52 protein-coding genes (1 of these 52 running past the window's edge) are annotated in these 56,395 nt (G+C 63.9%); 27 read left to right on the forward strand and 25 right to left on the reverse strand.

The window, feature by feature from the left end; translation table 11 throughout:
• Nucleotides 1-5,413, forward strand: partial view of an Hpt domain-containing protein gene (locus LZ005_RS03755; protein ID WP_237804843.1) — the 3' portion only. Its footprint begins 296 nt before the window's first position; 5,413 of the gene's 5,709 nt are visible here — the last part of the coding sequence; its start codon lies beyond the left edge, outside the window; its stop codon occupies nucleotides 5,411-5,413.
• Here the strand turns inward: LZ005_RS03755 and LZ005_RS03760 are convergent.
• Nucleotides 5,400-6,812, reverse strand: a complete 1,413-nt coding sequence (locus LZ005_RS03760) for a deoxyribodipyrimidine photo-lyase (RefSeq protein WP_237804845.1) — start codon at nucleotides 6,810-6,812, stop codon at nucleotides 5,400-5,402. The genes LZ005_RS03755 and LZ005_RS03760 overlap by 14 nt on opposite strands.
• A gap of 160 nt (nucleotides 6,813-6,972) precedes the next feature.
• Between LZ005_RS03760 and LZ005_RS03765 the strand changes: the two genes are divergently transcribed.
• From LZ005_RS03765 to LZ005_RS03790, 6 genes are read left to right on the forward strand one after another with little or no spacing between them, the layout of a single operon-like run.
• Complete coding sequence (locus tag LZ005_RS03765) at nucleotides 6,973-7,620, forward strand: YqgE/AlgH family protein (protein WP_237804847.1); 648 nt, start codon at nucleotides 6,973-6,975, stop codon at nucleotides 7,618-7,620.
• Nucleotides 7,621-7,629: 9 nt separating this feature from the next.
• A complete protein-coding gene (ruvX, locus tag LZ005_RS03770) occupies nucleotides 7,630-8,019 on the forward strand; it encodes a Holliday junction resolvase RuvX (RefSeq protein WP_237804849.1) in 390 nt (129 codons plus the stop codon).
• Nucleotides 8,009-8,530, forward strand: coding sequence for a bifunctional pyr operon transcriptional regulator/uracil phosphoribosyltransferase PyrR (gene pyrR, locus LZ005_RS03775; protein ID WP_237804851.1), 522 nt, complete (start codon nucleotides 8,009-8,011; stop codon nucleotides 8,528-8,530). Before ruvX ends, pyrR begins: the two co-directional genes overlap by 11 nt.
• On the forward strand, nucleotides 8,523-9,488 hold the full coding sequence (locus LZ005_RS03780) for an aspartate carbamoyltransferase catalytic subunit (RefSeq protein ID WP_237804853.1): 966 nt from the start codon (nucleotides 8,523-8,525) through the stop codon (nucleotides 9,486-9,488). The genes pyrR and LZ005_RS03780 overlap by 8 nt, the downstream gene beginning before the upstream one ends.
• Nucleotides 9,485-10,756, forward strand: a complete 1,272-nt coding sequence (locus LZ005_RS03785; RefSeq protein WP_237804855.1) for a dihydroorotase — start codon at nucleotides 9,485-9,487, stop codon at nucleotides 10,754-10,756. The genes LZ005_RS03780 and LZ005_RS03785 overlap by 4 nt, the downstream gene beginning before the upstream one ends.
• Before the next feature lie 15 nt (nucleotides 10,757-10,771).
• On the forward strand, nucleotides 10,772-11,509 hold the full coding sequence (locus LZ005_RS03790) for a 1-acyl-sn-glycerol-3-phosphate acyltransferase (protein WP_237804857.1): 738 nt from the start codon (nucleotides 10,772-10,774) through the stop codon (nucleotides 11,507-11,509).
• Here LZ005_RS03790 and LZ005_RS03795 read toward each other — a convergent pair.
• Nucleotides 11,506-12,357, reverse strand: coding sequence for a symmetrical bis(5'-nucleosyl)-tetraphosphatase (locus LZ005_RS03795; RefSeq protein WP_237804859.1), 852 nt, complete (start codon nucleotides 12,355-12,357; stop codon nucleotides 11,506-11,508). The two genes, LZ005_RS03790 and LZ005_RS03795, sit on opposite strands and share 4 nt — an antisense overlap.
• A gap of 92 nt (nucleotides 12,358-12,449) precedes the next feature.
• On the opposite strand from LZ005_RS03795, the gene rfbB reads away from it, so the two are divergent.
• The 10 genes from rfbB (at nucleotide 12,450) to LZ005_RS03845 (ending at nucleotide 22,491) form a co-directional block, all read left to right on the forward strand.
• Entirely contained in the window at nucleotides 12,450-13,520 is a 1,071-nt protein-coding gene (gene rfbB / locus LZ005_RS03800; RefSeq protein WP_237804861.1) for a dTDP-glucose 4,6-dehydratase, read from the forward strand.
• Entirely contained in the window at nucleotides 13,517-14,407 is an 891-nt protein-coding gene (rfbA, locus tag LZ005_RS03805; RefSeq protein ID WP_237804863.1) for a glucose-1-phosphate thymidylyltransferase RfbA, read from the forward strand. Before rfbB ends, rfbA begins: the two co-directional genes overlap by 4 nt.
• On the forward strand, nucleotides 14,407-14,952 hold the full coding sequence (rfbC, locus tag LZ005_RS03810; RefSeq protein ID WP_237804865.1) for a dTDP-4-dehydrorhamnose 3,5-epimerase: 546 nt from the start codon (nucleotides 14,407-14,409) through the stop codon (nucleotides 14,950-14,952). Before rfbA ends, rfbC begins: the two co-directional genes overlap by 1 nt.
• Nucleotides 14,949-15,809 carry a dTDP-4-dehydrorhamnose reductase gene (gene rfbD, locus LZ005_RS03815; RefSeq protein WP_237804867.1) on the forward strand — a complete coding sequence of 287 codons (861 nt, stop codon included), beginning with the start codon at nucleotides 14,949-14,951 and terminating at the stop codon, nucleotides 15,807-15,809. Before rfbC ends, rfbD begins: the two co-directional genes overlap by 4 nt.
• A 43-nt stretch (nucleotides 15,810-15,852) precedes the next feature.
• Nucleotides 15,853-16,956, forward strand: a complete 1,104-nt coding sequence (locus LZ005_RS03820) for a glycosyltransferase (RefSeq protein ID WP_237804869.1) — start codon at nucleotides 15,853-15,855, stop codon at nucleotides 16,954-16,956.
• A 42-nt stretch (nucleotides 16,957-16,998) separates the two neighbouring features.
• Nucleotides 16,999-17,304 carry an H-NS family nucleoid-associated regulatory protein gene (locus tag LZ005_RS03825; RefSeq protein WP_237804871.1) on the forward strand — a complete coding sequence of 102 codons (306 nt, stop codon included), beginning with the start codon at nucleotides 16,999-17,001 and terminating at the stop codon, nucleotides 17,302-17,304.
• A 67-nt stretch (nucleotides 17,305-17,371) separates the two neighbouring features.
• Nucleotides 17,372-18,754 (forward strand): phosphomannomutase/phosphoglucomutase, encoded by a 1,383-nt coding sequence (locus LZ005_RS03830; RefSeq protein WP_237804873.1) that lies wholly within the window; start codon nucleotides 17,372-17,374, stop codon nucleotides 18,752-18,754.
• A gap of 10 nt (nucleotides 18,755-18,764) precedes the next feature.
• Nucleotides 18,765-19,736, forward strand: coding sequence for a lipopolysaccharide heptosyltransferase I (waaC, locus tag LZ005_RS03835; protein WP_237804875.1), 972 nt, complete (start codon nucleotides 18,765-18,767; stop codon nucleotides 19,734-19,736).
• Nucleotides 19,733-21,013 (forward strand): lipid IV(A) 3-deoxy-D-manno-octulosonic acid transferase, encoded by a 1,281-nt coding sequence (waaA, locus tag LZ005_RS03840; RefSeq protein WP_373889297.1) that lies wholly within the window; start codon nucleotides 19,733-19,735, stop codon nucleotides 21,011-21,013. Before waaC ends, waaA begins: the two co-directional genes overlap by 4 nt.
• A 65-nt stretch (nucleotides 21,014-21,078) precedes the next feature.
• Complete coding sequence (locus tag LZ005_RS03845) at nucleotides 21,079-22,491, forward strand: M20/M25/M40 family metallo-hydrolase (RefSeq protein WP_237804877.1); 1,413 nt, start codon at nucleotides 21,079-21,081, stop codon at nucleotides 22,489-22,491.
• A 16-nt stretch (nucleotides 22,492-22,507) separates the two neighbouring features.
• On the opposite strand, the gene LZ005_RS03850 is transcribed toward LZ005_RS03845, so the two are convergent.
• The 10 genes from LZ005_RS03850 to miaB form a co-directional block, all read right to left on the reverse strand.
• Nucleotides 22,508-23,404, reverse strand: coding sequence for a YgjP-like metallopeptidase domain-containing protein (locus LZ005_RS03850; protein WP_237804879.1), 897 nt, complete (start codon nucleotides 23,402-23,404; stop codon nucleotides 22,508-22,510).
• A 47-nt stretch (nucleotides 23,405-23,451) separates the two neighbouring features.
• Complete coding sequence (locus LZ005_RS03855; RefSeq protein ID WP_237805522.1) at nucleotides 23,452-24,153, reverse strand: 1-acyl-sn-glycerol-3-phosphate acyltransferase; 702 nt, start codon at nucleotides 24,151-24,153, stop codon at nucleotides 23,452-23,454.
• A 41-nt stretch (nucleotides 24,154-24,194) separates the two neighbouring features.
• A complete protein-coding gene (gene gmhB, locus LZ005_RS03860; protein WP_237804881.1) occupies nucleotides 24,195-24,737 on the reverse strand; it encodes a D-glycero-beta-D-manno-heptose 1,7-bisphosphate 7-phosphatase in 543 nt (180 codons plus the stop codon).
• Between the two features lie 16 nt (nucleotides 24,738-24,753).
• The gene (glyS, locus tag LZ005_RS03865; RefSeq protein WP_237804883.1) at nucleotides 24,754-26,838 is read right to left on the reverse strand and encodes a glycine--tRNA ligase subunit beta; all 2,085 of its coding nucleotides are present in this window, start codon (nucleotides 26,836-26,838) and stop codon (nucleotides 24,754-24,756) included.
• A 13-nt stretch (nucleotides 26,839-26,851) separates the two neighbouring features.
• Entirely contained in the window at nucleotides 26,852-27,751 is a 900-nt protein-coding gene (gene glyQ, locus LZ005_RS03870) for a glycine--tRNA ligase subunit alpha (RefSeq protein WP_237804885.1), read from the reverse strand.
• Between the two features lie 66 nt (nucleotides 27,752-27,817).
• Nucleotides 27,818-29,359: an apolipoprotein N-acyltransferase gene (gene lnt, locus LZ005_RS03875; protein WP_237804887.1), complete on the reverse strand. Its 1,542-nt coding sequence runs from the start codon at nucleotides 29,357-29,359 to the stop codon at nucleotides 27,818-27,820.
• On the reverse strand, nucleotides 29,359-30,246 hold the full coding sequence (locus tag LZ005_RS03880) for an HlyC/CorC family transporter (RefSeq protein WP_237804889.1): 888 nt from the start codon (nucleotides 30,244-30,246) through the stop codon (nucleotides 29,359-29,361). Before LZ005_RS03880 ends, lnt begins: the two co-directional genes overlap by 1 nt.
• 73 nt (nucleotides 30,247-30,319) lie before the next feature.
• On the reverse strand, nucleotides 30,320-30,781 hold the full coding sequence (gene ybeY, locus LZ005_RS03885) for an rRNA maturation RNase YbeY (protein ID WP_237804891.1): 462 nt from the start codon (nucleotides 30,779-30,781) through the stop codon (nucleotides 30,320-30,322).
• A complete protein-coding gene (locus tag LZ005_RS03890) occupies nucleotides 30,765-31,793 on the reverse strand; it encodes a PhoH family protein (protein ID WP_237804893.1) in 1,029 nt (342 codons plus the stop codon). The genes ybeY and LZ005_RS03890 overlap by 17 nt, the downstream gene beginning before the upstream one ends.
• Nucleotides 31,790-33,151 (reverse strand): tRNA (N6-isopentenyl adenosine(37)-C2)-methylthiotransferase MiaB, encoded by a 1,362-nt coding sequence (gene miaB / locus LZ005_RS03895; RefSeq protein ID WP_237804895.1) that lies wholly within the window; start codon nucleotides 33,149-33,151, stop codon nucleotides 31,790-31,792. Before miaB ends, LZ005_RS03890 begins: the two co-directional genes overlap by 4 nt.
• Before the next feature lie 144 nt (nucleotides 33,152-33,295).
• Between miaB and LZ005_RS03900 the strand changes: the two genes are divergently transcribed.
• On the forward strand, nucleotides 33,296-33,874 hold the full coding sequence (locus tag LZ005_RS03900) for a hypothetical protein (protein WP_237804897.1): 579 nt from the start codon (nucleotides 33,296-33,298) through the stop codon (nucleotides 33,872-33,874).
• Nucleotides 33,875-33,878: 4 nt separating this feature from the next.
• On the opposite strand, the gene LZ005_RS03905 is transcribed toward LZ005_RS03900, so the two are convergent.
• On the reverse strand, nucleotides 33,879-34,283 hold the full coding sequence (locus LZ005_RS03905; protein WP_237804899.1) for a nuclear transport factor 2 family protein: 405 nt from the start codon (nucleotides 34,281-34,283) through the stop codon (nucleotides 33,879-33,881).
• Nucleotides 34,284-34,507: 224 nt separating this feature from the next.
• On the opposite strand from LZ005_RS03905, the gene LZ005_RS03910 reads away from it, so the two are divergent.
• Entirely contained in the window at nucleotides 34,508-34,942 is a 435-nt protein-coding gene (locus tag LZ005_RS03910) for a hypothetical protein (RefSeq protein WP_237804901.1), read from the forward strand.
• On the opposite strand, the gene LZ005_RS03915 is transcribed toward LZ005_RS03910, so the two are convergent.
• Entirely contained in the window at nucleotides 34,943-35,785 is an 843-nt protein-coding gene (locus LZ005_RS03915; RefSeq protein ID WP_237804903.1) for an HDOD domain-containing protein, read from the reverse strand. It abuts the gene before it with no gap.
• Nucleotides 35,782-36,135, reverse strand: a complete 354-nt coding sequence (locus LZ005_RS03920) for a hypothetical protein (RefSeq protein ID WP_237804905.1) — start codon at nucleotides 36,133-36,135, stop codon at nucleotides 35,782-35,784. The genes LZ005_RS03915 and LZ005_RS03920 overlap by 4 nt, the downstream gene beginning before the upstream one ends.
• 115 nt (nucleotides 36,136-36,250) lie before the next feature.
• On the opposite strand from LZ005_RS03920, the gene LZ005_RS03925 reads away from it, so the two are divergent.
• From LZ005_RS03925 to LZ005_RS03940, 4 genes are all read left to right on the forward strand, one after another.
• Nucleotides 36,251-37,840, forward strand: a complete 1,590-nt coding sequence (locus LZ005_RS03925) for a sensor histidine kinase (protein WP_237804907.1) — start codon at nucleotides 36,251-36,253, stop codon at nucleotides 37,838-37,840.
• A 63-nt stretch (nucleotides 37,841-37,903) separates the two neighbouring features.
• Entirely contained in the window at nucleotides 37,904-38,512 is a 609-nt protein-coding gene (locus LZ005_RS03930) for a glutathione binding-like protein (RefSeq protein ID WP_237804909.1), read from the forward strand.
• Nucleotides 38,513-38,531: 19 nt separating this feature from the next.
• Nucleotides 38,532-39,365: an N-acyl homoserine lactonase family protein gene (locus tag LZ005_RS03935; RefSeq protein ID WP_237804911.1), complete on the forward strand. Its 834-nt coding sequence runs from the start codon at nucleotides 38,532-38,534 to the stop codon at nucleotides 39,363-39,365.
• A gap of 151 nt (nucleotides 39,366-39,516) precedes the next feature.
• Entirely contained in the window at nucleotides 39,517-39,717 is a 201-nt protein-coding gene (locus LZ005_RS03940; protein ID WP_237804913.1) for a hypothetical protein, read from the forward strand.
• A gap of 51 nt (nucleotides 39,718-39,768) precedes the next feature.
• Here LZ005_RS03940 and LZ005_RS21600 read toward each other — a convergent pair whose 3' ends face one another.
• Entirely contained in the window at nucleotides 39,769-39,903 is a 135-nt protein-coding gene (locus LZ005_RS21600) for a hypothetical protein (protein WP_269106490.1), read from the reverse strand.
• A 108-nt stretch (nucleotides 39,904-40,011) separates the two neighbouring features.
• Nucleotides 40,012-41,430 carry an amidohydrolase family protein gene (locus tag LZ005_RS03945; RefSeq protein ID WP_237804915.1) on the reverse strand — a complete coding sequence of 473 codons (1,419 nt, stop codon included), beginning with the start codon at nucleotides 41,428-41,430 and terminating at the stop codon, nucleotides 40,012-40,014.
• A gap of 119 nt (nucleotides 41,431-41,549) precedes the next feature.
• Between LZ005_RS03945 and LZ005_RS03950 the strand changes: the two genes are divergently transcribed.
• Entirely contained in the window at nucleotides 41,550-42,248 is a 699-nt protein-coding gene (locus LZ005_RS03950; RefSeq protein WP_237804917.1) for an ABC transporter substrate-binding protein, read from the forward strand.
• On the opposite strand, the gene LZ005_RS03955 is transcribed toward LZ005_RS03950, so the two are convergent.
• Nucleotides 42,229-43,047 (reverse strand): ABC transporter substrate-binding protein, encoded by an 819-nt coding sequence (locus tag LZ005_RS03955; RefSeq protein WP_237804919.1) that lies wholly within the window; start codon nucleotides 43,045-43,047, stop codon nucleotides 42,229-42,231. The two genes, LZ005_RS03950 and LZ005_RS03955, sit on opposite strands and share 20 nt — an antisense overlap.
• Nucleotides 43,048-43,105: 58 nt before the next feature.
• Nucleotides 43,106-44,932 (reverse strand): DUF885 family protein, encoded by a 1,827-nt coding sequence (locus LZ005_RS03960; RefSeq protein ID WP_237804921.1) that lies wholly within the window; start codon nucleotides 44,930-44,932, stop codon nucleotides 43,106-43,108.
• Nucleotides 44,933-45,077: 145 nt separating this feature from the next.
• Here LZ005_RS03960 and LZ005_RS03965 point away from each other — a divergent pair, with 145 nt between their 5' ends.
• Both LZ005_RS03965 and LZ005_RS03970 read left to right on the forward strand, forming a co-directional pair.
• Nucleotides 45,078-46,730 (forward strand): M28 family metallopeptidase, encoded by a 1,653-nt coding sequence (locus tag LZ005_RS03965; protein WP_373889298.1) that lies wholly within the window; start codon nucleotides 45,078-45,080, stop codon nucleotides 46,728-46,730.
• Nucleotides 46,731-46,956: 226 nt separating this feature from the next.
• Nucleotides 46,957-47,583, forward strand: coding sequence for a hypothetical protein (locus LZ005_RS03970; RefSeq protein ID WP_237804925.1), 627 nt, complete (start codon nucleotides 46,957-46,959; stop codon nucleotides 47,581-47,583).
• Nucleotides 47,584-47,681: 98 nt separating this feature from the next.
• On the opposite strand, the gene LZ005_RS03975 is transcribed toward LZ005_RS03970, so the two are convergent.
• The 4 genes from LZ005_RS03975 to LZ005_RS03990 form a co-directional block, all read right to left on the reverse strand.
• Nucleotides 47,682-48,167, reverse strand: a complete 486-nt coding sequence (locus tag LZ005_RS03975; protein ID WP_237804927.1) for a cache domain-containing protein — start codon at nucleotides 48,165-48,167, stop codon at nucleotides 47,682-47,684.
• A 508-nt stretch (nucleotides 48,168-48,675) separates the two neighbouring features.
• The gene (locus LZ005_RS03980; RefSeq protein ID WP_237804929.1) at nucleotides 48,676-49,776 is read right to left on the reverse strand and encodes a hypothetical protein; all 1,101 of its coding nucleotides are present in this window, start codon (nucleotides 49,774-49,776) and stop codon (nucleotides 48,676-48,678) included.
• A 1-nt stretch (nucleotide 49,777) separates the two neighbouring features.
• Nucleotides 49,778-50,809, reverse strand: a complete 1,032-nt coding sequence (locus LZ005_RS03985) for a hypothetical protein (protein WP_237804931.1) — start codon at nucleotides 50,807-50,809, stop codon at nucleotides 49,778-49,780.
• A gap of 220 nt (nucleotides 50,810-51,029) precedes the next feature.
• Nucleotides 51,030-51,743, reverse strand: coding sequence for a recombinase family protein (locus tag LZ005_RS03990; protein WP_237804933.1), 714 nt, complete (start codon nucleotides 51,741-51,743; stop codon nucleotides 51,030-51,032).
• Between the two features lie 716 nt (nucleotides 51,744-52,459).
• On the opposite strand from LZ005_RS03990, the gene LZ005_RS04000 reads away from it, so the two are divergent.
• Complete coding sequence (locus tag LZ005_RS04000; RefSeq protein WP_237804935.1) at nucleotides 52,460-52,801, forward strand: hypothetical protein; 342 nt, start codon at nucleotides 52,460-52,462, stop codon at nucleotides 52,799-52,801.
• Nucleotides 52,802-53,701: 900 nt separating this feature from the next.
• Here the strand turns inward: LZ005_RS04000 and LZ005_RS04005 are convergent.
• Nucleotides 53,702-54,478, reverse strand: a complete 777-nt coding sequence (locus LZ005_RS04005) for a hypothetical protein (protein WP_237804937.1) — start codon at nucleotides 54,476-54,478, stop codon at nucleotides 53,702-53,704.
• A gap of 455 nt (nucleotides 54,479-54,933) precedes the next feature.
• Nucleotides 54,934-55,866 carry a hypothetical protein gene (locus LZ005_RS04010; RefSeq protein ID WP_237804939.1) on the reverse strand — a complete coding sequence of 311 codons (933 nt, stop codon included), beginning with the start codon at nucleotides 55,864-55,866 and terminating at the stop codon, nucleotides 54,934-54,936.
• Nucleotides 55,867-56,395 lie beyond the last annotated feature (529 nt).

Below are 56,395 nucleotides of genomic sequence, written 5' to 3' on the forward strand. Positions count from 1 at the left end.
CGATGCCCTGCTCGATTATCTGGACGAACTGCTGGCCGGCGTGGCGCCGCAGCCGGTGCGCCTGTTCCCCTACTACCAGGCGCTGCGCGAACGCCTGGGCGCCGACCGCATCCACCCGGCCGATCTGCTGGCGCTGGACAGCGCCGCTTTTACGCTGGCGGCGCCGGCCGACGCGGCGCCGGCCGATATCGGCGCCTGCCGCGCGCGCTTCGAAAAAGGCCTGCTGCTGTTCCTGAAGAGCGCCGACGATGCGGCGCGCCAGACCAATGCGCGCGCCCTGGCCGAGGCCTTGGCGCCGATCGCGGCGGCCCAGACCGATGCCGACGGCTACACGCTGTGGCGCGCGCTCGAAGCCGTGGCCGCCCTGGTGGCCGACGGCCTGCTGGCGCCCGACCTGTATCTGAAGCAGCTGCTCGGCATGATCAACCTGCAGATCCGCCGGCTGGCGCAGGGGCAGGGCGGCGCGTCCGAGGCCCTGCTGCGCGATGCCTTGTTCTTCGTCGCCGCCGCGCGTGACGGCAATGCCAGCGCCGCCGAACTGCGCGCCGGCTTCGGACTCGATGGCCTGGTCCCATCCGACTATCTGCAGCGCCGCTACGGCAGCGTCGACCGCGCCGCGCTGGCCGCCGCACGCGAGGCCCTGGCGCGCGCCAAGAGCGCGGCCGATGGCGCCGATGACGCCGCCCTGCAGGATGCCTTGTCCGCCCTGCAGCAGGCTTGCGCCGCGCTGCCTGCCGCGCTGGCGCGCCTGAGCGCAGCCATGGCCAGCGCCCAGGCTACTGCCCGCGACGGCCTGGCCGATCCGGCCTTCGGACTGGAACTGGCCACGGCCCTGCTGTTCACCGAACACGGGCTCGATCAGGCGCGCCGTCTGCCCGAGGAATTTGGGGCCCAGGCGGACCTGCTGGGCGAGCGCCTGCAGGCACTGGCCAGCGGCGCGGCCGCACCCGAAGCGCCGCAGTGGCAAAGCGATTTGATGCGCCAGATCCAGCAGGGCCAGACCGTGGCCACGCTGGCCGGCGAAATCCAGCATGCGCTGCGCACGGTGGAAAAGACGCTCGAAGACTTCAGTGAAGACGCCAGCCGCCTGGCCAGTCTGGGCGAGCTGGAGGCCACCCTGCACCAGCTGCGCGGCGCGTTTGCGATTCTCGATCTCGATCAGGCGGTGCAGGCGGTCGACCATGTACAGGGCGCGATTGCCGACCTGCTGGCCGCCGGCGGTGCCGAGGCCAGCGCGCTTGAACCGATCGCGCGCAATGTCGGCGCGCTCGGCTTTTTCACCGAGCAGCTGGGCCACCAGTTCGATGCGGCGCGTGCGCGCTTCGTGTTCGACAGCGCGGCGGGCCTGCTGCGCGAGGCCGTGCCCGGCGAGGTGGTGGAAGCGGCCGCCCCGAGTGCGGCGCCTGCGCCGGCGCCGCAAACGCAGGCCGCCGAGGCGCCGGACGCCGAACTGCTCGAGATCTTCATCGGCGAGGCCCAGGAGGTGCTGGCGGCCATCATGGACGCTTTGCCCGCCGCCCAGGCCCGGCCGGACGACCAGGCCACCTTGACCCGTCTGCGCCGCAGCTTCCACACGCTTAAGGGCAGCGGGCGCATGGTGGCGCTGGACGAACTGGCCGACGCCGCGGCTGCGATTGAAAAGACCCTCAATGCCTGGCTGGCCGAGTCGCGCAGCGCCACGCCCGATCTGCTTGCCCTGCTCGAACATGCGGCCGAAGAATTCGGCGCCTGGGTCGATGAACTGGTCGACCAAGGCCAGTCCGCCCGCAGCGGTGCGCCGCTCGTGGAGGCGGCCCGGCGGGTGCTGCATGGCGAACCGGTGGAGGACGCCGCGGCCGCCCCGGCGCTCGACGAAGCCGCGCCGCCGCCGTCCGAAGTGGAAATCGCAGTGGCCGATCTGGCGCCGGAAGACTTTGCCTTCGACAGCGCCGCCCCCCAGCCGGCCGAAGCGGACAAGACCGCGATCGATGTGCCGCTGGACGACTTGGTGTTTGACGAAGCCGCGCCGCCGCCCGCTGAAGTGGAAATGGCAGTCGCCGAACTGTCGCTCGACGATTTTGCCTTCGACAGCGCCGCGCCCCAGCCTGCCGAAGCGGATAAGACGGCCGTCGATGTGCCGCTGGACGACTTGGTCTTGGACGAAGCCGCGCCGCCGCCGGCCGAGGTGGAAATGGCAGTCGCCGATCTGTCGCTGGAGGACTTCGCCTTCGACGCCGCCCTGGCGCAGCCGGCCGAGCCGGATACCCCCGCCAGCGATCTGCCGCCGGACGATTTGCGCCTGGATGAAGGCGCGCAAGCGCCGGCCGACGCGGAAGCCGCTGCCACCGAGCTGTCCTTTGAGGACTTTGCGTTTGACAGCGCCGCGCCGCAGCCAGCCGAACCGGATCTCGACGCCGAGCCGGAACCGCTGCTGCCCGAACTCGCGCCAGGCACCGTCGATGCGGCCCCGCCGCCGAACGTGATCGAGTTCCCGAGCGTGGTGCCGGCCCTGCCGCCGGACGACAACACCAAGCGCATCGGCCCGATCGACATCCCGCTGCCGCTGTTTAACATCTACCTGGCTGAGACTGACGAAATCCAGCGGCTGCTCGAACGCGAATTCAGCGAATGGCGGATCGAACGCCCACGCCCCGTGCGGCCGGAGGCGCTGAAGGCCGTGCACACGCTGGCTGGCACGTCCGGCACCGTGGGCTTTACCAGCCTGCGTGAACTGGCCCAGGCGCTGGAGTCGGTGCTCGAACAATTGCAGCCGCCCGCACCGGCGCTGGATGATGCCCAGTTCGATCTGCTCGACACCACGCTGGCCAAAGTGCGCCAGATGCTGGCCGCCTTTGCCAGCGGCGATCTGGCCGGACCCGAGCCCGAACTCGTGGCCCAGCTCAAGGCCCTGCGCGAGACGCTGAAAACGCGCCCAGCCCTGAGCCCGCAGGACGAACATGGGCAGCGCATGGAGGCCCTGTTCGCCGCCACCTACGATGCGATTCTGGCCGATCCGCCGGTGCTCGAGCCGGTGTCGATGAAGACGCTGGAGGCGCGCCCCTCGGCCAAAGTGGTCGACGAGATCGACGATCTGTTCGCCTCCGCCTTCGAAGCGCACCAGCCGACGCCCGCGCCGGCACCGGTGGAGCTGGCCCCGGCCGATACGGCCATCGAATACGACGCGCACGAACTGATTCTGCCGGAGCCGGAACCGGAAGCGGCGCCGCTGGCCGCCACTGTCAGCCTGCCGGCCGACGAACTGGACCCCGATCTGCTGCCGGTCTTCCTGGAAGAGGGCGCCGATCTGTTCCCCGCCATTGGCGTGGCGCTGCGGCGCTGGCAGGCCGACCCGGCCGACACGGCCAGCGCCCAGCAGGTGCTGCGCACCCTGCACACGGTGAAGGGCAGCGCGCGCATGGCCGGCGCCATGCGCCTCGGCCAGCATACGCACGATATCGAAACCCAGGTGGAGAACATGCTCCACGCCGGGACCAGCACGCCGGAAGCCTTCGACGAGCTGCTCGCCAATTTCGATCAGGCCCTGCTGATGTTCGAGCAGCTGCAGCAGCCGGCCGCGCCGCAGGTGGAGGAAGAAGCGGCCGCGCCGGGCGCGCCCGAGGAAGGCGCCCGCGTGCCGCTGGTGCGCGTGCGTGCCGATATTCTGGACCGGCTGGTGAACCAGGCCGGCGAAGTGGCGATCGCCCGCTCCAAGCTGGAAAACCAAGTCGGCGCCATGAAGGCGGCCCTGTCCGACCTTGGTGACAACCTGCTGCGCCTGCGCCACCAGCTGCGCGAGGTGGAACTGCAGGCGGAATCGCAGATCGCCTCGCGCCTGTCGATCGCGGGCGAGCGCGAATTCGATCCGCTCGAATTCGACCGCTTCACCCGCCTGCAGGAGTTGACGCGCATGATGGCTGAATCGGTCAGCGACGTCGCCTCGCTGCACGATAGCCTGAACCGCAATGCCGACCGCGCTGGCGAGGATCTGCTGCAGCAGGCGCGCATGACGCGCGAGCTGCAGCACGATCTGATGCGTGTGCGGATGGTGCCGTTTTCGAGCATCGGCGAACGGCTTTTCCGCATCGCGCGCCAGGCCGCCAAGGAACTCGATAAGCGCGTCAACCTCGATATCCGCGGCGGCAGCGTGGAGATGGACCGCAGCGTGCTCGAACAAATGGCCGCGCCTTTCGAGCACCTGCTGCGCAACGCCATCGTGCACGGGATCGAATCGCGCATCGAGCGCGCCGCCGCCGGCAAGCCGGAAACGGGCGAACTGCTGATTCAGGTGAGCCAGCAGGGCAATGAGGTGGTACTCAGTTTTGCCGATGATGGGGCAGGCCTGAATCTGGCCCGCATCCGCGCCAAGGCGGTGGAGCGCGGCCTGTTGACGGCGCCCGACGAAGTCAACGACGCCGAAGCGGCCGATCTGATTTTTGAACCGGGCTTCTCCACCGCCGACAGCCTGACCGAACTGGCCGGGCGCGGTGTCGGCATGGACGTGGTGCGCTCCGAGGCCCAGGCCCTGGGCGGGCGCATCGCCATCGACACGGCGGCGGGCAAGGGGACGCGCTTCACCATCCATCTGCCCTTGACGCTGGCCGTCACCCAGGTGGTGCTGGTGGAGAGCGGCGGCCGTACCTATGCGCTGCCCTCGACCCTGGTCGAAACCCTGATGCAGGTGAAGGAAGCAGCGGCGCAGGAAGCGCGTGCGGCGGGCTGCATCGCGCATCGCGGCCAGACGCTGCCGATGCACTATCTGTCGCATCTGCTCGGCGACGCCGGTGCGCAGCCGCTGGAGCAGCGTTCCTGCCCGCTGCTGGTGCTCAAACACGGGCCTGACCGTCTGGCCGTGCAGGTCGACAGCGTCAGCGGCAACCGCGAGGTGGTGGTCAAGAACATCGGCCCGCAGCTGGCGCGCATGGCCGGCATCGCCGGCGCCACCGTGCTCGGTTCGGGCGACATCGTGCTGATTCTGAATCCGGTGGCCATGGCCCACTACCTGGCCCACCATCCGGAGCTGAAGCGCCATTTCACGGACGCGCCGGCGCAGGCGCTGGCGGCGCCGCGCACCCTGACGGTGATGGTGGTGGATGACTCGGTTACCGTGCGCAAGGTGACCCAGCGCCTGCTCGAACGCGAGGGCTATCAGGTGGTATTGGCCAAGGACGGCGTGGACGCGCTCGAACAGGTCCAGCAGCATAAGCCGGACCTGATGCTGGTCGATATCGAGATGCCGCGCATGGACGGTTTCGACCTCACCCGCGCCATCCGCGGCAATGAGGCCACGCGCGACATCCCGATCATCATGATCACCTCACGTTCGGCCGACAAGCACCGCAATCTGGCGCTGGAGCTGGGCGTGAACGCCTACTTCGGCAAACCCTATCAGGAGCCGATCCTGCTGGCCGCGATTGCCGGCCTTATCCAGCCTTGACGACGGCGTAGCGCTCCAGCGTGCGGCGGCGCGCGGCGTCGTGTTCGACGATCGGTTCGGGGTAGCCGTCGATGCGGCGCGTGGCCAGCCAGGGCGCGTGCACGTGCTTCGGCCCCAGGGCCGCCAGCTGCGGCAGATAGCGCGTGATGAACTTGCCCTCGGCGTCGAACTTCTCCGACTGGGTGATCGGATTGAAAATGCGGAAGTAGGGCTGGGCATCGCAGCCGCTCGACGCGGCCCACTGCCAGCCGCCGTTATTGGCGGCCAGGTCGAAGTCATTGAGCTGCAGCGCGAAATAACGTTCGCCCCAGCGCCAGTCGATCCCCAGGTCCTTGATCAGGAAGCAGGCCGTGACCATGCGCAGGCGGTTGTGCATGTAGCCGGTGCGGTTCAGCTGCAGCATGGCCGCATCGACCAGCGGGTAGCCGGTGCGCCCTTCGCACCAGGCGGCGAAGTCGGCCTCCGCGCGCGCGCCCTGTTCCCACACGATCGCATCGTAGGCCGGCTTGAAGGCGCGCTCGGCCACATGCGGGTGCTGGTACAGGATCATCATGTAGAACTCGCGCCAGATCAGCTCCGACAGCCAGACGGCGGCGCCGGGACCGGGCGTCTGCCAGGCCGTGCGCACCAGATGGCGGATCGAGCAGGTGCCAAAACGCAGATGCACGGACAGGTAGGACGGCCCTTTCACGGCCGGGAAGTCGCGCCGCGTGTCGTAGTCGGCCATGCGGGTGGCGAAGTCCTCGAGCAGGCCGGATGCGCCCTGCATCCCGGTCGGCAGGGCCAGTTCGCGCAGATTGGTCGGGACGAAGCCGAGGTCCGCGAGACTGGGCAGGGCCTGGGTTTCGCGCGGTGGCGCCAGCTGGGCCGCATACTCGGCCACCGGCCACGGATCGAGCACGCCCGGGGTCTGCTGCAGGCGTTTGAGCCAGGCGTTCTTATACGGCGTGAAGACCGAGAACGGGGTGCCGCTCTGGGACAGCACCTCGTTCTTCTCGAAGATCACCTGGTCCTTGAAGGTCTCGAGGCGGCGCCCGTCGGCCGTCAGGCGCGCGGCCACGGCGGCATCGCGCGCGATCGCGCCCGGCTCGTAATCGTGGTTGCAGAACACGGCGCCGACCCCGAGTTCGGCCGCCAGGGCCGGAATCAGGGTGCGCGCGGGGCCGTGCCGCACCAGCAGCTGGCCACCGAGGGCGCGCAGCTCGGCATCGAGTTCGGCGATGCAGGCGTGGATGAATTCGACGCGGCGGTCCGCCCGCGGCAAGGCGTCGAGAATGTCGGTGTCATAGACAAAAACGCAATACACCTGGGATGCGGCGACCAGGGCATGGTGGAGGGCGGCGTGGTCAAAGCTGCGCAAATCGCGGCGGAACCACACCAGGGCGGAAGGCATTGGCATCGTCGTGTGCAGGGTCAAGAAACCGGACGATTCTACCCTGTAGCCTGTGCTCTCGCAGCGCGCCAGCGGCCCGTTTTCCGGGGGACCGGGCCAAAAGGGTGTAAACTATGCCAAGCGCGTGCTTTTTGCAGATCCCCAGAGACAGCCAAGCGAGCTTCAGATGAAAAAAGGACACACCGGCACATCTCTCCCGACCCTGGGGCTGCCCCAGGAGGACAAGGCGGCTTCGGCCCGCCCGGCAGGCACGCTCAACCTCGCCAACCACTTCCTGATCGCCATGCCGGCCATGCAGGACCCGATCTTCGGCGGCACCGTCGTCTACATCTGCGAGCATAACGACAAGGGCGTGCTCGGGGTGGTGATCAACAAGCCGACCGACATGACGATGGACACCCTGTTCGAGCGCATCGACCTCAAGCCCGCCGCCGGGCTCGATCTGCGCCTGGCCAACGACCCGATCATGTTCGGCGGTCCGGTCCAGGACGACCGCGGCTTCGTGCTGCACACGCCCGGCCAGGCCTATTCCTCGTCCCTGCGCGTGACCGACGACGTGGCCTTTACCACCTCGATCGACGTGCTGGAAGCCGTGGCCAAGGGCGATGGCCCGCAGCGCCTGCTGGTGTCGATCGGCTATGCCGGCTGGAGCCCCGGCCAGCTGGAAGACGAAATTCTGCGCAATGGCTGGCTGACCGTGGGCGCCGACGCCCATGTGCTGTTCGACCTGCCGATCGAAGACCGCTACAACGCCGCCCTGCGCCTGCTCGGCATCGACCCCGCCATGCTGCTGTCGGAGGCTGGCCATGCTTGACGGTGCGGCGTGACGGACATCGTTCTCGGTTTCGACTTCGGCATCAAGCGCATTGGCATCGCCAGCGGGAATACGCTCTCCCGCCAGGCCACGCCCCTGAAAGTCATCGACGCGGCGGACAACGCCACCCGTTTCAATGAAATCGGCAAGCTGATCGCCGAATGGGGCCCGGCGCGCCTGGTGGTCGGGCTGCCCCTGCATCCGGACGGCGCCGAACACGAGATGACGGCGCGCGCGCGCCGCTTTGCCAACCAGCTGCACGGGCGCTTCACGCTGCCGGTGGTGCTGGTCGACGAACGCTATTCCTCGGCCGTGATTCCGGCCCGCCGCGGTCAGCACATCGATGCTGAAGCGGCCTCCATCATTTTGCAACAATACCTGGACGACTATGCCCCATAACACTTCCACCGCCTATGACGCGGAGGCCCTGTACCAGACCCTGCTCGCGCAAGTGCGCAGCGGTCTGGAAGGCGTGCCGACGCCGGCCATCGTCGGCATCCACTCGGGCGGCGCCTGGCTGGCCGAACGCCTGGCGCGCGACCTTGGCCTGACGGCGCGCCTCGGCTTCATCGATGTCTCGTTCTACCGCGACGACTACGCGAAAAAGGGCCTGCACCCGGACGTGAAGCCGACCCAGATCGGCTTCGACGTCGACCAGGCCTGCATCGTGCTGGTCGACGACGTGCTGTACACGGGCCGCACCGTGCGCGCCGCGATCAATGTGCTGTTCGACTACGGCCGGCCGGCGCGCATCATGCTGGCCGCCCTGGCCGACCGCGGCGGGCGCGAACTGCCGGTGGCGGCCGATTTCGTGGCCACCCGGGCGAGCCTGGGCCCGGGCCAGTCGCTGGCGCTGGAACGCGGCGCCGACGGCGCCCTGACCCTGACCATCGAGGACGACCATGCATAACCCGCAGCTGAACAAGAACGGCGAGCTGACCCACCTGCTCACCATCGAGGGACTGCCGAAGTCCATCATCCACCACATCCTCGACACCGCCTCGTCCTTCGTCTCGATCTCGGATCGCGAAGTGAAGAAGGTGCCGCTGCTGCGCGGGAAGAGCGTGTTCAACCTGTTCTTCGAGAATTCGACGCGCACCCGCACGACTTTCGAAATCGCCTCCAAGCGCCTGTCGGCCGACGTGATCAACCTGAATATCCAGGCTTCCTCGACCTCCAAGGGCGAGTCGCTACTGGACACGATCGACAATCTGGCCGCCATGAACGCCGATATGTTCGTGGTGCGCCACGCGCAGTCGGGCGCGCCCTACCTGATCGCCAAGCACCTGAACGACACGCGCCAGAACCATGTGCACGTGGTGAACGCAGGCGACGGCCGGCATGCCCACCCGACCCAGGGCCTGCTCGACATGTACACGATCCGCCACTACAAGCAGGACTTCAGCAATCTGCGCGTGGCCATCGTCGGCGACATCCTGCATAGCCGGGTGGCGCGCTCCGACATCCATGCCCTGACCACGCTCGGCGTGCCCGAAGTGCGCGCGATCGGCCCGCACACGCTGCTGCCGGGCGGCCTGGAGCAAATGGGCGTGCGCGTCTTCACCAATATGGACGAAGGCCTGAAGGACGTCGACGTGATCATCATGCTGCGCCTGCAGAACGAGCGCATGAGCGGGGCCCTGCTGCCCTCGGCCCAGGAATACTTCAAGAGCTATGGCCTGACGCCGGAGCGCCTGGCCCTGGCCAAGCCGGATGCGATCGTGATGCACCCGGGTCCGATGAACCGCGGGATCGAGATCGATTCGGCGGTGGCCGACGGCCCGCAGGCCGTGATCCTGTCGCAGGTGACGTTTGGTATCGCCGTGCGCATGGCGGTGATGAGTATTTTGGCGGGAACCCAAGGATGAAACTACATATCAAGAACGGCCGCGTGATCGACCCGGCCAAAGGCCTCGACGCCGTGCAGGACGTATTCATCGACGGTGGCGTGATCGTCGCCCTGGGCGCGCAGCCGCCTTCGTTTGCGGCCGAACGCACGATCGACGCCAGCGGTCTGGTGGTGGCGCCCGGCCTGGTCGACCTGGCGGCGCGCCTGCGCGAGCCGGGCTGGGAATACAAGGCCACGCTGGAATCGGAAATGCAGGCGGCCATGCAGGGTGGCGTCACCACCCTGGTGTGCCCGCCCGACACCGACCCCGTGCTCGACGAGCCGGGCCTGGTGGAGATGCTCAAGCACCGCGCGCGCGGCCTGAATCAGGCCCACGTGCACCCGCTCGGCGCCCTCACCATGGGCCTGAAGGGCAAGGCCCTGACCGAGATGGCGGAACTGACCGAATCGGGCTGCATCGGCTTCGCCCAGGCCGAAGTGCCGATCGAAGACACTACCGTGCTGCTGCGCGCCCTGCAGTACGCCAAGACCTATGGCTACACGGTCTGGCTGCGCCCGCAGGACCCGCACATCGGCCTGGGCGGCGTGGCCCATGCCGGTCCGCTGGCCTCGCGCCTCGGCCTGTCCGGGGTGCCGGTGATGAGCGAGACCATCGCCCTGCACACGATCTTTGAACTGATGCGCAGCACCGGTGCGCGCGTGCACCTGTGCCGCATGTCGAGCGCGGCCGGCCTGGCCCTGGTGCGCCAGGCCAAGCAGGAAGGCCTGGCCGTCAGCTGCGACGTCGGCGTGCACCACGTGCACCTGACCGATGCCGACATCGGCTTCTTCGAACCGAATGCGCGCCTGACGCCGCCGCTGCGCTCGCAGCGCGACCGCGATGCGATTCTGGCCGCGCTGGCCGATGGTACGATCGACGCGATCTGCTCCGACCATACGCCGGTCGACGACGACGAAAAGCTGCTGCCCTTCGCCGAGGCCTCGCCCGGCGCCACCGGTCTGGAACTGCTGCTGTCGCTGACGCTGAAATGGGCCGAGCAGGGCGTGCCCCTGCCCAAGGCCCTGGCCAAGATCACCTGCGACGCCGCGCGCGTGGCCGGACTCGACGCCGGTACCCTGAGCGTGGGCGGGCGCGCCGATCTGGTGGTGTTCGATCCGCAGGCGCGCTGGAAGGTCGAACGCACGGCGCTGGCCAGCCAGGGCAAGCACACGCCTTTCCTCGGCTACGAGCTGGCCGGTCAGGTGCGCGCCACGGTGGTGGCCGGCCAGGTGGCCTTCAGCCGTTAAGGAAGGGGCCGGTCCTTGCGATTCGCTTGGCGCCTTGCGCGCGTTCTGTTCCACCTCGGCGCCGGCTTGCTGCGTCTGGCGCTGGGTTTTCCCTTCATGAGCGAGACGGAGCGGCGCGCGCGCATTCAGCGCTGGTCGCGCCAACTGGTCGGCATCTGCGGCATCGAGGTGGTGGCCATGCCCGGCCCGGCGGCGCTGGAGCGCGCGCTGGTGGTGGCGAACCACATCTCGTGGATCGACATCTTCGTCATCAACAGCCTGTATCCGTGCCGCTTTGTGGCTAAGTCCGAAATCCGCGCCTGGCCGGTGGTCGGCTGGCTGGTGGCGAAGGCCGGCACGGTGTTCATCGCCCGCGGCAACCGGCGCGATCTGCGCCACATCTTCAAGGGCCTGGTCGAACGCCTGCAGGCCGGTGAGCGCGTGGCCTTCTTCCCGGAAGGGACGACGGCCGCTCAGGGCCAGATCCTGCCGTTTCACGCCAATCTGTTTGAAGCAGCGATCGACGCGCAGGCGCCGCTGCAGCCGTATGCGCTGCGCTATCTGGAGCGCGACGGGCGCCTGGCCGACAGCGTCAACTTCATCGGCGACACCACCTTTGTCGGCAGCCTGCTGATGATCCTGCGCGGCCCGCCGCTGCGCGCCGAGCTGCATTGCCTGGCGCCGCTGAGCGCCGCCGGCGCGCACCGGCGCGAGCTGGCCCAGGCGGCGCATGATGCCGTGCGCGCGGCCCTGCAGCTGCGCGAAGCGGCTTAAGCGCTCTTGGACCGGATGGCCTGATATTCGGGGCAGGGCACCTGCACCAGGCGGCGTTCGGGCAGGGCCACTGCGGTCAGCTGGCCGCCCCAGACGCAGCCGCTGTCGATGCCGATGGCGTCGGGCCGCAGCAGCAGGCCGAGGGCCGACCAGTGGCCGAACACCACCGGTGTGCCGGCGCTGGCGCGCGTGCCGATCTCGAACCAGGGCAGCAGGCCGGAACCGGGCGGCGCCACCGCACTCTCCTTGAGCGCGAAATCCATCTCGCCATCGGCTGTGCAGAAGCGCAGGCGCGTCAGCGCATTGACGATGCAGCGCAGGCGCGCCGTACCGCGCAGGCCATCATCCCAGCGCGCCGGTTCATTGCCGTACATGTCGGCCAGGAAGTCCCTGTAGTCGGGGCCGCGCAGCACGTTCTCCACTTCGCGCGCCAGTTCGATCGTGCGTGCCACGCTCCACTGCGGCGGCACGCCGGCATGCACGAACAGGTGGCCGGCTTCGTGCCGGGCGAGCGGGCGGCGGCGCAGCCAGTCCATCAGGGCCGCACAGTCGGGCGCCGCCGGCAGCTCGTCGAGCGTGTCGTGGCGCGAGCGCGGCTGGGCGCCGCTGGCCACCGCCAGCAGGTGCAGGTCGTGGTTGCCGAGCAGGGCGTCGACGCGCCCGTCGCTGGCCTGTTCCAGCGCCATCACGTGGCGCAGCGTGGCCAAGGAGGCCGGTCCGCGGTTGACCAGGTCGCCGACGAAGAGCACGCGCGCGTCGGCAGGCAGCTGCTCCAGCAGCAGGCGCGCCTCGTCAAGACAGCCTTGCAGATCACCGATGGCGTAGAGATTTGTTGTGGTAAATGCCATAATTGTGGCTATTTTACGTGGGAATTGTCCGCTTGCCTGGGCGGGTCCATCCTTTACAATCCACACTGTGCTCTACAGCCCAAGGAAGGTTCATGATTTTCGTTACTGGCGGCGCCGGCTTCATCGGCTCAAACTTCGTGCTCGACTGGCTGGCCCAGTCGCAGGAACCCGTACTCAACTACGACAAGCTGACCTATGCGGGCAATCTGAAGAATCTGGCCGCGCTCGACGGCGATGCGCGCCATCTGTTTGTGCGCGGCGATATCTGCGACAAGGACAAGGTCCTGGCCCTGCTGCGCCAGCACCGTCCGCGCGCCATCGTCCACTTTGCGGCCGAAAGCCATGTCGACCGCTCGATCCTCGGGCCCGGCGCCTTCATCGAGACCAATGTCAACGGCACCTTCAGCCTGCTGGAAGCGGCGCGCGCCTATTGGGGTGAGCTCGATGCCGAGGCCAAGGCGGCCTTCCGCTTCCTGCATGTGTCGACCGATGAGGTGTACGGCACGCTCGGCCCCGAAGATCCGCCGTTCTCGGAAACGACGGCCTATGCGCCGAACAGCCCTTACTCGGCCTCGAAGGCGGCGTCGGACCATCTGGTGCGTGCCTACCACCACACCTATGGTCTGCCGGTGCTGACGACCAACTGCTCGAACAACTACGGCCCCTACCATTTCCCCGAAAAGCTGATCCCGCTGATCATCTCAAACGCGCTCGCCGGCAAGCCGCTGCCGATCTACGGCGATGGCCAGCAGGTGCGCGATTGGCTGTATGTGAGCGACCACTGCGCGGCCATCCGCCGGGTGCTGGACGCCGGCCGGCCGGGCGAAACCTACAACGTCGGCGGCTGGAATGAAATGGCCAACCTCGACGTGGTCCATATCCTGTGCGACATGCTCGACCGCGCCCGGCCCAAGGCGGCCGGCAGCTACCGCGACCAGATCACCTTCGTGCAGGACCGCCCCGGCCACGACCGCCGCTACGCGATCGACGCACGCAAGCTCGAACGCGAACTCGGCTGGAAGCCGGCCGAAACCTTTGAATCGGGCATTGCCAAGACGGTGGACTGGTATCTGACGCATCAGGCCTGGGTCGACGATGTGCGCTCGGGCGCCTACCTGACCTGGATGGAACAGAATTACGCGCACCGTGAGGGGAACGCATGAGTGTCAATCGCAAGGGCATCATTCTGGCCGGCGGCTCCGGCACGCGTCTGTATCCGATCACCCAGGCCGTATCGAAGCAGCTGCTGCCGATCTACGACAAGCCGATGATCTATTACCCGCTCAGCACCCTGATGCTGTCCGGGATCCGCGACATCCTCATCATCTCCACCCCGCAGGACACGCCGCGCTTTCGCGAGCTGCTCGGCGATGGGGCGCAATGGGGGCTCTCGCTCAGCTATGCGGTCCAGCCCTCGCCCGACGGTCTGGCCCAGGCCTTCATCATCGGCCGTGAATTCGTCGGCAATCATCCCTCGGCCCTGATCCTCGGCGATAACATCTTCTACGGCCACGGCCTGCATCAGCAATTGACGGCCGCGAATGCGCGGACCGCGGGCGCGACCGTGTTTGCCTACCATGTGATGGATCCCGAGCGCTACGGTGTGGTGGAATTCGATCAGGACAAGCGCGCCGTTTCGATTGAGGAAAAGCCCAAGCAGCCGAAATCGAATTACGCTGTCACGGGCCTGTATTTCTACGATCAGCAGGTCTGCGATATCGCGGCGGCGATCAAACCCTCGGCGCGCGGCGAGCTCGAAATTACGGACGTCAACCGCTGCTATCTCGAACAGAACCAGCTGTCGGTCGAATTGATGGGGCGCGGCATGGCCTGGCTCGATACCGGCACCCATGAGTCCCTGCTCGAAGCCTCGCAATTCATTGCGACGATTGAAAAACGCCAGGGCCTGAAAGTGGCCGTGCCGGAGGAGATTGCCTATTACAACGGCTATATCGATGCCGAACAGGTGGCCCGCCTGGCGGAACCGCTGAAAAAGAACGGCTACGGCCAGTATCTGCTGCAAATCCTTGAAGAGAAATTCGTGCGCTGATGAAGATTACGCCTACCGCCCTGCCCGAAGTGCTGCTGATCGAACCCCAGGTGTTCGGTGATGACCGCGGCTTCTTTTTCGAAAGCTATAACGAACGCAAGTTCCGCGATTTGACGGGCCTGCAGCTGGAATTCGTGCAGGATAACCACTCGAAATCGGCGAAGAATGTCCTGCGCGGCATTCACTATCAGATTCAGCAGGCCCAGGGCAAACTGGTGCGCTGTACGGCCGGCAGCGTGTTCGATGTGGCGGTCGACCTGCGCAAATCCTCGCCCCGGTTCGGGCAATGGGTCGGTGTGGAATTGTCGGGCGAGAATAAGCGCCAACTGTGGGTGCCGCCCGGCTTTGGCCACGGCTTCGTGGTCACCAGCGACAGCGCCGAATTCCTGTATAAAACCACCGATTACTGGGCGCCTGAATTCGAGCGCTCCGTGCTGTGGAATGATCCGACCCTGAATATCGCCTGGCCGATCGACGGCCAGCCGCTGCTGTCGAAAAAGGATGTCGAAGGCAAGCGCCTGGACGAGGCGGAGCTGTTCGCATGAAGATTCTGTTGACGGGGGTGAGCGGCCAGGTCGGTTATGAGCTCGAGCGCAGTCTGCAGGGCCTGGGCCAGGTGCTGGCGCTGGACCGCGGCCAGTGCGATCTGGCCCGTCCCGACCAGGTGGCCGAGGTGGTGCGGCGCGTGCGCCCGGACTGGATCGTCAATCCGGCCGCCTATACCGCCGTCGACAAGGCCGAGTCCGAGCGCGATCTGGCCTTTACCATCAATGCCGACTCGGTTGGCGTGCTGGCGCGCGAGGCCAAGGCCATCGGCGCCACGCTCGTCCATTATTCGACCGACTATGTGTTCGATGGCACGAAGCAGGGCGCCTATGTCGAAGATGACGCGACCAATCCACTGAACGTCTACGGCGCCTCGAAACTGGCGGGCGAGCAGGCCATTGCGGCCAGCGGCGTGCCGCATCTGATTTTCCGCACGAGCTGGGTGTATGGCCGGCGTGGCAAGAACTTCCTGCTGACCATGCAGCGCCTGGGCCGCGAAAAGGACCGCCTGCGCGTGGTGGCCGACCAGCATGGCGCGCCGACCTGGTCGCGCACGATTGCCGACACCACCGCCCATGTCCTGGCCCAGGCACGCGCCGCCGGTCCCCTGTGGTGGGAACGCCACAGTGGCATTTATCATTTGAGCGCACGCGGGCAAACCACCTGGTGCGATTTCACGCGCGCGATTTTCGAGGAATCCGGCATTAGTTGCCAGGTGGATCCAATTGCCACCGCCGATTATCCGACCCCGGCGCACCGTCCGGCCAACTCGGTCATGGATGCCAGTAAATTGACGAGCAGTCTCTGCGAGTTACCAAATTGGCGATTAGCTTTACACTTGTGTGTAAAAGACTAATGACCGTTCCGGTACAATCGCACATTCCCAAGCGATTGCACCCATGGTTTCTTTCTTCGTCAGCTTCCTGACGTCAGCGCTGCTGACCCTGCTCATTATCAAGCACGACCGCCTGCAGCGGCCGGCGCTCGACAGTGATTTCGGCGGGGTGCAGAAAGTCCATGTGCATGATGTGGCGCGCCTCGGCGGGCTGCCCATCTTCCTGGCCATCCTCGTCGGCGCCCTCGTAGGCAGCTGGCGCGTCCCTGGCCTGGGCCTGTGGTTCGGCCCTTTGCTGGCCTGCTCGGTGCCGGCCTTCGGCGGCGGTCTGGTCGAGGATTTCACCGGTCGCGTCAGTGCCAGCCGGCGTCTGCTCTTGACCATGCTGGCCGCGGCCGTGGCCTGGTACTGGCTCGATGCGCGCCTGTTGCGCCTCGATCTGCCCGGCGTGGCGCTCGATATGTCGTTCTGGTGGCTCAGCCTGCCCATTACCGTGCTGGCCGTGGCCGGCATTGCGAATGCCGTCAATATCATCGATGGTTTCAATGGTCTGGCCAGCATGGTCTGCATTTGCATGCTGATATCACTCGCCTATGTGGCGGCCCAGGTCGGCGACGTCTTCATTCTGGTGGCCGCCCTGAGTGTGGCCGGCGCGACTGCCGGTTTTCTCATTTGGAATTATCCGGCCGGTTTGATTTTCCTGGGCGATGGCGGCGCTTATCTGATCGGCTTTCTGCTCGGCGAATTGGCCTTATGCCTGGTCATGCGGCATGCGGAAATTTCAACTTGGTACGCCGTCCTGCTGCTGCTGTATCCGGCTTTCGAAACCCTGTTTTCCGTCTATCGCCGCCTGTTTATTAAAGGCCGATCGCCGGCCGTGCCGGACGGAATTCATTTGCATGGTCTGATTTTCCGCCGCATCGTCCAATGGGCCGTGGGGCCGCGCGATGCCAAGAATCTGCTGCGTCAGAATTCGCTGACCTCGCCGTATTTGTGGCTGCTTTCTGGAATGGCCGTTTTGCCCGCCACAATTTTCTGGCGCTCGACGCCGATATTGATTGGCTTTTCCGCCCTATTCGTCATCAGCTATGTGTGGCTGTATGGGCGCATTGTCAGATTCAAGTCACCGAAATGGTTGATGCTCCGCAAACGCGATAAAACGCGCTAGCGAATTGGCTATAGTGAGCAATCAGCCACAGGGAGGATTGCCATGAATCTGCAACAACTGTCTCTGAATGAATTGCGCGCCATGCAGGAAGCGGTCGGCGCGGAAATGCAACGCCGTGAGCGTCAGGAAAAGGAAAAGGCGCGCGAGCAAATTCTGGCCATTGCCAATAGCGTCGGTCTGCCTTTGAAAGAGTTGATTGAACAGGGCAAGAAACTGAAAGCCGGCGGACCGATTCGTTACCGCCATCCGGAAAATGCGGAGCAGCAATGGACCGGGCGCGGGCGCCAGCCGCGCTGGGTCAAGGACTGGATCGCCCACGGCCGCCCGATGGAGGCGCTGCGCGTCTAGGCGGCCCAGTCGCGCTTGGGCGGCGGGTCGTTTACAATGCGGGATAGTTCCGTATTCCTGCACACCTATGCTTGCCCTGTCTCCCTCGATTTTCAAAGCCTACGATATCCGTGGTGTCATCGACACCACCCTGAACGCTGGTATTGCGCGTCTGATCGGCCGTGCCTTCGGCCGCGCCGCCCTGGCCAAGGGCGAGACCGAGGTGGTGATCGGGCGCGATGGCCGGCTGTCCGGCCCGGCCCTGATCACGGCCCTGGCCGATGGCCTGCAGTCGGTCGGCGTGCATGTGGTCGACCTCGGCGTGGTCGCCACCCCGATGGTGTATTTCGGCACCCACGTGCTCGGTCCCAAGTCGGGCATCATGGTCACCGGCAGCCACAATCCGCCCAACTACAATGGCTTCAAGATGGTGCTGGCCGGTGAGGCGATTCACGGCGAGGCCATTCAGAGCCTGTACCGCGCCTGCGCGGCCGACGACCAGGCCGTGGCGGCCACGCCGGGCAGCTACCGCCAGCACGATATCGCGCCGGCCTATCTGGAGCGCGTGGTCGGCGACGTCAAACTGGCGCGCCCGATCAAGATCGCCGTCGATTGCGGCAATGGCGTCGCCGGCGCGTTTGCCCCGGCCCTGTTCCGCGCCATGGGGGCGGAGGTCATCGAATTGTTCTGCGAAGTCGATGGCAACTTCCCCAACCACCATCCGGATCCGGCCCACCCTGAAAACCTGCAGGACCTGATCCGCTGCCTGCGCGAGACCGACGCCGAAATCGGCCTGGCCTTCGATGGCGACGGCGACCGCCTCGGCATCGTCACCAAGGACGGCCAGATCATCTATCCGGACCGCCAGATGATGTTGTTCGCCAAGGACGTCCTGAGCCGCCACGAGAATGGCCTGATCCTGTACGACGTCAAGTGCACGCGCCACCTCGCGCCCTGGATCGCCAAGCACGGCGGCCAGCCGCTGATGTGGAAGACCGGGCACTCGCTGGTCAAGGCCAAGCTGAAGGAAACCGGCGCCCCGCTGGGCGGCGAAATGAGCGGTCATATCTTCTTCAAGGACCGCTGGTACGGCTTCGACGACGGCCTGTATTCGGGCGCGCGCATGCTCGAAATCCTGACCCGCGAGGCCGATCCCTCGGCCCTGCTGAACGCGCTGCCGATGTCGGACTCCACGCCCGAACTGCACCTGCATCTGGACGAGGGCGAGAACCATGCGCTGATCGCGCGCCTGCACGCCGAAGCCGACTTCCCCGGCTCCGATCAGGTGATCACCATCGACGGCCTGCGCGTCGAGTATCCGGACGGTTTCGGTCTGGCGCGCTCCTCGAACACCACGCCGGTGGTGGTGCTGCGTTTCGAGGCCGAGACGGCCGAAGCTCTGGACCGCATCCAGGGCGAGTTCAAACGCGTGATCACGGCCATCAAGCCGGACGCCGCACTGCCGTTCTGAGGGCTGCCGCTTGGACATCCTGCTGGTGCGCGTGTCCTCCCTCGGGGACGTGCTGCACAATCTACCGATGGTGGCCGACCTGCTGCGCCATCAGCCGGATGCCCGGATCGACTGGGTGGTCGAAGAAGCCTTCGTCAGCCTGGTGCGGCGCCACCCGCAGGTGCGCGAGGTCATTCCGTTTGCGCTGCGGCGCTGGCGCAAGAGCCTCGGCAGCCCGGCCACACGGGCTGAAATCAAGGCCTTCTGGCAGCGCCTGCGCGCGCGCCAGTACGATATCGCTTTCGATACCCAGGGCCTGCTGAAGACGGGCCTGATCCTCGGTGCCGCGCGCGCGCGCCGCAAGGTCGGCCTGGGCAATGGCAGCGAGGGCTCGGGCTATGAGGGCATTTCGCGTATTTTCCACACCGAGAGCGTGAAGCTCGATCCGCGCACCCACGCGGTGGCGCGCGGACGTCTGGTCGCCGCCCATGCGCTCGGCTACACGCTCGACACCCCGCCCGACTTCGGCCTGCGCCCGGCCGACGCGCTGCCGCGCCCGGACTGGATGCCGCTGCGCGACTACGCCGTGTTCTTCCACGGGACGGCGCGGCGCGCCAAGCAGTGGCCGATCGCCAACTGGATCGAGATCGGGCGCCAGCTGGCGCCGATGCCGGTGCTGCTGCCCTGGGGTTCGGAGCAGGAGCGCCAGGACGCCGAGGCCATCGCCGCGGGCCTCAAGCACGCGCGCATGCTGCCACGCCTGTCGATGGACGAGGCGATCGCCTTGGCCCAGCATGCGGCCATGGTGATCGGCGTCGACACCGGCCTGACCCACATCGCCGCCGCGTATCTGCGCCCGACCATCGAGCTGTATTGCGACTCGCCACGCTGGAAGACCGAGGGCGACTGGTCGAGCCGGATCATCAACCTGGGCGACCGCGGCGACCCGCCCGAAGTGGCCGAAGTGATGGACGCCGTGCGCAAGCTCGAGGACATTCTGTGAACCGGCTGCTGTATTCGGCCGCCTGGTGGCTCGGCATGCCGCTCGTGCTTGGACGCCTGTGGTGGCGCGGACGCCGCGAGCCCGGCTACCGCGCCCACCTGGGCGAGCGCTTCAGCTTCTACCCGGCCGCCGCGCCGCGCGAGCGGATCTGGGTGCATGCCGTCTCGGTCGGCGAAACGCGCGCGGCCGAACCGCTGATCGATGCGCTGCTGGCGGCCCGCCCGCAGGCGCAGATTCTGCTGACCCACATGACCCCGACCGGGCGCGCCACTGGCAAGGCCCTGTTCGGACGCCACGGCGAGCGCGTGCTGCAGGCCTATCTGCCTTACGACACCGGTCTGATGGCGGCGCGTTTTCTGCGCCACTTCCAGCCGCGCCTGTGCATTCTGATGGAAACCGAAGTCTGGCCGAATCTGGTGGCGGCCTGCCGCCGCGCCGCGGTGCCGGTCGCCCTGGTCAATGCGCGCCTGTCGGCCAAGTCGCTGCGCCAGGGCCTGCGCTACGGTGGCCTGATGCGCGATGCGGCCGGCGCGATCGACCTGGTGGCGGCGCAGACGGCGGCCGACGCCGAGCGCATCGGCCAGCTCGGCGCGCGCCAGATCCACATCACGGGTAGCCTGAAATTCGACGTCCGGGTGCCGCCCGCGGCGCTCGAGACCGGCGCCTGGCTGCGCGCCCAGATCGGCAGCCGTCCCGTCTTCCTGTGCGCCAGCACGCGCGAGGGCGAGGAGGCGCTGATCCTCGACGCCTTCGTGCAGGCTTTGCCGGCGCTGGGCGAGGCCCTGTTGATGATCGTGCCGCGCCACCCGCAGCGCTTCGATGAAGTCGAACGCCTGATCAGCGCGCGCGGCCTGCGCGTGCAGCGCCGTTCGCGCCTGCCGGCCGCGCAGGACGGCGTGCAGGTGCTGCTGGGCGATTCGATGGGCGAAATGTTCGCCTATTACGCGGCGTGCGACTGCGCCTTCATCGGCGGCAGCCTGCTGCCGCTCGGCGGCCAGAACCTGATCGAAGCCTGCGCGCTCGGCAAACCGGTGCTGATTGGCGAGCACACCTTCAATTTCGCCCAGGTGACCGAGGACGCGCTGGCCGCCGGCGCCGCCGTGCGCGTCGATGGCGCGGCCGAGCTGATGGCCCAGGCCGTGCGTCTGGTGCAGGACCACGCGGCGCGCCAGGCCATGGGCGCGGCGGCCCAGGGCTTCGCCAACCAGCATCGCGGCGCCACCGCGCGCACCCTCGATTTGCTCATGCCTTTCCTCGGCGGCGTGCATACAAGCTAAGTGCTTGCAGCATTTTTTGGCGAGCTCTGCTACGCTAAATGTTTTGCCCCCTCCGGAGAACTGCGATGTCCATGAAGTCCACGATCCTCGGCCTTTCCCTGGCCCTGGCTTTCGGCGTTGTGAATGCGGCCGACCCTGTGTTCAGCGATGCCGAACTGAAGGCGGCCGCCAGCCTGCGCGACGCTGCCTTGACCGGTAACCTGAGCTACAAGATCCTCGAATCCCTGACCACCGAAGTCGGCCCGCGCATGGCCGGTTCGCCCGCCGATGCGCGCGCCGTGGCCTGGGGCGTGGCCAAGTTCAAGGAGCTGGGCTTCGACAAGGTGTGGACCGAACCGGTGACCTTCCCGGCCTGGAAGCGCGGCGTCGAAACGGCCGAAATTCTCGCGCCCTTCCCGCAGCCGCTGTCGGTCACCGCGCTTGGCCACTCGGTCGGCACCCCGGCCGGCGGCATCAGCGCCGAGGTGGTGCGCTTCGCCACCCTGAAGGACATGATGGAAGCGCCGGCCGCGGCGCTGAAGGGCAAGATCGCTTTCATCGACCACAAGATGGCCAAGTCCTCCGAATACGGCTACGTGCAGCAGGGGCGCTCGCGCGGGGCCTCGGAGGCCGCCAAGAAGGGCGCGCTGGCGCTGGTGATCCGCTCGGTCGGCACCGACAGCCACCGCCTGCCGCATACGGGCGTGATGCGCTATGAAGAAAACGTGGCCCAGATTCCGGCCGCCGCCATTTCGAACCCGGATGCCGATCTGCTCACGCGCATGCTCGCGCGCGGCAAGCCGGTCTCGCTCAAGCTGACCCTGGGCGCGGCCGAAGCGGGCAGCTACACCTCGCAGAATGTGATCGGCGAAATCACCGGCAGCGACAAGCCCGATGAATACGTCGTCATCGGCGGCCACCTCGACTCCTGGGATCTGGGCACCGGCGCCATCGACGACGGCGCCGGCGTCGCCATCACCATGGGCGCGGCCGAATTCATCAAGCGCCAGGGCCTGAAGCCGAAGCGCACGATCCGCGTGGTGCTGTTCGCGAACGAAGAGAACGGCCTGCTCGGCGGCGCCGCCTACGCCAAGGCGCATGAAGCGGAAGTGGCCAAGATCCAGGCCGCGGCCGAAGCCGATTCGGGCCAGGGGCCGGCCATCAAGTTCGCCTCCTTCGTGGCGCCCGAGGCCCTGCCGCTGGTGAAGCAGATGTACAGCGTGCTGGCGCCGCTCGGCCTGGCCGCCGGCGAGAACGACGCCAACCCGGGTCCGGACATGGGCGCCCTCAAGGCGCTCGGCGTGGCCAGCTTCGGCATCGGCCTCGATAACAGCGACTACTTCAATCTGCACCACACGCCGGACGACACCTTCGACAAGATCGAGCCGAAGCGCATCAACCAGACGGCGGCCACCTATGCGGCCTTTGCCTGGATGGCGGCGAATGCGCCGATCAGCTTCGGTTCCGGCAGTGCGGCGCTGAAGAAGGGCGCCAAGTAAGCCCGAAGGCCGCCCGTCAGAACACGGGCGGCATCTCCTGCGCGCGCTGGCGCAAGGCGGCGCGCGCGCCTTCGTAATCCGGATAGATCGATTCCACCGCGGCCCAGAAGCGCGGGCTGTGGTTCATCTCGAGCAGGTGCGCCAGCTCGTGCGCCACCACATAGTCGATCAGCGACAGCGGGTGGTGGATCAGCTTCCAGTTCAGGCGGATATGGCCGTGCGCCGTGCACGAGCCCCAGCGCGTGCCGGCCGAGGTCAGTGCGAAGGCGCGGTACTGCACGCCCAGGCGCGCCGCATAGTGGTCGAGGCGCTGGCCGAACAGGGCGCGCGCTTCCTCCACAAACCACAGACGCACGCGTTCCTTGAGCTGCCACTCGGCCAGGCCGGGCGCCACGCCGATCGTCAGCAGGCCTTCCTCGCGTGCGAAATGGCAGCGGCTCTTGGGCGCGTGCTCGAGGCGCAGCGTGATGTGGTCGCCGAGGAAGGGCAGGCGCGCGCCATCGACCCATTCGAGCTTGCCGTGGCGGGCGCGCGCAGCCTGGCGCGCCTGGCGCTCGCCCAGCTTATCGAGAATCCAGCGCTGCTTGCTGCGCAGGGCCTGGTCGATGTCGGCCAGGCTGACGCGGCGCGGCGCCGTCACGCGCAGGCCGTCGTCGTCGATGGTGAAGCCGATCGTGCGGCGCTTGGAGCGCTGCAGCAGGTAGTCGACCTGCTGGCCGGCCAGGAGCACGCTGCGCAGCGGCGCCGCCGGCGTGGCATCGGGCTCGGGATCGGGCGGGGAGGGCTGCACGCGCGGCGGCGCGGAAAAGACCGGGGCCGGTGCGGCCGGTTCGGCGCTGGAAGGCTCCAGCGCCGCGAAGAAGTCCTGGGCAAACAATTCGAGCTGTTGACCGTAGCTCTTGGATGCTGTCATTGGCGGCTGCTGTGGTGCTAGGGCGCGCATCCGGTCGCCCAGCCCATTCAGCCAGCGCTGTAGACGTGGGGCGAAATGACGCGCATTTCTGACTCGATCCAATTCTCTACCTCTTGCATCAGACTGTCCGGCGTGTGGCCGGCGGGTGCGATGGGTTTGCCAATGGATACCGTGATCGTGCCGGGGTGGCGCAGGAAGCTGTTGCGTGGCCAGCACTCGCCAGAGTTTAACGCAATCGGCACCACCGGTGTGTTGGTCTCCAGCGCCAGGCGCGTACCGCCCGTTTTGTAGCGTCCCTTTTTACCAACGGGGATGCGCGTCCCTTCCGGGAACATGATGATCCACTGGCCGTCGGCCAGGCGCTTGCGCCCGATTTTCACCACCTGGGCAAAGGCGTCCTTGCCGCGCGCGCGGTCGATCGGGATCATGCGCAGCAGGGCCAGGCCCCAGCCGAAGAAGGGCAGCCAGAGCAGGGCGCGCTTGAACACGTAGACGAGCGGGCGCGGTGTCATCTGCAGCAGGAAGATCGTCTCCCAGGCCGACTGGTGCTTGGACAGCACGATGGCCGGGCCGTCGGGGAAGTTCTCGTAGCCGCGCACTTCGTAGTTGATGCCGCACAGGACCTTGGCGGCCCAGACGACGAACACGTTCCAGCGGGCCGTCACCCAGTAGCGCTTGGCGTAAGGCAGCGGCGCCACCAGCAGGCAGACCCAGATCCAGATGACGGTGGCCAGCACCATCAACACCATCAGCAGCAGCGAGCGCACGAACAGCAAGGGCTTGTCTCCGATCAGTTGGGGTTCTTCAGGAACTGCTGCACCATGGCCGCCAGATCGGGGAAGATCTGGGTGCCGGGCGGCAGGCCGCCGGTGTGGGCGGTCTTCTCGCCCTTGCCGGTCAGGACCAGGTAGGGCAGGCAGCCGACCACGAAGCCGGCCTGCAGGTCGCGCAGCGAATCGCCGACCGTCGGCACGCCCTTCAGGCTGACGCCATAGCGCTTGGCGATTTCCTCATACATGCCGGCCTTTGGCTTGCGGCAGTCGCAGTTGTCGACCGCCGCGTGCGGGCAGAAAAACACCGCCTCGATGGTGGCGCCGACCTGCTGCGCCAGATCGTGCATCTTGCGGTGGATGGCGTTGAGCGTGTCCATGTCGAACAGCTGGCGCGCGATGCCGCTCTGGTTGGAGGCCACCACCACGCGGTAGCCGGCCTGGTTGAGGCGCGCGATCGCTTCCAGCGAACCGGGAATCGGAATCCACTCGCCCGGGTTCTTGATGAAGTCCGGCGAGTCGTGGTTGATCACGCCATCGCGGTCGAGAATGATCAGCTTCATGCGCGCCCCGTCCATCTCAGGCAGCCAGCTTGGAGATGTCGGCCACGCGGTTCATCATGCCGTGCAGCTCGGACAACAGGGCCAGGCGGTTGTTGCGCAGGGCCGGGTCCTCGGCGTTGACCATGACGTCGTTGAAGAAGGCGTCCACGGTCTCGCGCAGCGCGGCCAGGGTCTTCAGCGTGCCGCTGTAGTCGCCGGCCGCAAACGCGGCGTCGACCGCGGGCTTGACGGCTGTGACCTGGGCCGCCAGGGCCTGTTCGGCGGGGTCGGTCAGCAGCGACGGCGAGACGCTGGCGCCGGTGAACTCGCTCTTCTTCAGGATATTCGTGATGCGCTTGTTGGCGGCGGCCAGGGCGGCCGCTTCGGCCAGATTGGCAAAGGCCTGCACTGCTTCCAGGCGCGGCACGATGTCGTCCAGGCGGTCCGGATTCAGGGCCAGCACGGCTTCGACTTCGTTCTGGGCGAAGCCGCGCTCGCGCAGGATGCCGCGCAGGCGATCGAGCATGAAGCCGCTGACCTCGGCGCGCGGATCGGCAAAGCCGGGCTGATTGGCGAACACCGCGCAGGCATCGTCCAGCAGGCCGGAGATGGTCAGCGGCAGGCGCTTTTCGAGCAGCATGCGCAGCACGCCGAGCGCGTGGCGGCGCAGCGCGAACGGGTCCTTGTCGCCGGTCGGCTGCAGGCCGATGGCCCAGATGCCGACCAGGGTTTCGAGCTTGTCGGCCAGGGCCACCACCAGACCGGTCCGGGTGGCGGGCAGGGCGTCGCCGGCAAAGCGCGGCTGGTAGTGCTCGGAGGCGGCCAGGGCCACTTCCTCGGGCTCGCCGTCGTGGCGCGCATAGTAGGTGCCCATGATGCCCTGCAGCTCGGGGAACTCGCCGACCATGTCGGTCAGCAGGTCGGCCTTGGCCAGCAGGGCGCCGCGTTCGGCCAGGGCCACGTCGTAGCCGAGGCGGGCGGCGATGCGCGCGGCCAGGGCCTGCACACGCTCGGTGCGCGCGGCCTGGGTGCCGAGCTTATTGTGATAGACCACATTGGCCAGCAGCGGCAGGCGCGCGGCCAGGGTCTTCTTCTTGTCCTGCTCGAAGAAGAACTTGGCGTCGGACAGGCGCGGGCGCACCACGCGCTCATTGCCGCCGATGATGTGCTGCGGGTCGGCCGTCTCGAGATTGGAGACGATCAGGAAGCGGTGGCGCAGCTTGCCGTGGGCATCCGTCAGCGCGAAGTACTTCTGATTGGTCTGCATCGTCAGGATCAGGCATTCCTGCGGCACGGCCAGGTATTCCTGTTCGAAGTGGCACTCGTACACGACCGGCCATTCGACCAGGGCGCTGACTTCATCGAGCAGGGACTCGGGCATCAGCACCTTGTCGTGGCCGGCCTTGGCCAGCAGCTGGGCGCGGATCTTCTCCTTGCGCGCATCGATATTGGCGATCACCTTGCCTTCGGCTTCCAGCGTGCCGGCATAGCGCTCGGCGTGGGTGATGGCCACTTCGCCCTTGGACAGGAAGCGGTGGCCGAGGGTCACCACACCGGCCGCCAGGCCGAGCGCCGTGACCGGCACCACCATGTCGCCATGCAGGGCCACCAGCTTGTGGGCCGGGCGCACGAACTGCACGGTGGCGCCGTCCGGGCGCTGGTAGGACATCAGCTTCGGAATCGGCAGCTTGGCCAGGGCTTCGTCGAGCGCGGCCTGGAGGCCGGCCGCCAGCGCCACACCGGGCGCCTGGTAGGAATAGAAGAAGGCTTCGGCCTTGCCGTCCTGGGCCCGTTCGAGCTGATCGAGCGTCACATCGGGGAAGCCGAGGGCCGCCAGTTTTTTCGCCAGCGGTGCGGTCGGCTGGCCGTTCGCGTCCAGCGCCACCGACACCGGCAGCACTTTTTCGCGTATCCGCTTGTCGGGCGAGACCGAACGCACATGGCTGATGCTCACGGCCAGACGGCGCGGGGTCGCATACGGCGTCACATGGGCGGCGGGTTCGAGGAAGTCGCGCGCCTGCAGGCCCTGGGCGATGGCGCCGGCAAAGGCCGCGCCCAGTTTGGCCAGGGCTTTCGGCGGCAGTTCTTCGGTAAACAGTTCAACGAGGAGAGTCTGGTTCATGGTGAGTCTCGGTTCAGGCCTTGGGCAGCATCGGGAAGCCCAGCTTCTCGCGCGAATCGTAGTAGGCTTGGGCGACCATGCGCGACAGGGCGCGCACGCGGCCGATGTAGGCGGCGCGCTCGGTGACCGAGATGGCGCCGCGGGCGTCGAGCATATTGAAGCTGTGCGAGGCCTTCATGATCTGCTCATAGGCCGGCAGGGTCAGCTCCAGGCCGATCAGGCGCTTGGCTTCCGCTTCGTGGTTGGCGAACTGCTGGAACAGCAGCTCGGTGTTGGCATGCTCGAAGTTATAGGTCGACTGCTCGACCTCGTTCTGGTGGAACACATCGCCATAGCGCAGCGTCTTTTTCACGCCGCCTTCTTCCCACTCGGTCCAGACCAGGTCGTAGACGTTCTCGACGCCCTGCAGATACATGGCCAGGCGCTCGAGGCCGTAGGTGATTTCGCCGAGCACGGGTTTGCAGTCGAGACCGCCAACTTGCTGGAAATAGGTGAACTGCGTCACTTCCATGCCGTTGAGCCAGACTTCCCAGCCCAGGCCCCAGGCGCCCAGGGTCGGGCTTTCCCAGTCGTCTTCGACAAAGCGCACATCGTTCTGCTTCAGGTCCAGGCCCAGGGCTTCGAGCGAGCCCAGGTACAGGTCGAGGATGTTTTCCGGCGCCGGCTTGAGCACCACCTGGTACTGGTAGTAGTGCTGCATGCGGTTCGGATTTTCGCCATAGCGGCCGTCCTTCGGGCGGCGCGAGGGCTGGACATAGGCGGCGCGCCAGGGTTCAGGGCCGATCGCACGCAGGAAGGTGCCGGTGTGGAAGGTACCGGCGCCCACTTCCATGTCATAGGGCTGGAGCAGGGCGCAGCCGTGCTTGTCCCAGTAAGATTGGAGCGTCAGGATCAGTTGTTGGAAGGTGAGCATCGCGCGTAGGGAAAAGTTTCGCAAAACAGCCAATTTTAGCGGAAAGTCCGCTGAGATTGCGGAAATTCAGGCGCGCCGCTGGCGTCCGATCAGGACGGCGGCGCCCACTGCCAGCAGGCAGAGCAGCAGCACGCCGGCATTGCCGACGCGCACATACGGGGTCAGGCCCTGCCGGCCCTGGACCGTGCCGCTCAGGGTGCCGCGCTGGTAAAACGGCAGCATCTGGCGCACCTGGCCGTCGGCGTCGATGATGGCGGTGGCGCCGTTATTGGTGGCGCGCAGCACCGGCCGCCCGGTTTCGAGCGCGCGCATCTGCGACAGCTGCAGGTGCTGGGGAATCGCCACGCTCTCGCCATACCAGGCCATATTCGACACATTCAGCAGGATCGTGGCCGGGGCCGCGCTGGCGCGCAGATTGGCCGCGATCTCCTCGCCGAACAGGTCTTCGTAGCAGATATTCGGCAGCACGCGCTGGTCGCGCACGGCCATGGCCGGCTGGACCGGACCGCCGGGCGTGAAGTCGCCCAGGGGAATGCGCATCAGCTCGGTGAACCAGCGAAAGCCGGGCGGAATGAATTCGCCGAAGGGCACCAGGTGGCGCTTGTCGTAGCGGTAGCTGCCGCCTTCGGGCGCAAAGCCGAGCACGCTGTTGGCATAGCGGCTCGGGCTGTCGGCCAGGGGAATCCCAAACAGCAGCGCGCTGCGGCTGTCGCGCGCATACGCGGCCAGGCTGTCCAGATAGCCGGGCGGCAGCTGTTGCGGGAACAGCACGATCGCCGTTTCCGGCGCCGCCACCAGGTCGGCCGGCTGGCGCGTCAGCAGGTCGCGGTAGAGCAGCAGGGCGCTGTCGATGCGGGCGGCGTCGAATTTCTCGCTCTGGGCGATATTGCCCTGGTTCAAGCGTACGCTGATGGCGTTGCCGCTCGGGCTGGTCCAGGCGATCTGGCCGAAGCCGACGGCGGCCGCGGCCACGGCCGCCAGCGCGCCGATCCCGGCCCAGCGCTGGCGCTGGATCAGCATGACGAGGGCGCCGCCGCACAGGGCCGTGGCCCAGCCGAGGCCGTAGACACCGAACACGGGCGCCAGGCTGGCCAGCGGACTGGTGGTGTGGACATAGCCGCTGCTGACCCAGGGAATGCCGGTGAAGAGCCAGCCGCGCACCCATTCGCCCAGGCTCCAGCAGGCCGGCAGCACGGCCAGGAAGAACCAGGCAATGCCGATCGCAAAGCGCTGCCGCAGCCAGCTGGCGGCGGCCATGGCGGCGCTGAAGAACAGGCCCATGTAGCAGCCGAGCAGCACGACGGCCACGGCCGCCAGCAGCCAGGGCAGATTGCCGAAGCGGTGCATGGCCACATGCAGCCAGTGCATGCCGGCCACCGACCAGCCGAGCCCGAAGGCCCAGCCGATCCAGGCGGCGCGCCGCGGCGCGGGCACCAGGCCGACCTGGTAGAACAGGAAGCCGATGCTGGCGATGGCCAGCCACCAGTTGCCAAACGGGGCGAAGGCAAACACCGACGCCGCGCCGGCCGCCATGGCCAGGCCCATCGCGCGCAGCAGGGGGCGCGGGCCCTGATGCTCGGCCGCCGAGCGCAGGAAAGGCTGGCGCATCAGTCGTGCACGGCCTCTTCGTCGGCCGGTGGCAGTTTCTCCACCAGCAGGACGTGGGCCTGGCGCGCGTCGGCGCGCAGCACTTCGAAGCGCAGGGCGCCGAGCGTGAACTGCTCGCCCTTGTGCGGCACCCGGCCCAGGTGATTGGCCACCAGGCCGCCGATGGTGTCGACGTCCTCGTCGGACAGGCTGGCGCCGATGGCCTCGTTGAACTGGCTGATCTCGGTCAGCGCGCGCACGCGCCAGCGCGGGCCGAACTGGCCCTCCTTGACCGAGATGATGTTGTCCTCTTCCTCGTCGAAGTCGTATTCGTCCTCGATGTCGCCGACGATCTGTTCGAGCACGTCCTCGATCGTGATCAGGCCGGCCACGCCGCTGTATTCATCGACCACGATGGCCATGTGGTTGTGGTTGGCGCGGAAGTCGCGCAGCAGCACGTTCAGGCGCTTGGACTCGGGGATGAACACGGCCGGACGCAGCATGTCGCGCACGTCGAAGCTGTCCTGGTCGGCGTAGTAGCGCAGCAGGTCCTTGGCCAGCAGGATGCCGACCACCTTGTCGCGGTTGCCTTCGATGGCGGGAAAGCGCGAGTGCGCCGTTTCCAGCACGATCGGCAGCCATTGCTCGATCGGCTTGCTGATGTCGATCACGTCCATCTGCGAGCGCGGCACCATGATGTCGCGCGCCGACAGGTCGGACACCTGGAACACGCCTTCGATCATCGACAGCGCATCGGCATCGAGCAGATTGCGTTCGTGGGCGTCGTGCAGGATGTCGAGCAGTTCGGCGCGGTTTTCCGGCTCGGGAGAAATAAGGGCGGTCAGCCGCTCCAGCAGGGAGCGGTGAGGTTTGGCATCCGGACGGATGTCACTAGGGTGCTCGGGCATAGTTGGCGTGAAGCCGTTGTTGCGAAGCGCCTAGGATACCACGAGCGGCGCCCGTGGCAGCCGTTTCGGGCGTTCAGGCATAGGGATCGGCAAAGCCCAGGCCGGCCAGAATCTCGGTCTCGAGGGCTTCCATTTCATTGGCTTCGTCCTCGTCCATGTGGTCGTAGCCCTGGGCATGCAGAACCCCGTGCACGACCAGATGGGCCGCATGCTCCTCGAGCGTCTTGCCCTGTTCCTTGGCCTCGGTTTCGAGCACATCGCTGCACAGGATGATGTCGGCCCGGGTCGGCTCGTCGTCCGCGATGTCCTCGCCCTCGTTGTAGGCGAAGGTCAGCACATTGGTCGCATAGTCCTTGCCGCGGTAGGCCTGGTTCAGGGCGCGCCCCTCGGCCGCGTCGACGAAGCGGATGGTCAGCTCGGCCGGTGCGAACAGGGCGGCCTGCACCCAGCGGCGCAGGCGCGGGCGCGGCAGAGCGGCGGCCAGGCGCTCGTCGGCGAATTGGACGGATAAGCTCAGCTTATTTTTTTCGGACATGTTTAGCCTCGCTAATGGGCTTGGGCAGGGGCAGCTCGGCTGCCTTGTCATAGGCGTCGACGATGCGCGCCACCAGCGGATGGCGCACCACGTCGGCGCTGGAGAACTGGGTGAAGCCGATCCCGCGCACGCCGCGCAGCACATGCAGGGCGTCGACCAGGCCGGACTTCTGGGTCTTGTGCAGGTCGACCTGGGTGACGTCGCCCGTGACCACGGCTTTCGAGCCGAAGCCGATGCGGGTCAGGAACATCTTCATCTGCTCGACCGTCGTGTTCTGGGCCTCGTCCAGAATCACGAAGGCGTGGTTGAGCGTGCGCCCGCGCATGTAGGCGAGCGGGGCGATTTCGATCACCTGCTTTTCGAACATCTTCTGCGTGCGGTCGAAGCCGAGCAGATCGTAGAGGGCGTCGTAAAGGGGGCGCAGATAGGGATCGACCTTCTGGTTGAGGTCGCCCGGCAGGAAGCCCAGGCGCTCGCCGGCCTCGACAGCCGGACGGGTCAGGATGATGCGTTTCACGGCATCGCGCTCGAGCGCGTCGACGGCGCAGGCCACGGCCAGATAGGTCTTGCCAGTGCCGGCCGGACCGACCCCGAAACTGATGTCGTGCTCGAGGATGGACTTCAGATAGCCGATCTGGTGCGGGGTGCGCCCGCGCAGATCGCTGCGGCGCGTCTTCAGCACTGGGCTCGTCATGTCGAGCTCGGCCGCGTCCTCGACCGGCGCGTGTTCGAGCGCCGGCTGCAGGCCCGAGCGCTGCTCGACCAGGGCCAGCTGGACTTCCTCGATCGGCACCACTTTGTTGGCGACGGCGTAGAAGCGCTCGAGAATCTTGACGGCGCGCTCGGCGTTGTCGCCGCTGACGATGAATTTCTCGCCGCGCCGGAAGATGGTCACGTCGAGGGCGGCCGAGATCTGGCGCAGGTTTTCATCGAGCGGCCCGCACAGGTGCGCCAGGCGCGTGTTGTCGAGCGGCTCGGGAATGAAGTAATGGGGCTGGACGGGTTTTTTCAACTTGCTTGCGCCACGCTGTCGCTGCGCGGGACGATTTCACCGCGCAAGGTGTAGTCGTGGCTTTCCGTGATGTGAACGTCGATGAAGTGGCCAGTCAGCTGCTGGCCGTGGGCGCCGCCTTCGAAGTTGACGACGCGGTTCGATTCGGTACGCCCCTGCAGTTCGGTGCCGCCGCGCTTGGACGGGCCTTCGACCAGGATGCGCTGCACGCTGCCGACCATGGCCTGGCCGTTGCGGCGCGTGTTCTCGTCGAGCAGGGCCTGCAGGCGGGCCAGGCGCGCCTGCTTGACGTCGCGCGGGGTGTCGTCGTGCAGATTGGCGGCCGGCGTGCCCGGGCGCTTGCTGAAGATGAAGCTGAAGCTGTTTTCAAAGCCCACGTCCTGGACCAGCTTCATCATGGCCTCGAAATCCTCCTCGGTCTCGCCGGGGAAGCCGACGATGAAGTCGGACGAGATGGCGATGTCGGGCCGCACGGCGCGGATGCGGCGGATGATCGACTTGTATTCGAGCGCCGTGTAGCCGCGCTTCATGGCGGCCAGAATCTTGTCCGAACCATGCTGGACCGGCAGATACAGGTGGTTCACCAGTTGCGGGATGCGCGCATAGCAGTCGATCAGGCGCTGGCTGAATTCCTTCGGGTGGCTGGTCACGAAACGGATCCGCTCGATGCCCGGAATGGCGGCAACGTACTCGATCAACAGCGCAAAATCGGCGATCTCGCCGTCTTCCATCTTGCCGCGGTAGGCATTGACGTTCTGCCCGAGGAGCGTGATTTCCTTCACGCCCTGGGCGGTCAGGCCGGCCACCTCGGCCAGCACGTCCTCGAAGCCGCGCGAGACTTCCTCGCCGCGCGTGTAGGGCACGACGCAGTAGGAGCAGTATTTGGAACAGCCTTCCATGATCGACACATAGGCCGTGGCGCCTTCGACGCGGGCGGGCGGCAGGTGGTCGAATTTCTCGATTTCGGGGAAGGAGATGTCGACCTGGGCCGTGCCCGAGGCACGCCGCAGTTCGATCATCTTGGGCAGGCGGTGGATGGTCTGCGGACCGAACACCACGTCGACGAAGGGGGCGCGCTTGACGATGGCCGCGCCCTCCTGCGAGGCGACGCAGCCGCCGACGCCGATGATCAGGTTGGGATTGGTTTTCTTCAATTCCTTCAGGCGGCCGAGGTCGGAAAACACCTTTTCCTGGGCTTTTTCGCGCACCGAGCAGGTGTTCAGCAGGATCAGGTCGGCATCATCGGGCGTGTCGGTACGCACCAGGCCGTCGGTGGCGTTCATCAGGTCGGCCATTTTGTCCGAGTCGTACTCGTTCATCTGGCACCCGAAGGTCTTGATAAAAACTTTCTTCTGCATGGGGAGGGCGGTATTGCGGGAGGACGATAGTGTAGCCTATTTTGCGCTTTCTGCTCTGATGTTTGCTTTTTTGACATTGATTTGTCCAGAAAGTAAGCTACGTTGATATTGGCGAAATGCGCCAAGGAAAAATTGGAGACCTTCATGGCAGGAAATCTCGCGTCCATCGCGATCACCGGGGCCAGTGCCGGCAACCAGGCGCTCACGCGCGCGGGGTCGGAACGCAAGGCCGACAAGGCCATCATCGACATCGCCAAGGCCCTCAAGGAGTCGAATACCGTGGCCGCCCAGAAAGCCGTGCAGGACCTGCGCGGGGCGGTGCCGACCCAGAACGCCGCGACCGAAACCAGCGATGCCGTCAAAGCCCTCGACCAGGCCCTGAAATCGAATGACCTGCAGAAGGCCGCCGAGGCGTTTGCCAATTTGCAGCAGGCGCGCCAGCGCGCCCAGGGCAATGCCGCGCGCAATCCGGCCTCGGCCCAGCCCCAGGTGGGCGGCGCCACCGTGCAGCGGCGCGCCGACCGGCCCGAGGCTTCGGGCACGAGCAGCCCGGCCCCGCGCAGCAGCGACGACACGCGCGTCAAGCAGCAGGCGGCCAATGATGCAGCGGCCGCCGACGCGGCCCAGAAAGCTTTCCTGACGCGCCAGGAACTGGCGGCCAAGGCGGCCGACCAGCGCAAGGAACCGAGCGAAAAAGGTCAGCGCATCAACGTCACGGCCTGAGCCCTCAGCGCCCGGGCAGGCCGAGGGCGCGTCCCATCGCCTCGCCCAGGGCCAGCAGGCCGCTGGCCGGGCGAATCATCACTTCAAACGCGACGATGCGGCCATCGGGTCCGAACTGGATCAGATCGATGCCCTTCAACTGCTTGTCGCCGACGCGCGCCGCGAATTCCAGGCCGACATCGGCGTTTCCTGACTCAAACTCCCTCTCGTAACGGAAGTCCTCGAAGGTCCGCATCGCGGCCTGCAGGATGCGCACGACCCAGTCGGCGCCCTCGTAGGCCTGGTATTTCATGGGCGAGCGGAAACAAGCGGCCGGGTCCATCAATTCAGCCAGGGAACTGAAGTCGCGCGCGGCCACCATTGCATGCCAGCGCGACAGGGTCGCGGCGGCGGCGGGATGCAAGGCCATGGAGGTCTCCTCAAATGTGCGCCACGGCAGGTGGCATGGTGGTGAAATGCCCTTATTGCAAGTTTTCCAAGGATAGCTTGATTCGACACAAACCCGCCAGGACCCAGTTTGTTTGAATGGCAAGGCGGTCCCCAACATGAATTCGGGGAACTTACTCGGGTGGATATTGGTCTTTGACTACGTTCGCTCCCGAACTGTTTCAACCCAACCAATGAGGCAAAACCATGGCACACCATGCACTTTCATCTCAGGAAAGCTACAACCCCAACCATCTGCTGGACATTCTGCTCGGCAAGATGCAGTTGAAGAACGACGCCGCCCTCTCGCGCGCGCTCGAAGTGGCCCCGCCGGTGATCAGCAAGATCCGCCACCACCGCCTGCCGGTCGGCGCGTCGCTGCTGATCCGCATGCACGAGGTCACGGGCATGAGCATCCGCGACCTGCGCGACCTGATGGGCGACCGCCGCACCAAGTACCGCCTGTCCGATGCGCAAGGCCGGCCGAAACCCGGCGACGTCAACGCCCAGGCGGCCGGCAAACCCGTGCAGAGCGCCAGCCCGACGGCCGACACCATGGCCAGCGCCGGCCACACCCGCACCGACCCGGCCGCGCAGGCGAATGATGCCGGCAATGACGTGAAGCCGGATACGCGCAACTGATCAGGCCAGCAGGACGGCGGCGATCTCGCCGTAGTGCAATTCCGTTTCGCGGAAGATGTGCAGGTAGGTCGCCTCGTCCAGGCCCATGGCCGTCCAGGCCACGCCCGACACCGGCGGCACCAGTTCGTCGCTGTCGTGGGCCAGATCCAGACCGTGCACAATGGCATTGGCCACGTGCACGATCGCAGCCAGAAAGCCGGCGCCCTGCCGGTCCGGCCCATGATGATTGGCAATTGCGCTGATCATCGTTTCCGAAAAATGCCAATGCTCGGCCAGACACAGCCCGGCCACCACGTGGTCGAGGCCGAGCACCGCATGTTCGGCCTCGAGCAGGAACAGGTCGTGCGCGGCGCGGTGCTCGAGCACCTCGGCATAGTCGTCGGGGAAGCAGGTGACCAGCACCAGGCGGCCGATATCGTGCAGCAGGCCGGCCGTGAACGCATAGTCCTGGTTGAATTTCAGATGGCGCGCCAGCACCCGCGCGGCGCAGGCGGTGGCGATCGAGTGGCGCCAGAAGCCGCGGTCGTCGAAGCCGCGGCAGCGCCCGTGCGGGAAGCAGCCGGTCAGCGCGGCCGTCATCACCAGATTGCGCGTGGCCTGAAAGCCGAGGTAATTGATGGCCTGCTGGATGGTCGTCACCTTGACCTGCAGGCCGTGCGAGGCGGAGTTGGCCATGCGCAGGGTCTTGGCCGTCAGCGCCTGGTCGTAGGACACTTTCTTCGCCAGCGTCCCGATATCGACGTCTTCCTGATCAATGCTATTGAGCAGGTCCATGACCACGGCCGGCAAGGTCGGCAGGTCGTCCAGGTGGGCCATCACATCGGCCAGGGCAAGTTGGCTCATTGTTCGGGCGCCTTTTCCGTGCGAAAGTCCGTCAGATAGCGCCACAGGATGCCGGTGGCCCAGTCCATGTCGGCGTCGGGATCGTGTTTGCGGAAGAGGTGGGCCAGCCGCGTTTCCATCACGGCATGGCCCTCGGCGTCGGCCGCTTCCGGCGCAGCGCCGTCGGCCGGCGGGTCCTGCACCACGGCCACCGTGTGCACCTGATGGCGCGCCAGCGAGGCGATCATCGGGACCGTCAAGACGGTGCCCGCGGCCAGCAGAATGGCGCCGTTGTTATCCTGCACCTCGTCCGACAGCACCATACCGGGCCGCAGTTCGGCCAGGGCCAGTTGGTGGTAGAGCTTGCTCATAGGCGCCTCCGTGGTTGCAGTGATCTTAGCAAACTTTTCCCTTCACTTGCCAAGACGCAAGCGTTCTTTTACATTGACAGAAAAAGACCGCAGCGCACAGAGCGCGGGAGGGGTGATGTTCAGTATTCAGAATCGTCTGAAGCTGTTATTTGTGGTGATCGTCACCCTGGTGCTGGCGATCTCCGGTAGCTACACGCAATACTCTCTCGGCAAGGACCTGGAAGCGAGCAATCAGCGCCTGCGCCAGGGCGTGCTCACGCGCCTGCAGATCAGTCTGCCCTCGGCCCTGTGGGACCTCGACAAATCCAAAGTCGACAGCATCGTCGAAGCCGAAATGCTGCCGCCCGAAGTGGTGGCGATCCGTGTGTACGACACCTCGGTGGGCCTGTTCGCCGGCAAGATGCGCGGCGCGGACGGCAAGCTGGTGCCGATCGCCCAGCCGGCCGCCGAGCCGGGCGGCACGCCGGTCGAAGCCAGCCTGGTGTTCCAGGACGGCGGCTCGGCCAGCGCCGCCATCAAGCCGGTGGTGGTCGGCAAGGTCGTGATCAATTTCAGCCGCGCCCAGATCGAGGCGGCCCTGGCCTCCGAACTGACGCGCAAGGTGGTCGAGGTGCTGCTGCTCGACATCATCCTGGTGTTCGCGCTCTCGCTCTCGCTGCGCGTCGTGTTCGAGCCGCTCAAGCAGCTGCGCGACGGCCTGTTCGACCTGGCCACGCGCGGCTCGGAGGAAGTCGGCGAACTGCCCGAAGACCGCAAGGATGAGCTGGGCGAGGTGATCCGCGGCTTCAACCAGATTCAGCGGCGTCTGAAGACCATCATCCAGCGCATCCGCGAGGCCGAGGACCAGGCCCGCAAATCGGCCCAGGAGACGGCCAAGGCCCTGCAGGACCTCAAGCAAACCCAGGAGTCGCTGCTGCAGGCCGAGCGCCTGGCCTCGCTCGGCGGCCTGGTGGCCGGCGTCGCCCACGAAATCAACACCCCGGTCGGCATCGCCCTGACCTCGGCCTCGGTGCTGAAGTCGGCCACCGACGAGGTGCAGACGGCCGTCAATGCCGGTGGCGTCAAGAAGTCGGACATCCTCAAATACCTGGAGACGGCCAGCGAATCGAGCCGGCTCATCATGAACAACGCCTACCGCGCGGCCCACCTGATCCACAGCTTCAAGCAGATCGCGGTCGACCAGACCAGTGAGGTGCGGCGCCCGTTCGCGCTCAAGGAATATGTGGAAGAGGTGGTGGCCAGCCTGCAGCCGAAATTCAAGAAGTCGCCGCTGCGCGTGGTGCTGGCCTGTCCGCCCGATATCGTGCTCGACAGCTTCCCCGGCGCCTTCGCCCAGGTCATCACGAACCTGACGCTCAATTGCGTCGAGCATGCGTTTGAAATCGACACCCCGGGCACGATCCAGATCAGCGCCCGCCTCGACGGCGACATCGTCGAGATCCACGTCGACGACGACGGCAAGGGCATCGCCCCGGATGTGCTGGACCGCGTATTCGATCCCTTCTTCACCACGCGGCGCGGCCAGGGCGGCACCGGCCTGGGGCTGAACATCGTCTACAACCTGATCGTCAAGCAGTTCGGCGGCACGATCAGCGTCAGTTCCACGCTCGGCCAGGGCGCCCACTTCACGCTGCGCATCCCGCGCGTGACGCCGACCGAGACCGGTCAGGCCGATCCGCTGGCAGCGCCGGCGGGCGCCGCTTAGGGCGTCCTGCAATTCCGCACAAATCGGAGTAGACTTCGCGCCCTGAGCTTTTCAAGGACGCGTATGAAACTGTATTTCTCGCCGAGCGCCTGCTCGCTCGCCCCGCATATCGTGGCCCAGGAACTGGGTCTGCCGCTGGACCTGGTCAAGGTCGACCTGGCCAGCAAGCGCCTGCCCGACGGCAGCGACTTTTGCGCCATCAATCCCAAGGGCTATGTGCCGGTGCTGGAATCGGCCAACGGCCAGCGGGTCAGCGAAGTGCCGGCCGTGCTGCAATGCCTGGCCGAGCAGGCCGAGGCGACCAGCCTGCTGCCGGCCCCGGGTGATCCGCGCCGCTACGAGGTGCTGAGCTGGCTGGCCTTCATCAACAGCGAAATCCACAAGCCCTACGGCCCCCTGTTCACCCCGGGCGCCAGCGCCGCCGAGAAAGACGCGGCCCGCGCCAGCCTGCGCAAGCGCCTGGCCTACGTCGACCAGGTGCTCAGCGCCCAGGACTACCTGACCGGCGCCAGCCTGTGCCTGGCCGATCCCTATCTGTACGTGGCCGTGCACTGGTCGCAGTGGGTGCAGTTCGATCTGACGCCGTGGCCCGCGCTGGCCGCGTTCATGGCGCGCATGGCAGCGCGCCCGGCCGTGCAAGCGGCCATGCGCACTGAAGCTTCCTTCTCCTAACCGCAACAGAAAGGACATCATGCAGCTCCGTTCCCTGATCGCAGGCCTTGGCCTGCTGGCCGGCCAGGCCATGGCCGCCGACGCCACCGCCCTCAAACTCTATGTGTTCGACTGCGGCATCGTGAATGTGTCGGACATCTCCGTGTTCAGCCCCGGCGTCGACGTGGGCAAGCCCAAGACCCTGGTCGACAGCTGCTACCTGGTGGTGCACCCGAAAGGCACGCTGATCTGGGACACCGGCTTCAATGACGCCCTGAACGCCCAGTCGGACGGGGTCAAGCCCTCGCCGCTGTTCCACATCAAGATGCCGAAGACCCTGGCCGGCCAGTTCGCCCAGATCGGCATCGAGCCGAAGAACGTCACCTATCTCGGCCTGTCGCACATGCACTTCGACCATATCGGCAATGTCGGCCTGTTCCCGAACTCGATCCTGCTGATGCAGAAGGAAGAGTACGAGTCGGCTTTCGGTCCCGATGCGCGCAAGTACAACAACGACCCGGCCACCTATCCGACCCTGAAGGCCAATCCCGTCAAGCAGCTCAGCGGCGACCTCGACGTGTTCGGCGACGGCAGCGTGACCATCAAGCGCATGCTCGGCCATACGCCCGGCCACCAGGCCCTGTTCGTCAAGCTGCCGAAGACCGGCAATCTGCTGATCTCGGGCGACCTCGTGCATTTCACCGAGAACTGGGAACGCAAGGGCGTGCCGAGCTTTAACTTCGACAAGGAGCAGTCGGTCAAGACGATGGAAGCGGCCGCGCAGTTCCTGAAGGACAACAAGGCGACCCTGTGGATCCAGCATGATGCGGCCCAGAACGCCGGCATCAAGCACGCGCCGGCCTACTACGATTAAAGCACTGGCCCGCGCGGGCAGAATTGGCTATTATTGCGTATCGACAATTAGTATTTCCGGTTGTTATTTATTTTTAACCAAGTATGTATTTTTTACAGCTTGGTCTAGAATAGATTATTAGCGCAATTCTTTTGATTTTGGTGAAGCCAGTATGGACAAGGATCTGTTGAAAGGCTTGGCGATACTGCTCGGATTGGTGGGCGCAGTGGCGGTGATCTTCGTGATCGTCGCCGCTTCGACCCCCGATAAGGCCCAATGCATTGCCGACTCACTCAAGTCGGGCGTGCCGGTCGCCAATATCAAACGCGTTTGCCGTTTGGTGGAAACGCGCCCCGGGGCGCCGGGCGGCTGATCGCTGCCGGGCAGTCTGGACAAAAAAAATCCCGCGACATGCGGGATTTTTTTATTGCGTCTCGAGTTGCTGAACGAGACTGGCGCAGTAAGGATCGGACAAATCGATCGGCCCCATCAGCTCATCATCGGCATCGATGCGGGATGAGGAAAACAGGTTCTGGAAGAAGTCGACGATGCGCTGCATGATTATGTTCCTTTAAGCTTGACCACCATGATGCAAGCAAGCGCATCACGTCTTCAAGCCTAAAGACAAATTGTTACAGCGCGGTGTCCTTTCTTACATCTGCTGTGCTTACTCAAGTCCGACCCGCCCCTTTGTGGCGGAAAGGATACGCGCCCGGTCGTAGGCCACGCCGGCCTTCATGGTCCAGACGATCGGCGGCCAGGCGCGCGCGCCGGCGGCCAGGCTGCCCTTGAACAGAATCAGGTCGGCGCGCTTGCCGGCGGCGATGCTGCCGACCTCGGCCTCACGGCCCAGATAGCGGGCGCCGTTCCAGGTCGATACCTGCAGGGCCTGGGCGCGGCTCAGGCCGGCTTCTTCGAGCAGTTCGACCTGGCGCAGATTTGAGTAGCCGGGCACCACGCCGCCATAGCCGGTCGGGTCGGTGCCGGCCAGCAGCAGGCCGCCGGCGTCGAAGAATTGCTTCTCCCAGGCCATGGCCTTCGGCAGCAGGGCCGTGTAGCCATTGCCGGGCGCATTCGCGCGCTCGCTGTAGCCACGCAGATAGCCCTCGCGCAGCTCGGGCGTGAGCAGATCGAGGGCGCCGGCCGGGGCCAGCGGGCGGCCGCCGGCGAAGGTTTCGAACACGGTCAGCGTCGAGGTCAGCGCGACCTTGCGTGCGATCAGCTGCTGCTGCAGGGCGCGCATGGCCGGGCTGTCGAGCGGGAGCGCGTTCAGGCTGGCCAGCATGCGCTGCGGGCTCGGACATTCGTCGGGCTTCTTGTCGGCGACGAAATCGCTGGCCGCGAAGAAGCCGTGTTCAAGATTGTCGATGCCGAGCGCGGCCGCCTCCGCATAGGTGACCCCGCACAGATGGGCCGTGACCTTCTGGCCGCGCGCATGGGCGCTGCGGATCAGGGTGCCGAGCTGGGCGCGGCGCAGCGTCATATAGGCTTTGTAGTTGGTGGCCCCTTCCTGGGTCCAGTAGGCGGCCATGCGTTCGACCTGCTGGTCGGAATCGACGCGCGGCACCTGGCTGACGAAGCGCTCGGGCCCGTTGAAATAGGGTGCCGTCACGTCCATGTCGGGGCCGATCGCGAGGCCGGCCGCAATGTCGCGCTTGAGGTTCAGGTCGGCAAACGGGCTCATCGAGCCGGCCGTGCGGATCGTGGTGGCGCCGCCGGCCAGATACAGGGCCGGGAAGCTATTGAACATCGCCCCATAGGAACCGCGCACGAGCGGGTAAAACAGGTGCTCGTGCACCATCACGAAACCCGGTGTGAGGCTGTGGCCGCGCCCGTCCTGACGCACGGCGCCATCGGGAATGGCGACCTGGCCGGCCGGGCCGACGGCGGCGATGCGGCCGTCGCGGATCAGGACCGTGGCATCGGCCAGGGGCGCGCCGCCGCGCCCGTCCCACAGCTCGACATGTTCGATCGCCAGCAGCTTGTGCTCGAAGGCGACCAGTTCCTGCAGGGCGGGCGGCAGGGCCTGGGCGGGCAGGGCGCTGGCGAGCAGGGCGCCAAGCAGAAGGGAAGCACAACGCGGCATGGGATCCTCGGTCAGGGGCGATGCGCGATTCTAACGCGAAAAGTTTGATGCAATTTCATACCGACGTGGCGCGCAGGCTCTTGGTATGATGCGCTTATTGGTAGCTAGACTGATCAAACATGTTGTTACGCTCTGCCGCCGGCCTCGTCTTGCTGGCTTGCCTGCACAGCGCCGGCGCCGAGCCGGTGTTGCGCCTGGTATCGCCCACGCCGCTCGACAATCCGATGACCCAGCACCTGCGCGAGATCCTCGATACCGCCGCCGGCCGCGCCGGTATCGGCATCAGCCTGACCTACAACCCGCCGGCGCGCGCGCTGATGGCGTTCAAAAGCGGCCAGTTCGATGGCGACATCGCGCGCGCCCGCAATTTCAATGACGAGATGCCCGAGGCCGTGCGCGTCGAGCCGGCCCTGACCTATGGCGAATTCCTCGCCGTCACCACCTCCGAGACCCTGCACCCGCGCAGCTGGCGCGACCTCAAACCCTATCGCATCGCCTATATGCGCGGGGCCAAGGCGGTCGAATCGAATACGCGCGAGGTGGCCGCGCGTGAAGTGGTCGGCTCCTACGAAGCCTGTGTCGGCATGGCCAAGCTGGGCCGGGTCGATGCCTGCGTCGGCCTGGCCAGCGTGCTGAGCCTGGTGCCGGAGCTGCGCGATCCCAGCCTGCGCATCGTCCGCTTCGAGCGCGAGGCCAGCTATCTGTGGCTGGCGCCGCAGCACCGCGAGCTGGCCCAGCGCCTGGGCAAGGTGCTGCAGAAGATGGAAAGCCAGGGCCTGCTGCGCGTGCCGGCCACGCTCAGCGCCGGCGGACACTGACGGCCAGCACCTCGGGCGGGTAGTAGCGCTTGTAGGCATCCCACACCTCGTCGGTACGGAAATGCTCGCGGAACTGGTGGGCCAGGTAGTCGCGTTCAGCCGCGTTCAGGCTCGTCAGCGACAGATAGACGCCGCTGGCGCGCCAGCCCAGTTCACGCAGGGCCGTCATGCGCAGGCGCGGCAGGGCGGGCGCGGTGCGGCTGTCGCTCTTGATCGCGTGGGCCAGGCTCATCGGTGTGATCAGGGCGACGTCGGCCATCCCGGCCGTGAGCAGACGCGCCACATGTTCGGGATCGTTCTCGCGGTAGAGGCGGCCCTGCAGCTCGAGCTGGTGCACGGCGTTCTGGTAGGCCTCGCCATAGTCATTGCCGCGCACCACGGCCACGCGCACTTCCTTAAGACCGAGCAGCTCATCGAGGCTGTGCACGCTGGCATACGCCTTGTCGAGTGAGAGCAGCATGGCGCGCGTTTCCATCAGCGCCACAAAGCTGCCGAGCTGATCGCGCCGACGCGTCTGGCTGGCCGGGGCCATGATGTCGGCGCCGCCGGCCGCGAACAGGGCCTCGAGCCGCGCCTGCGGCACCACCGAAGTTTTGAACTGGCAGCCGGTGCGGTCGCTGATGCGTTCGAGCAGGCGCGGATAGATGCCGCTGACATGCTCGCCCTCGACGATGACGCTGACGCCCAGCGGCGCCAGCGGCACGTTCAGCGGGCGCGTGCAGCCCGCCGCCCAGGCCGGCACAGCGGCGGCCGCCAGCAGGGCGGCGCACAGCAGTCGGGGCAGGCGGGACGGGCGCATGGGCAAGCGAGCATCGTGTTGGAAAAGATGCTCCATTGTACGCCCTATTTCCAAAAAGCTATTTTGTGCGGGCGATCCAGGCGTCCACGCGCGCTTCGAGGATGGGCAGGGGCAGGGTGCCGTCGCCGATCACCACGGCATGGAAGGCCGGGTAGCTGAACTTCGGACCGAGCGCCTGCTGGGCCCGCTCGCGCAGTTCCAGGATCTTCAGCGCGCCGATCTTGTAGCTGAGCGCCTGGGCCGGCCAGACCATGTAGCGTTCGATCTGGTTGCGCGCCCGCGCCTCGCTCGCGCCCAGGGTCTCCATCGCATAGGCGATGGCCTTCTCGCGGCTCCAGCCGAGCGCGTGCATACCGGTGTCGACCACCAGGCGCACGGCGCGCAGCATTTCCGCGTTCAGGTGGCCGTAGTAGGCGACCGGGTCTTCATACAGACCGAATTCCTTGCCCAGGGTTTCCGAGTACAGGGCCCAGCCCTCGGTGTAGGCGGCGTTGTTCTGGTTTTCGGTGCTGAACTTGCGGAAGTCCGGCAGCGGCAGTTCCTTCAGCAGGGCCGCGTGCAGGTGGTGGCCGGGCACGCCCTCGTGCAGCAGCAGGCTGACCATGCCCACCCGGCTGTAGTCCTTGGGATCGTTCACGACCGGCCAGAACACGCCCGGATGGGAGCCGTCGGCGGCTGGCGGCGTGTAGTGGTCGGAGGCGGTGGCGCGCGTCAGTTCCGGCTCCAGTTCGAGCGCCAGGCGCGCCTTCGGCAGCAGGCTGAAATAGGCGGGCAGCTTGGCGTCGACCACGCCGTAGATCTGGCGGTAGGCGTCCAGCACCTCGGCTTCGGACTTGAAGGGCTTGTAGGCCGGATTGGCGCTGACCCATTGCGGGAACTGGGCCAGCGGGCCGCTGTAGCCCATGCGCGCGGCCACGTCGGCCAGGCTGCGCTGGATGCGCGCCACTTCCTTCAGACCGAGTTCGTGGATCTGCTGCGGCGTGAGCTTGAGATTGGTGCTGTCGGTGATGCGCGCCTGATACCAGGCGGCGCCATTGGGCAGGGCGCTCCAGCCGGTGCTGGCGCGGCTGGCGGCCAGGTAGTCGGTTTCGATGAAGGCGACCAGGCGGTCGAGCGCCGGATTGAGCTTGGCCACGGCATCGCGGTAGCCGCGCGTCAGGCGCGCCTTGTCGGCCGCGCTGAAGCTGGCCGGCAGGCGCAGCACCGGCGAGTAGTAGATGCTCTTTTCCGGCGTGGCCGCGCGCAGGGCCTGGAACTGCGGCAGCATGGCCTGGGTGATGGCCTTGGGCTGGACGATGCCCTGGCGGATGCCTTCCTTCATATTCACCAGGGCCTGATCGATCCACACGCTGAGCGCGCGCACGCGCTTCAGATAGGCCTCGTACTGGGGCACAGTCTGCAGCGGCTGCGAGCCGGTGCCGCTGGCGTAGTTGGCCAGGGTGCTGGGCACATTGTCGAACTGGTTCAGCGGCAGCAGGTGCTCGGGGAAGGGCGCGAGCGCCAGCGCGGCATCGAGCTCGTAGGCCAGGAGGTCATAGGTCAGCTGATCCTGCGGCGCCAGCGTGGCGCGCGCCAGCTTGTGCAGCTGGTCCTGCATCTTGCGGTAGAGCGCGAACTGGCGCGCCCGCACGGCCGGCGAAATGGCCAGGCCCAGTTGATCGTCGTAGCGGCTGTCGCCGTTGGCGGTCGCGAACAGCAGCGGATCGAACTTGGCGCGCGCCACGTGGAAGCGCGCGGCCAGCTGGTCGAGCTGCTGCTTGGCCGGCGACACGGCCTGGGCGGCCGGCGCGGCGGCCTGGGCGGGCGTCAAGACAGCGTTCAGGCACAGCAGGCTGGCGGCGATGGCGGTGGCACGCAGGGGCCACAGCAGACGGGAAGCGTTCATGCGGAATCCTCGGGATGCAAAGGCTGACAAGGATACCCCACAAATCTGCGGGCAAGCGAGTAAGATAGCGGGCGGTCCGCGGCGGCCTTGCGAGGCGACCACAAGCACCGTGGACTCAGACATGACCCTTACCAAGGAGCCCGTAGTGAAGAAAGTCCTGTTGTCCACGCTGATCGTCGCCGCCTTCGCGGCACAGGCGCAAACCGCGCCCAGCTTCGCGCCCGCCCAGCTGTCCCAGCATGTAAAGATCCTCGCCTCCGACGAATTCGAAGGCCGCGCCCCGAATTCGGTGGGCGAAACCAAGACCGTCAAATACCTGATCGACCAGTTCAAGGCGGCCGGCCTCAAGCCCGGCGGCGACCTTGTGCACGGCAAGCGTGGCTGGACCCAGGATGTGCCGCTGGGCCGCTTCGACATCGAAGGCCCGCTCACACTGACGCTGCACAGCGGCGACCAGACCCTGAGCCTGAAGCAGGGCGAAGACGTGGCCTTCCGCGCCGCCATGACTGGCGCCAAGCGCGTCGACTTCGACAAGGTGCCGCTGGTATTCGTCGGCTACGGCGTGGCCGCACCCGAGCGCCAGTGGGACGACTTCAAGGGCATGGACCTGAAGGGCAAGCTGGCCGTGGTGCTGATCAACGACCCCGACTTCGAAACCGGCCAGGGCGACTTCGGCGGCAAGGCCATGACCTACTACGGCCGCTGGACCTACAAATACGAAGAGATGGCGCGCCGCGGCGCGGTCGGTACCATCATCGTGCACGAAACGGCGCCCGCCTCGTATGGCTGGAACACGGTGAAGAACTCGAACACCAACACCATGTACGACATCGTGCGCAAGAACCCGAAGGAAGCGCACGCCCCGGTGGAAGCCTGGATCCAGCGCGATCTGACGGTCGACATCTTCAAGCGCGCCGGCCTCGATTTCGAAGCCCTGAAGAAGCAGGCGCAGACGCGCGACTTCAAGCCGGTCGAGCTGAAAGGCGTGAGCCTGAGCGCGCACTACGCCGTCAAGGCCCAGGTGATCAAGTCGAAGAATGTGCTGGCGCGGATCGACGGCAGCGAGCATCCGGAGCAGACCGTGATCTACTCGGCCCACTGGGACCACCTTGGCGTCGGCCAACCTGACGCCAAGGGCGACAAGATCTACAACGGCGCCGTCGACAATGCGACCGGCACTGCCGCCCTGCTGGAGCTGGCGCGCGCCCACGCCAAGCAGCAGCCGGCGCCCAAGCGCAGCATCGTGTTCCTGGCTGTGACGGCCGAAGAGCGCGGCCTGCTCGGCTCCGAGTACTACGCGGCCAACCCCGTGTATCCGCTGGCGACGACGGTCGGCATGATCAACATGGACGGCTTCAGCCCGCACGGCCCGGCGCGCAACTTCACCATTTCGGGCAGCGCCAAGCTCGATCTGCTCGATGCGCTGGTGGCCAAGGCCAAGCAGTGGAACCTCAGCTACTCGCCGGACCCGTATCCGGAAGCCGGCCACTTCTTCCGCAGCGACCACTTCCCGATGGCCAAGCGCGGCGTGCCGGCCATTTCGTATGGCAGCGGCGACGATCTGGTCGACGGTGGCAAGGCGGCCGGCAAGGCCCTGGACGAAGCCTACATCGAGAAGAACTACCACCAGCCGTCCGACGAGTGGAGCGCCAGCTGGCCCTTCACCGGCGTGGCGCGCGACCTCGAGCTGCTCTACGGCCTGGGCCGCGACCTGGCCAATGGCAGCAGCTGGCCGAACTGGGCGAGCGACTCCGAGTTCCGCGCCGAGCGTGACAAGAGCGCCGACAAGCGCAAGTAATCGCCGCGCCTGACACCACCACCGTCCGCAACGGACGGTGGTGGTCCTGTTTTGTGCTCTCCTAAGCGCGCCATCTTTTGTGCTTTGTAGGATTTGCGCGATGCGCGCGCCGCGAATCTGTTGCAACAACGGATGGGATCACCCAGAATCGCCAGCGTGTTTGATTCAGGAGGCCAGAAAGCTGGCGTGCACGACGATGCCAGTGGCCCGCAGAGAGCGAATGTAGATGGGTTATCACCTCATTATCCGTCGCCCCGACGGTTCTATCGCCGCGCATTACGCGGACACGTTTGAAGGTCTTTGCCAATTCGATGGCATTACGTCCGACGCCATCATTTATCAGGCGGCGCCCGAGTGGAAGCCGTCTATCGTCGGTGCCCACGCGTCCTACAATTTGCTGGCGCAAGACTGGTACCGTGCGGGCATTCGCGCGCAATGGCAGTTTTTTGAAGAGGCCAAGCAGGCGAATCTGATACCGGAAAAAATCAGCCAGGACCCGGAGTCGTTTGAGGCTTATACGGCCGCCGCCAATATGCGGATCAAGCGCGGTGATTTTCTGCTACGGCGAAAGAATATCGAAGTAGAGGTCAAGTGCCTGACGCTCTACGCCGACAACTACTATCTGCCCTACGCCCATATCAAGGCCCACGAGAACATGCAGGCCCTGTCCGCCGTGCCCGTGTGGTTTGCCATTTATGCGCGTAACGGCGATTGCCCGGTGCCCGATTCCTTGCAGATGGTGTCCGTGAACGCCATCCTTTCGCAGAACAATGGCCTCGTCAGTTATGACACTCAGAGCCAATGTCTGGTGGTGCCGCGGCATATGACGTCGGCGGGTTTCAGCGGCATCTGATGAATGCGCGTGCAGATCAGAAGCCTGGATTGTGCGGGACTTGTGAAGTTCTTCAAAAGATTGCCTTTTGCGTCCCTTCACAAGTTCGAAGCTAATTTCTACTTCACGAAGTAAGTTCCCACACACACCATCGTATCGCCTGCGCCACGTTCGCAGTACGATTTCTTCCATTCATAGCCTTGGCTGTTCGGATTGGTGAATTTATAGGGACCGTAGACGCCTTTCGACGACGCCTTGACCATGTCGATCATCCCCTTGATGAATGCGTTACCGTCGTAGTCTTTTAGGCCGATGAGGTTTTTGCCAACCATGCGGGGATTGGCGCCTTGCGCCAGGCAATTGCCCTCGAAGTCGTAGACAAAAACGTAAAGATCGCGGTCTTTGAATGCACCATCCGGGTGTTCCGTGAAGACTTTATAGGCCTTTTCCGGGCCGGCCGATTTAATCAGCGCAACCGCCTTTTTCACCATCTCGACGGCTTCTTGCTCCGTGCCGCGCTCAGCCGCGAAAACGCTCATGGGCGCTGCGGCGACAAGCATGGCGACCGTCACTGCCCTTGCCAAGGATTGATATTTGAATTGCATTTCCCGTCTCCTAGAAAGTGACTCAAATTGTTATTACCGCGTATCGTGTGTTGCGCATAGGCTACCAAATGCCTAAGAAGTATCTCTGATACGTACAGGACGGTCAAATCGCATTTGCGCATGTGGTAGGGACGGGTGTCGGCCTGGGCAACGCTGGATAGGGATCGCCGCTGCTAGTTATGGACAAACCGGTGGCGAGAGAGGGTCAGGCATTTGCAGCCAGATGTCACACAAAGCGCATCCGGCCCAAATGAAAAAGCCGTTGATCCTTACGAATCAACGGCTTATCGAATATCTGGTGGTGATAGCTGGACTCACATCGATCCACACCAAGAAACATAACCATTTGATTCTTAAGAAATTTGTTTGCTATTTGGTGTCGAGACTTAGCCAAATGTGCATCACCTCAGTGATGCACCTGAGAAAACCAGAGCGCTAGTATATGAGAGATTTGATGTAGCCGCTGGCGACCCGCATGCCCTGGGCGCGAGCGTGGGAAATTCTGCGCTTAATCCAATTCAAGTTCCAGACACTTCATTGCAATTGCTTCTACGTCGGCCATGAGAGACGTTAACGCATCGTTGCCATCCTGGTGTTCCTCGAAAATTGTTGAGGATGTCCCGCCATGCGCGATCGAACAGCGCAACTTATAGAAACGAACAACCGCTTTCTTATAGGTTCCTTGCATTTTATAAAGGGGTTCTTCGCTAGCGCTACGCTCAATGGAATGTATGAACCGATTTTGCGCAGCCAGGAGGACATCGAACTGGGCATTGAAAGGTTCAAATGCCGGAATCAGATCGTTCTCTTCGGCAAGAGCATTCAGTTGATTCATTTCGCTCTGCAGGCTTTTTTCTGCCTCTTTTACGGCGTTCTTTGCGTCGATATCGAAGGACTGGATAAAACGTTTCTTTATATTCGTCAGGTAAGCGTTCTCGACAATACGGTAGAACGATAGGAACCTCCACTTGGGATGCATCTCAGCCACGGCCTCTGAGAGTAACTTCGTCTTAGAAAGTGTGTTAAGCACTTCGGAAGACTTGACCGTAATACTCGATGCAAGTTCGATAAGCGAGCTTGCAACGGTTATGCGGGGCAATTCGGCATGTTCAATCTTGAAAATGGCAGCAATCAACCGTCTCAGGTTGGCTGAATTAAGGCCAGGATCACGTGGGCAAGCAATGAGCGCATGGCCGCTAAGCACGCTTCGCCAATTTACGCGTTCCGGGTTATTCCAAAGTTTACCTTGCCATTGTCGTTGGTCAGCGACTAGAAAATGCAATATCAGAGACTCCAAATCAGTCGGCACCGCGAGAACATCGTGCAGGTTTCCTTGTGACTGCTCCAGGTTTCCGAGCAACCATACATGAGAAGTCCACCCTTCCGACTGAACTGCGGAATACCTCCATTTCTCAACAGGGGCAACACATCTTGCAATCTCAACGTCGTAAGCGGTTGCTAACGATTCCAGCGCGGCAGCTCGACTTTCCTCACTTGCCAGAAGGCCATCAAGGCGGTCATCGTATTGAAAGTCTAGGCGGTCAAGAAACTGTTCGAACGTCGTTCCTTGCCCCAGCTGGAAATATTGGCAGAAAGGGGTGGGTAGCATATTACGCTTTGCTCGCAGCTGCTATTTGCCAACATTCCTCCATGGGTGTGTCACCGCCATCGCGGATAAATTCCTTGAAGGCCACGAATACCATCTCTCGGGTCGCTACGCCGACGTTTTCCTTTGAAGAGTCAATCCCCTGGCGTAGTCGTTCAAAAGTCGATACAGCGATGGCATCAGCACCATTCAACTTGACCTGGTCCAAAAGTTCAGTGAGCGATGGCCAAAGGCGCTTTGATAATTTTTCACTGCGCTCAAGTGAACCGACCGCTGCGGCGATGCCCAGAAGCGCCGTTTCATTACCCAAGAAATGAAGATGGTCGGCGCCGACAGCTAAATCTAGCTCGACGAGCCAGTTGACAAATTTTTTGAAACCATCTTCTGCTGGGCCTTCTCCGTCATTTCCGGCGCCGGCACTGTTTCCGAGCACATTGATGGCAGAATCAGCAAGTAACTCCTCCATAACGGTGTTCCGCAAGTCAAGGTTTGGTTGGCCCTGCAGCCATGCCTGAAGAGCCTGCGCGAGCTTCGACAGCGAGAATTGTCCAGGCTGAGCACGTCGGCGAGCGTCATTGGCCCGGAATATCGACAGATGCGGTATGTCAGCAAGGTCATCGACAAGTTTCGAGCTTAGCACCTCGACCTGTTGTTTTACAGACATTGGACGCTGACCGGCGTTTAACAACAACATCCGGTACGCAACTGCGCCGAACGGAATATTCAGCCACACCTCGATCCGAAGCGGACGGCCCAAAAACTGTTCAAGCGCGTCATCGGCTAGTTCGGCGGCTGTCTGCCTGAGTGCATTCGTCCGCTGCAATCCGTCGATGATGTAGACTTGCGGCGCTGTAAGGCACGAAAGCGCTTCTGAGAGACCCGCGAGATCTGTGTCAGCGAAGTAGTCTGCGGGCGCACGGCGCAATTCGAGCGTCACCGCTAACACGATAGGAGGGAGAACGCAACCCCGTTTTAAGTCACTTCTCAGCGTTGCATACGCCTTCGTTCCCTTAATGATCCCTCGTTGGATACTCAAGTTCTCTTCTGCGCCCGCAGTCAGTGCCAGGAAATCTCTGTAACTGCATTTGGCAGACACACAATAGGATAGCAGGCGGTCATCTCGATCTACTGCGATTGCGGATATGGTAAGTGGCATATCGAGTTAACTATAAAGGTGGATTCAATAGCATTTGAAGCATTTTGCCTGCCTTATGGATTTCCCACAACGATACGAGGATTTCCAAGAAAGACCGGATTCACGGCGTTTGATCTGCGGTCTTCGGGACATGCAAACGCCTAATGAGACGCTGTAGCTGGACTAGGGACCAGTTGCAGCCGTTGACTGTGCGAATCCCGAGGTTGTTCAGTTCCGTAACCATCTGGCGCTGCGACAGGCGGCGCAGCTTAAACCCCTCAATCTGGCCGCGCATTTTTTGTGCGAAGCCGTCAGCAGCCGCCTGACGCATTTCGATGTTGGGCCGGAGGTTAGCAGCACCAGCGGCACCGAGACGCATTCCGCGAGCCTTAGCGGCCTTCAAAGCGTCCTTGGTGCGCTCGCTGATCCGCTTGGCTTCGTGCTCTGCGAATGCAGCCATTATGTGAATGGTTAGGTCGTTCGCTTCTGGCATGTCACACGCGACAAACGTAACTGCATTCCTACCGTTGCCCTTCGCCGTCTCCATTAAGCCGGTGATAAAGTGTACATTGCGGGCCAGGCGGTCGAGTTTCGCGATCAACAACTTCGCGCCTGACTTCCGGCAGGCTTCTAGCGCCGCACGAAGCTGCGGCCTCTTCGTTAGCGCGTCGGCGCCTTTACCCGTTTCAGTCTCGATAAACTCCCCAATCAATTCGGATGCGCCGGCGCCCAGGTAGCGGGCCACGGTTTCCCTTTGCGCTTCAAGTCCGAGACCGGAGGCGCCTTGCTTCTGGGTACTCACGCGGTAGTAGGCAATGTACTTAATCGGTTCCATGAACTGCTCCTTGAATGCTGACTACGTTACAAGATGTTCGTTTAATGTGTAGTCCTTGTGCCCTTCGGAAGACAGGTTGAGGCAATACTTTCAACGTCTTTGTGGAAAGGCTAGCGACTTCGATCCGCGAAGCCTGATCGCGGTATGTGCTGGCCAACATCGCCGGTCGGATGCATAACTTCTTGCCTTTTAGCTGCGTCTACAAGCTCGCTAGCATTTGAATTCTGCTTCCAAGCAGTATCTTCAAGATTTCGCTTTACAGTGCTGTTGACGTCATCATCCCTGATCGGGCGTTTTGCTCGACAAGAGAGGGAGCCAGACAGGATGTCTTTGATTGCATTGAGATGTTAAACAATCTGCAACGCCGACATTGTTTCAATGTAAAGCTGTCACCAGAGGAGTTTGAAAAGCGGCATTCCTTACTGCTGCAGAGTGTCTAGCAGAGCGGTGGCGATTCAATTTCTAAACGCGACCAAACCAGTCTCAGAATCATCGGCGTGTTTCCCCTAACTGTTCTCAAAAGGAGGTTGTGAGAAGAGTGTTTTAAGATGTAATTACAATGCATCTTTATAAGTCAATGATTTTTAAGTGGAAAAAACTCGCACAAATCCAACGATCGATCTCTAACATTTGGAATGCCATTTGGCAGTGCTGTCGAGGACAGCCAGTATCTGAGCAGATAAAAATGGCTCCCTTAACTAATGAAAGGATCAAAAATGGATATCAAAATCAAACTGTCGGACGAGAGTGTTGATTGCATCGAAAAAATGTGCGAACTGTTTGCACTTGATGAGCACATGAACGGGGTTGCGCCAACGATTCCCAAGATTGTGAGCAACACAATTGAAGCAGCCAAATCAGAGTGGGCAGAGCTGCTTGGGTTGGTAAACGAGCATCCTGAACTGAGGGCAGATGCGAAGGAAATCCTGTTGACACTCTATCGTGAACCGCTTACTGCCCGCATCAAGCAAATCGCTCCGCCTGGCTATGAAATGCTTTCTGAGCGTCGTCGCGCCGCCGGTGGCAAGTCAATGGTTGCGACCGAACAGTCCGCATAAACACGTTCAATTCGCTATCGTTAAGAGCTGATGGGGACTATGTCCCCATCTTATTCACGGTGGTTCCCTCCATTCCGACGAGTCAAAGTCCTAGGAGATTTTCTTCACTTTGTAGGGGTAGCGTCCGTCAACTTCGGGAAAAAAATGTAGGTCCTTATACTTCGAGCCGAAGCTGCTCAATATTCGTCCTTCTGAAAGCGTTTTGAGATGGAAAAACTCAAGTATAGGAATTGAATTCGACCTTTTCCTAAAGCGTCTATGTGAAAAACTGTACGGGAAGCGTAGGGCGCGTTTGGGCATCGTCTAATGTCTGTGCAACGTACGTTCCCGAACAACGCTTCCTTCTTCGCGTAGACGCATCATTTGGTATTCGCCTTTCGTGATGAAGGGTGCCTAAGACTTATTTTCGAAATGGCTACCAGATTATTCGGCAGACTCCACCTGGTATTGGAGCTGACTCACGCCGCGTCAAAGCCGCAGCGAACTGCCTGATTGCGCAAAACCGATTGCTGTATTGATTGTTTAAATACGGCAGACACGCCCTTGAGGTAGGGCCGATCGGGCATACTCCTAGAAGGATTCTCAACTGCTGAGAGGACACTGTTCCTCAAATTCCGGCAGGAATTCGCGATCCTTATAGTAGGCCTTGACACCCGCAACACTTAGCGTTCGCGCGGGCGTTTTCATGCGATTTCTTTGAAAAAAATGAAATTGAATTTAGCCCTTACCTAAAGCCTTTATGCGAAACTTAGTACGAGAAATGTACGACCTAAGTACGACCTATTTCGTGCATTTTTTGTTCTTATAGATCAGAACGCATCTATAAGAATAGTTGGGAAAGATGAGTGCAGATCCTTATACATGACGAGGAAGTGCGGACGGGCAAACAAACTTAGAGCGCTAGTAGCAGGCATCTTTCTCGATGTTTTTGACAGTAATGGAGGGCCGCCGCCCGAGATCACGGAGCAGTTCGGCCTGAAAGTCAATGGCCTCTGTTACCTGATTGAATATGTGTTCGCCTCCTTCGTAAACGAAATCAGCGTAAAGCGTTGAGGAAATCTCAGCTCCAGAGGGCGCAGCACGGTAGCATGCAACAAGGACATCCTGGCAGAGTTGACCGCAGGCGATGGAAAGGTCTATCCCCAGGCCCTGCTTCCGAATTCCTGCATGGACATATACCAAGACTAGTTCATGAAAAATCGAAATCGCTTTCCTTTCTGGTTCCCGAGTCAGAAATACTGAAAGGTCCAAGAAGCCAAGTACCTCGTCTTTGTCAAACGCAACAAGGACAATACCCTGCCCTTCTACGCGACTACCGTCGTCGCTATCAACCCAAGACGACCATTTGAGATCGTATTTTTTCCCCAAGGCATAGGTAAGAGAGATCTCTTCTTTGGGGCGGTAGGTAATTTGGGCTTTGCGAAGCTCACGGCGAAGTCGGACGTACGAGAACTGTATTGGATTGGCGTGTACAGATGTGACTGGGCGCAGCCGCTCAATTTTGTCGAGATAATCTTCGACAATTTGTTCATCGGTGCCAATCCGCCAAATCTCCTGGCTACGATCTTCGGCACAAACATTGGTTGCGAAACTTAGCCCCTTTTCAGTCATTTGTGTGCGAAGGCCCGAGAAGTGTTCAGGTTTCAAAAGTGGGCGTGAACGTTTGGTCGAGGGCATTCAAAAATCTCGCTGGAAAAATTGAGTTGGGTGTACCTGGCTTCAATAAAGAACGCGCCGAAATCAGTGCGCAAAATCCGTTGGTTCCACTGGCCTCCAAGTCAGACGTGGCGCTTCACTGAATCTATAAATCGGCAACGTCTATTCAATCAAAGCTCCAAAGCAGAGTGATGTCTGGCGGTACGAGCAGTTAATGTGTAATTCGAGTCGTTGTCAACAAAAAAACTCAATAAAATCAACTGTTTAAGTCACTTCTGACTGATGTGTCTGCGACCTTCATAGCGCGGCGCTGACATTGCGAGAGCAGACGAGCTTCGCAGCGAAACCGGTCGCCTGCATGCGTGTGTGATGTTGAAAAGGGGTGTGTCGAGTGACGAAGATTTATCAACCACTCGAGCGAAGAAGCAACGTGGATGGAATTGAGGATCGAGCGGTCCCCGCCGCTCGAAGAAGTGTCAATCGATAGCCGTTGACGATGCGATGGTCAATTTGCGCCGTTCGAGACCGCTAAGCTTTTTCCCAAGGTCGGAAAGCGCGTTACCAAAGGCACGATTGACAAGAGGATTCGCTTGAAGAGTCAGGTCCTTTGGCGTTCGCATAGACCATGCTGCGCCTCGTTGACTCCACATCTCGGATGGCTTGCCTTTGTAGCCCTTGCCTACGAAGAACGCCTTGCCGCACGACTTTCGAAGGTCTTTCCCAAACTTGGCAATATCTGCAATGGTGTCCAGGCCAACATGCGCCGGAACTTCAAGCGTTAGTTCGATTCGCAAGAAATATCGTGCTATGGGCTTGCCCTGATCTATCGTCTTCAAATAAACCTTGAGATCAAAGCCGAGGCGAGAGCAAGAGTTATACAAGATAGTGGTTAGCGGAGCGGCGCGAGAGGCCGACGCAACCGTGTAGGCACCTTTGTCGAGGTCAAAGTATTTCCGCTTGGCGCCGCCGCCAAATCCTGGATGCACATGCGGTGCGAGGCAGTGGTGCAGTTGTTCTTTCAGCCCACGGAGTAGGTAGATGTCATTCGATTCTGGGGGCAAAAATACATCAATTGCTATTTCGACCTTTGCGACATGATCACGGCCATGAAATTGCATAAGGTACCGAAGGTCTCGCGCTGTTGGATCGTGAATGGAAACCGCATTCGGGATGTCGTTGCGTCCTTTGACTGTACCTTCAAGCTTCGCTTTGAGGGTCGTTCGCGTGGCCGAGTCGAGTCCTCCAGGCCTTTGCAGATCAAGCACGTCGATTTTTGCCCGAGGCGAAAGAAATGGCGTCAGATCGACTTGGGTGCGATCAAAGTCTGGCAAATCACGGACGAGTTGCTCTGCTAGGCGGAGTTCAAATGCCGCGCTGTCGTCGAGTTTGGCGATTCTGAGTGCTTTCATAACGGGCTAAAACAGGTGGATTCTGAGGCGTCTGAACCGGTCGAATGGCGTCCATTTCAGTCATTGCTGACTGATAATAGTCAATTCTCGTTTTAGCGACTTGTGAGGTTGGTGCACAACAGCTGAAACGCGTCAAAACGCTTTCTACGGCCGCCAATTCCTTGTGTTGTGGGCTGCGATGGAAATTGCGGGATTTCGCCTCAGACGGGCTATACGTGGCTCCTGATGGCTTTTCAATGGTGGCTGCTGACGAGGGTGGGGGCGACGCTGGTCGTGAGCGCCGGCGCGAATTTTTTCCAGACCCGTAAAAGCATAAAGTCGCAATAGTCGTAGGGCGTAACAACAGAAATACGTAAAGGATGCAACCCGCAAAAACAGGAACACGTGAATGTAGAAAGCCGTGTTTAAGGAAGCGAGAGTGGTTTCAAGGCGAGAGGAGAGGCATTCCAGACACGTTGGCATTGAATAGCGAAAGGGTGGAGGCCATGCTCGCTGATCGCTCGCATTGGCCTTAATGACGATCGCCTAT

The sequence above is a fragment of the Massilia sp. TS11 genome (assembly GCF_022012445.1).
GTDB lineage: Bacteria > Pseudomonadota > Gammaproteobacteria > Burkholderiales > Burkholderiaceae_D > Telluria.

Excerpts from the sequence above, each read along its gene's own strand:
- LZ005_RS03760 (WP_237804845.1), bottom strand. The coding sequence starts at position 6,812 with ATGCCAATGCCTTCCGCCCTGGTGTGGTTCCGCCGCGATTTGCGCAGC.
- LZ005_RS03765 (WP_237804847.1), top strand. The coding sequence starts at position 6,973 with ATGAAAAAAGGACACACCGGCACATCTCTCCCGACCCTGGGGCTGCCC.
- pyrR (WP_237804851.1), top strand. The coding sequence starts at position 8,009 with ATGCCCCATAACACTTCCACCGCCTATGACGCGGAGGCCCTGTACCAG.
- LZ005_RS03780 (WP_237804853.1), top strand. The coding sequence starts at position 8,523 with ATGCATAACCCGCAGCTGAACAAGAACGGCGAGCTGACCCACCTGCTC.
- LZ005_RS03785 (WP_237804855.1), top strand. The coding sequence starts at position 9,485 with ATGAAACTACATATCAAGAACGGCCGCGTGATCGACCCGGCCAAAGGC.
- LZ005_RS03795 (WP_237804859.1), bottom strand. The coding sequence starts at position 12,357 with ATGGCATTTACCACAACAAATCTCTACGCCATCGGTGATCTGCAAGGC.
- rfbB (WP_237804861.1), top strand. The coding sequence starts at position 12,450 with ATGATTTTCGTTACTGGCGGCGCCGGCTTCATCGGCTCAAACTTCGTG.
- rfbA (WP_237804863.1), top strand. The coding sequence starts at position 13,517 with ATGAGTGTCAATCGCAAGGGCATCATTCTGGCCGGCGGCTCCGGCACG.
- rfbC (WP_237804865.1), top strand. The coding sequence starts at position 14,407 with ATGAAGATTACGCCTACCGCCCTGCCCGAAGTGCTGCTGATCGAACCC.
- rfbD (WP_237804867.1), top strand. The coding sequence starts at position 14,949 with ATGAAGATTCTGTTGACGGGGGTGAGCGGCCAGGTCGGTTATGAGCTC.
- LZ005_RS03820 (WP_237804869.1), top strand. The coding sequence starts at position 15,853 with ATGGTTTCTTTCTTCGTCAGCTTCCTGACGTCAGCGCTGCTGACCCTG.
- LZ005_RS03825 (WP_237804871.1), top strand. The coding sequence starts at position 16,999 with ATGAATCTGCAACAACTGTCTCTGAATGAATTGCGCGCCATGCAGGAA.
- LZ005_RS03830 (WP_237804873.1), top strand. The coding sequence starts at position 17,372 with ATGCTTGCCCTGTCTCCCTCGATTTTCAAAGCCTACGATATCCGTGGT.
- LZ005_RS03845 (WP_237804877.1), top strand. The coding sequence starts at position 21,079 with ATGTCCATGAAGTCCACGATCCTCGGCCTTTCCCTGGCCCTGGCTTTC.
- LZ005_RS03850 (WP_237804879.1), bottom strand. The coding sequence starts at position 23,404 with ATGACAGCATCCAAGAGCTACGGTCAACAGCTCGAATTGTTTGCCCAG.
- LZ005_RS03855 (WP_237805522.1), bottom strand. The coding sequence starts at position 24,153 with ATGGTGTTGATGGTGCTGGCCACCGTCATCTGGATCTGGGTCTGCCTG.
- gmhB (WP_237804881.1), bottom strand. The coding sequence starts at position 24,737 with ATGAAGCTGATCATTCTCGACCGCGATGGCGTGATCAACCACGACTCG.
- glyS (WP_237804883.1), bottom strand. The coding sequence starts at position 26,838 with ATGAACCAGACTCTCCTCGTTGAACTGTTTACCGAAGAACTGCCGCCG.
- glyQ (WP_237804885.1), bottom strand. The coding sequence starts at position 27,751 with ATGCTCACCTTCCAACAACTGATCCTGACGCTCCAATCTTACTGGGAC.
- lnt (WP_237804887.1), bottom strand. The coding sequence starts at position 29,359 with ATGCGCCAGCCTTTCCTGCGCTCGGCGGCCGAGCATCAGGGCCCGCGC.
- LZ005_RS03880 (WP_237804889.1), bottom strand. The coding sequence starts at position 30,246 with ATGCCCGAGCACCCTAGTGACATCCGTCCGGATGCCAAACCTCACCGC.
- ybeY (WP_237804891.1), bottom strand. The coding sequence starts at position 30,781 with ATGTCCGAAAAAAATAAGCTGAGCTTATCCGTCCAATTCGCCGACGAG.
- miaB (WP_237804895.1), bottom strand. The coding sequence starts at position 33,151 with ATGCAGAAGAAAGTTTTTATCAAGACCTTCGGGTGCCAGATGAACGAG.
- LZ005_RS03900 (WP_237804897.1), top strand. The coding sequence starts at position 33,296 with ATGGCAGGAAATCTCGCGTCCATCGCGATCACCGGGGCCAGTGCCGGC.
- LZ005_RS03905 (WP_237804899.1), bottom strand. The coding sequence starts at position 34,283 with ATGGCCTTGCATCCCGCCGCCGCCGCGACCCTGTCGCGCTGGCATGCA.
- LZ005_RS03910 (WP_237804901.1), top strand. The coding sequence starts at position 34,508 with ATGGCACACCATGCACTTTCATCTCAGGAAAGCTACAACCCCAACCAT.
- LZ005_RS03915 (WP_237804903.1), bottom strand. The coding sequence starts at position 35,785 with ATGAGCCAACTTGCCCTGGCCGATGTGATGGCCCACCTGGACGACCTG.
- LZ005_RS03920 (WP_237804905.1), bottom strand. The coding sequence starts at position 36,135 with ATGAGCAAGCTCTACCACCAACTGGCCCTGGCCGAACTGCGGCCCGGT.
- LZ005_RS03925 (WP_237804907.1), top strand. The coding sequence starts at position 36,251 with ATGTTCAGTATTCAGAATCGTCTGAAGCTGTTATTTGTGGTGATCGTC.
- LZ005_RS03930 (WP_237804909.1), top strand. The coding sequence starts at position 37,904 with ATGAAACTGTATTTCTCGCCGAGCGCCTGCTCGCTCGCCCCGCATATC.
- LZ005_RS03935 (WP_237804911.1), top strand. The coding sequence starts at position 38,532 with ATGCAGCTCCGTTCCCTGATCGCAGGCCTTGGCCTGCTGGCCGGCCAG.
- LZ005_RS03940 (WP_237804913.1), top strand. The coding sequence starts at position 39,517 with ATGGACAAGGATCTGTTGAAAGGCTTGGCGATACTGCTCGGATTGGTG.
- LZ005_RS21600 (WP_269106490.1), bottom strand. The coding sequence starts at position 39,903 with ATGCAGCGCATCGTCGACTTCTTCCAGAACCTGTTTTCCTCATCCCGC.
- LZ005_RS03945 (WP_237804915.1), bottom strand. The coding sequence starts at position 41,430 with ATGCCGCGTTGTGCTTCCCTTCTGCTTGGCGCCCTGCTCGCCAGCGCC.
- LZ005_RS03950 (WP_237804917.1), top strand. The coding sequence starts at position 41,550 with ATGTTGTTACGCTCTGCCGCCGGCCTCGTCTTGCTGGCTTGCCTGCAC.
- LZ005_RS03955 (WP_237804919.1), bottom strand. The coding sequence starts at position 43,047 with ATGCGCCCGTCCCGCCTGCCCCGACTGCTGTGCGCCGCCCTGCTGGCG.
- LZ005_RS03960 (WP_237804921.1), bottom strand. The coding sequence starts at position 44,932 with ATGAACGCTTCCCGTCTGCTGTGGCCCCTGCGTGCCACCGCCATCGCC.
- LZ005_RS03970 (WP_237804925.1), top strand. The coding sequence starts at position 46,957 with ATGGGTTATCACCTCATTATCCGTCGCCCCGACGGTTCTATCGCCGCG.
- LZ005_RS03975 (WP_237804927.1), bottom strand. The coding sequence starts at position 48,167 with ATGCAATTCAAATATCAATCCTTGGCAAGGGCAGTGACGGTCGCCATG.
- LZ005_RS03980 (WP_237804929.1), bottom strand. The coding sequence starts at position 49,776 with ATGCTACCCACCCCTTTCTGCCAATATTTCCAGCTGGGGCAAGGAACG.
- LZ005_RS03990 (WP_237804933.1), bottom strand. The coding sequence starts at position 51,743 with ATGGAACCGATTAAGTACATTGCCTACTACCGCGTGAGTACCCAGAAG.
- LZ005_RS04000 (WP_237804935.1), top strand. The coding sequence starts at position 52,460 with ATGGATATCAAAATCAAACTGTCGGACGAGAGTGTTGATTGCATCGAA.
- LZ005_RS04005 (WP_237804937.1), bottom strand. The coding sequence starts at position 54,478 with ATGCCCTCGACCAAACGTTCACGCCCACTTTTGAAACCTGAACACTTC.
- LZ005_RS04010 (WP_237804939.1), bottom strand. The coding sequence starts at position 55,866 with ATGAAAGCACTCAGAATCGCCAAACTCGACGACAGCGCGGCATTTGAA.